Annotated in this window: 56 protein-coding genes and 2 tRNA genes (1 of these 58 running past the window's edge); 33 read left to right on the top strand and 25 right to left on the bottom strand. The window is 67.4% G+C overall.

What is annotated here, in order from left to right; translation table 11 throughout:
- Positions 1–221 precede the first annotated feature (221 nt).
- From LGR54_RS24585 to LGR54_RS24640, 12 genes are all read left to right on the top strand, one after another.
- Complete coding sequence (locus LGR54_RS24585) at positions 222–1,127, top strand: hypothetical protein (protein ID WP_230364597.1); 906 nt, start codon at positions 222–224, stop codon at positions 1,125–1,127.
- A gap of 128 nt (positions 1,128–1,255) precedes the next feature.
- The gene (locus LGR54_RS24590; protein WP_230364598.1) at positions 1,256–1,678 is read left to right on the top strand and encodes a hypothetical protein; all 423 of its coding nucleotides are present in this window, start codon (positions 1,256–1,258) and stop codon (positions 1,676–1,678) included.
- Complete coding sequence (locus LGR54_RS24595) at positions 1,679–2,263, top strand: hypothetical protein (protein WP_230364599.1); 585 nt, start codon at positions 1,679–1,681, stop codon at positions 2,261–2,263.
- 164 nt (positions 2,264–2,427) lie between these two features.
- On the top strand, positions 2,428–2,988 hold the full coding sequence (locus tag LGR54_RS24600; protein ID WP_230364600.1) for an HK97 family phage prohead protease: 561 nt from the start codon (positions 2,428–2,430) through the stop codon (positions 2,986–2,988).
- A gap of 91 nt (positions 2,989–3,079) precedes the next feature.
- Positions 3,080–3,595, top strand: coding sequence for an HK97-gp10 family putative phage morphogenesis protein (locus tag LGR54_RS24605; RefSeq protein ID WP_230364601.1), 516 nt, complete (start codon positions 3,080–3,082; stop codon positions 3,593–3,595).
- A complete protein-coding gene (locus LGR54_RS24610) occupies positions 3,592–3,897 on the top strand; it encodes a hypothetical protein (RefSeq protein WP_230364602.1) in 306 nt (101 codons plus the stop codon). The genes LGR54_RS24605 and LGR54_RS24610 overlap by 4 nt, the downstream gene beginning before the upstream one ends.
- Positions 3,897–6,107, top strand: coding sequence for a M15 family metallopeptidase (locus LGR54_RS24615; protein WP_230364603.1), 2,211 nt, complete (start codon positions 3,897–3,899; stop codon positions 6,105–6,107). The genes LGR54_RS24610 and LGR54_RS24615 overlap by 1 nt, the downstream gene beginning before the upstream one ends.
- Before the next feature lie 8 nt (positions 6,108–6,115).
- Positions 6,116–6,307, top strand: a complete 192-nt coding sequence (locus LGR54_RS24620; protein ID WP_230364604.1) for a hypothetical protein — start codon at positions 6,116–6,118, stop codon at positions 6,305–6,307.
- Entirely contained in the window at positions 6,304–6,960 is a 657-nt protein-coding gene (locus tag LGR54_RS24625) for a hypothetical protein (RefSeq protein WP_230364605.1), read from the top strand. Before LGR54_RS24620 ends, LGR54_RS24625 begins: the two co-directional genes overlap by 4 nt.
- 146 nt (positions 6,961–7,106) lie before the next feature.
- Positions 7,107–7,277 carry a hypothetical protein gene (locus LGR54_RS24630; RefSeq protein ID WP_230364606.1) on the top strand — a complete coding sequence of 57 codons (171 nt, stop codon included), beginning with the start codon at positions 7,107–7,109 and terminating at the stop codon, positions 7,275–7,277.
- Positions 7,278–7,526: 249 nt separating this feature from the next.
- A complete protein-coding gene (locus LGR54_RS24635) occupies positions 7,527–7,715 on the top strand; it encodes a hypothetical protein (protein WP_230364607.1) in 189 nt (62 codons plus the stop codon).
- A 240-nt stretch (positions 7,716–7,955) separates the two neighbouring features.
- Entirely contained in the window at positions 7,956–8,165 is a 210-nt protein-coding gene (locus tag LGR54_RS24640; protein WP_230364608.1) for a hypothetical protein, read from the top strand.
- Positions 8,166–9,533: 1,368 nt separating this feature from the next.
- Here LGR54_RS24640 and LGR54_RS24645 read toward each other — a convergent pair.
- Both LGR54_RS24645 and LGR54_RS24650 read right to left on the bottom strand, forming a co-directional pair.
- Positions 9,534–9,761 (bottom strand): ribbon-helix-helix domain-containing protein, encoded by a 228-nt coding sequence (locus tag LGR54_RS24645; protein ID WP_230364609.1) that lies wholly within the window; start codon positions 9,759–9,761, stop codon positions 9,534–9,536.
- Between the two features lie 93 nt (positions 9,762–9,854).
- Positions 9,855–10,139, bottom strand: a complete 285-nt coding sequence (locus LGR54_RS24650; RefSeq protein WP_370638277.1) for a multiprotein-bridging factor 1 family protein — start codon at positions 10,137–10,139, stop codon at positions 9,855–9,857.
- Between the two features lie 23 nt (positions 10,140–10,162).
- On the opposite strand from LGR54_RS24650, the gene LGR54_RS24655 reads away from it, so the two are divergent.
- Entirely contained in the window at positions 10,163–10,762 is a 600-nt protein-coding gene (locus tag LGR54_RS24655; protein ID WP_230364610.1) for a hypothetical protein, read from the top strand.
- The gene (locus tag LGR54_RS24660; RefSeq protein WP_230364611.1) at positions 10,759–11,310 is read left to right on the top strand and encodes a hypothetical protein; all 552 of its coding nucleotides are present in this window, start codon (positions 10,759–10,761) and stop codon (positions 11,308–11,310) included. The genes LGR54_RS24655 and LGR54_RS24660 overlap by 4 nt, the downstream gene beginning before the upstream one ends.
- Before the next feature lie 117 nt (positions 11,311–11,427).
- Here the strand turns inward: LGR54_RS24660 and LGR54_RS24665 are convergent.
- From LGR54_RS24665 to hisD, 6 genes are all read right to left on the bottom strand, one after another.
- Positions 11,428–11,503: transfer RNA gene (locus LGR54_RS24665), tRNA-Phe, on the bottom strand.
- A 524-nt stretch (positions 11,504–12,027) separates the two neighbouring features.
- Positions 12,028–12,243 carry a DNA gyrase inhibitor YacG gene (gene yacG / locus LGR54_RS24670; protein WP_230364612.1) on the bottom strand — a complete coding sequence of 72 codons (216 nt, stop codon included), beginning with the start codon at positions 12,241–12,243 and terminating at the stop codon, positions 12,028–12,030.
- Positions 12,240–12,863 carry a Maf-like protein gene (locus LGR54_RS24675; RefSeq protein WP_230364613.1) on the bottom strand — a complete coding sequence of 208 codons (624 nt, stop codon included), beginning with the start codon at positions 12,861–12,863 and terminating at the stop codon, positions 12,240–12,242. Before LGR54_RS24675 ends, yacG begins: the two co-directional genes overlap by 4 nt.
- Positions 12,864–12,956: 93 nt before the next feature.
- Positions 12,957–13,427 carry a low molecular weight phosphatase family protein gene (locus LGR54_RS24680; RefSeq protein WP_230364614.1) on the bottom strand — a complete coding sequence of 157 codons (471 nt, stop codon included), beginning with the start codon at positions 13,425–13,427 and terminating at the stop codon, positions 12,957–12,959.
- An 8-nt stretch (positions 13,428–13,435) separates the two neighbouring features.
- Positions 13,436–13,933, bottom strand: a complete 498-nt coding sequence (locus tag LGR54_RS24685) for a UPF0262 family protein (RefSeq protein WP_230364615.1) — start codon at positions 13,931–13,933, stop codon at positions 13,436–13,438.
- Between the two features lie 10 nt (positions 13,934–13,943).
- Positions 13,944–15,236 carry a histidinol dehydrogenase gene (gene hisD / locus LGR54_RS24690; RefSeq protein ID WP_230364616.1) on the bottom strand — a complete coding sequence of 431 codons (1,293 nt, stop codon included), beginning with the start codon at positions 15,234–15,236 and terminating at the stop codon, positions 13,944–13,946.
- A gap of 302 nt (positions 15,237–15,538) precedes the next feature.
- On the opposite strand from hisD, the gene LGR54_RS24695 reads away from it, so the two are divergent.
- Positions 15,539–16,411: an SHOCT domain-containing protein gene (locus tag LGR54_RS24695; protein ID WP_230364617.1), complete on the top strand. Its 873-nt coding sequence runs from the start codon at positions 15,539–15,541 to the stop codon at positions 16,409–16,411.
- Positions 16,412–16,544: 133 nt separating this feature from the next.
- On the opposite strand, the gene LGR54_RS24700 is transcribed toward LGR54_RS24695, so the two are convergent.
- The 4 genes from LGR54_RS24700 to LGR54_RS24715 all read right to left on the bottom strand — a co-directional run bounded on the left by LGR54_RS24700 (position 16,545) and on the right by LGR54_RS24715 (position 19,925).
- Complete coding sequence (locus LGR54_RS24700) at positions 16,545–17,558, bottom strand: DUF1254 domain-containing protein (protein ID WP_230364618.1); 1,014 nt, start codon at positions 17,556–17,558, stop codon at positions 16,545–16,547.
- Between the two features lie 122 nt (positions 17,559–17,680).
- Positions 17,681–18,193 carry a DUF2948 family protein gene (locus tag LGR54_RS24705; RefSeq protein ID WP_230364619.1) on the bottom strand — a complete coding sequence of 171 codons (513 nt, stop codon included), beginning with the start codon at positions 18,191–18,193 and terminating at the stop codon, positions 17,681–17,683.
- A 103-nt stretch (positions 18,194–18,296) separates the two neighbouring features.
- Positions 18,297–19,586 carry a UDP-N-acetylglucosamine 1-carboxyvinyltransferase gene (murA, locus tag LGR54_RS24710; RefSeq protein ID WP_230364620.1) on the bottom strand — a complete coding sequence of 430 codons (1,290 nt, stop codon included), beginning with the start codon at positions 19,584–19,586 and terminating at the stop codon, positions 18,297–18,299.
- A 153-nt stretch (positions 19,587–19,739) separates the two neighbouring features.
- A complete protein-coding gene (locus tag LGR54_RS24715; protein WP_230364621.1) occupies positions 19,740–19,925 on the bottom strand; it encodes a hypothetical protein in 186 nt (61 codons plus the stop codon).
- Positions 19,926–20,376: 451 nt separating this feature from the next.
- Here LGR54_RS24715 and LGR54_RS24720 point away from each other — a divergent pair.
- Positions 20,377–20,451: transfer RNA gene (locus LGR54_RS24720), tRNA-Thr, on the top strand.
- 188 nt (positions 20,452–20,639) lie between these two features.
- Positions 20,640–21,086, top strand: a complete 447-nt coding sequence (locus tag LGR54_RS24725; protein ID WP_230364622.1) for a hypothetical protein — start codon at positions 20,640–20,642, stop codon at positions 21,084–21,086.
- Positions 21,087–21,171: 85 nt separating this feature from the next.
- On the opposite strand, the gene LGR54_RS24730 is transcribed toward LGR54_RS24725, so the two are convergent.
- The 4 genes from LGR54_RS24730 to LGR54_RS24745 all read right to left on the bottom strand — a co-directional run bounded on the left by LGR54_RS24730 (position 21,172) and on the right by LGR54_RS24745 (position 26,588).
- Positions 21,172–21,411 carry a hypothetical protein gene (locus LGR54_RS24730; RefSeq protein WP_230364623.1) on the bottom strand — a complete coding sequence of 80 codons (240 nt, stop codon included), beginning with the start codon at positions 21,409–21,411 and terminating at the stop codon, positions 21,172–21,174.
- A 1,246-nt stretch (positions 21,412–22,657) separates the two neighbouring features.
- Positions 22,658–23,539 carry a Hint domain-containing protein gene (locus LGR54_RS24735; RefSeq protein ID WP_230364624.1) on the bottom strand — a complete coding sequence of 294 codons (882 nt, stop codon included), beginning with the start codon at positions 23,537–23,539 and terminating at the stop codon, positions 22,658–22,660.
- A gap of 92 nt (positions 23,540–23,631) precedes the next feature.
- A complete protein-coding gene (locus LGR54_RS24740; protein ID WP_230364625.1) occupies positions 23,632–24,822 on the bottom strand; it encodes an ABC transporter substrate-binding protein in 1,191 nt (396 codons plus the stop codon).
- A gap of 656 nt (positions 24,823–25,478) precedes the next feature.
- Entirely contained in the window at positions 25,479–26,588 is a 1,110-nt protein-coding gene (locus LGR54_RS24745) for an alginate lyase family protein (protein ID WP_230364626.1), read from the bottom strand.
- 469 nt (positions 26,589–27,057) lie between these two features.
- On the opposite strand from LGR54_RS24745, the gene LGR54_RS24750 reads away from it, so the two are divergent.
- Together LGR54_RS24750 and LGR54_RS24755 are read left to right on the top strand one after the other, a co-directional pair.
- The gene (locus LGR54_RS24750; protein ID WP_230364627.1) at positions 27,058–28,041 is read left to right on the top strand and encodes an AraC family transcriptional regulator; all 984 of its coding nucleotides are present in this window, start codon (positions 27,058–27,060) and stop codon (positions 28,039–28,041) included.
- A 296-nt stretch (positions 28,042–28,337) separates the two neighbouring features.
- Positions 28,338–29,948, top strand: coding sequence for a Hint domain-containing protein (locus LGR54_RS24755; RefSeq protein WP_230364628.1), 1,611 nt, complete (start codon positions 28,338–28,340; stop codon positions 29,946–29,948).
- A 132-nt stretch (positions 29,949–30,080) separates the two neighbouring features.
- Here the strand turns inward: LGR54_RS24755 and rcsF are convergent, their stop codons facing one another.
- Positions 30,081–30,428, bottom strand: a complete 348-nt coding sequence (gene rcsF / locus LGR54_RS24760; RefSeq protein ID WP_230364629.1) for an Rcs stress response system protein RcsF — start codon at positions 30,426–30,428, stop codon at positions 30,081–30,083.
- A gap of 220 nt (positions 30,429–30,648) precedes the next feature.
- Here rcsF and LGR54_RS24765 point away from each other — a divergent pair, with 220 nt between their 5' ends.
- From LGR54_RS24765 to LGR54_RS24775, 3 genes are all read left to right on the top strand, one after another.
- Complete coding sequence (locus LGR54_RS24765) at positions 30,649–32,082, top strand: S1C family serine protease (RefSeq protein ID WP_230364630.1); 1,434 nt, start codon at positions 30,649–30,651, stop codon at positions 32,080–32,082.
- Between the two features lie 163 nt (positions 32,083–32,245).
- Positions 32,246–33,175, top strand: coding sequence for a cyclase family protein (locus LGR54_RS24770; RefSeq protein ID WP_230364631.1), 930 nt, complete (start codon positions 32,246–32,248; stop codon positions 33,173–33,175).
- A gap of 153 nt (positions 33,176–33,328) precedes the next feature.
- A complete protein-coding gene (locus tag LGR54_RS24775) occupies positions 33,329–33,622 on the top strand; it encodes a DUF2218 domain-containing protein (RefSeq protein WP_230364632.1) in 294 nt (97 codons plus the stop codon).
- A gap of 3 nt (positions 33,623–33,625) precedes the next feature.
- On the opposite strand, the gene LGR54_RS24780 is transcribed toward LGR54_RS24775, so the two are convergent.
- A complete protein-coding gene (locus LGR54_RS24780; protein WP_370638278.1) occupies positions 33,626–33,916 on the bottom strand; it encodes a sulfurtransferase TusA family protein in 291 nt (96 codons plus the stop codon).
- Positions 33,917–34,018: 102 nt separating this feature from the next.
- Between LGR54_RS24780 and mobB the strand changes: the two genes are divergently transcribed.
- Positions 34,019–34,540, top strand: a complete 522-nt coding sequence (gene mobB / locus LGR54_RS24785; RefSeq protein WP_230364633.1) for a molybdopterin-guanine dinucleotide biosynthesis protein B — start codon at positions 34,019–34,021, stop codon at positions 34,538–34,540.
- Between the two features lie 24 nt (positions 34,541–34,564).
- On the opposite strand, the gene mobA is transcribed toward mobB, so the two are convergent.
- The 3 genes from mobA to recG form a co-directional block, all read right to left on the bottom strand.
- Positions 34,565–35,191, bottom strand: coding sequence for a molybdenum cofactor guanylyltransferase MobA (gene mobA / locus LGR54_RS24790; protein WP_230364634.1), 627 nt, complete (start codon positions 35,189–35,191; stop codon positions 34,565–34,567).
- Positions 35,188–35,583, bottom strand: coding sequence for a YbaN family protein (locus LGR54_RS24795; protein WP_230364635.1), 396 nt, complete (start codon positions 35,581–35,583; stop codon positions 35,188–35,190). The genes mobA and LGR54_RS24795 overlap by 4 nt, the downstream gene beginning before the upstream one ends.
- Before the next feature lie 181 nt (positions 35,584–35,764).
- Positions 35,765–37,849, bottom strand: a complete 2,085-nt coding sequence (recG, locus tag LGR54_RS24800) for an ATP-dependent DNA helicase RecG (RefSeq protein ID WP_230364636.1) — start codon at positions 37,847–37,849, stop codon at positions 35,765–35,767.
- A gap of 1,173 nt (positions 37,850–39,022) precedes the next feature.
- On the opposite strand from recG, the gene LGR54_RS24805 reads away from it, so the two are divergent.
- The 3 genes from LGR54_RS24805 (at position 39,023) to LGR54_RS24815 (ending at position 43,395) form a co-directional block, all read left to right on the top strand.
- On the top strand, positions 39,023–39,319 hold the full coding sequence (locus LGR54_RS24805) for a succinate dehydrogenase assembly factor 2 (RefSeq protein WP_214006830.1): 297 nt from the start codon (positions 39,023–39,025) through the stop codon (positions 39,317–39,319).
- Complete coding sequence (gene mfd, locus LGR54_RS24810) at positions 39,316–42,861, top strand: transcription-repair coupling factor (protein ID WP_230364637.1); 3,546 nt, start codon at positions 39,316–39,318, stop codon at positions 42,859–42,861. Before LGR54_RS24805 ends, mfd begins: the two co-directional genes overlap by 4 nt.
- A 132-nt stretch (positions 42,862–42,993) precedes the next feature.
- The gene (locus LGR54_RS24815; protein WP_370638279.1) at positions 42,994–43,395 is read left to right on the top strand and encodes a GIY-YIG nuclease family protein; all 402 of its coding nucleotides are present in this window, start codon (positions 42,994–42,996) and stop codon (positions 43,393–43,395) included.
- Positions 43,396–43,493: 98 nt separating this feature from the next.
- Here the strand turns inward: LGR54_RS24815 and LGR54_RS24820 are convergent, their stop codons facing one another.
- Both LGR54_RS24820 and LGR54_RS24825 read right to left on the bottom strand, forming a co-directional pair.
- Entirely contained in the window at positions 43,494–43,814 is a 321-nt protein-coding gene (locus LGR54_RS24820; protein ID WP_230364638.1) for a hypothetical protein, read from the bottom strand.
- Between the two features lie 163 nt (positions 43,815–43,977).
- On the bottom strand, positions 43,978–45,684 hold the full coding sequence (locus LGR54_RS24825; protein WP_230364667.1) for an extracellular solute-binding protein: 1,707 nt from the start codon (positions 45,682–45,684) through the stop codon (positions 43,978–43,980).
- A gap of 359 nt (positions 45,685–46,043) precedes the next feature.
- Here LGR54_RS24825 and LGR54_RS24830 point away from each other — a divergent pair, with 359 nt between their 5' ends.
- Positions 46,044–46,811: an invasion associated locus B family protein gene (locus LGR54_RS24830; protein ID WP_230364639.1), complete on the top strand. Its 768-nt coding sequence runs from the start codon at positions 46,044–46,046 to the stop codon at positions 46,809–46,811.
- Between the two features lie 107 nt (positions 46,812–46,918).
- Here the strand turns inward: LGR54_RS24830 and hspQ are convergent, their stop codons facing one another.
- The gene (gene hspQ / locus LGR54_RS24835) at positions 46,919–47,248 is read right to left on the bottom strand and encodes a heat shock protein HspQ (protein ID WP_213351762.1); all 330 of its coding nucleotides are present in this window, start codon (positions 47,246–47,248) and stop codon (positions 46,919–46,921) included.
- Between the two features lie 188 nt (positions 47,249–47,436).
- Between hspQ and LGR54_RS24840 the strand changes: the two genes are divergently transcribed.
- Positions 47,437–48,393 carry an AEC family transporter gene (locus LGR54_RS24840; RefSeq protein ID WP_230364640.1) on the top strand — a complete coding sequence of 319 codons (957 nt, stop codon included), beginning with the start codon at positions 47,437–47,439 and terminating at the stop codon, positions 48,391–48,393.
- Between the two features lie 12 nt (positions 48,394–48,405).
- Here LGR54_RS24840 and LGR54_RS24845 read toward each other — a convergent pair whose 3' ends face one another.
- Complete coding sequence (locus LGR54_RS24845) at positions 48,406–49,698, bottom strand: UbiH/UbiF family hydroxylase (RefSeq protein WP_230364641.1); 1,293 nt, start codon at positions 49,696–49,698, stop codon at positions 48,406–48,408.
- Between the two features lie 167 nt (positions 49,699–49,865).
- Here LGR54_RS24845 and LGR54_RS24850 point away from each other — a divergent pair, with 167 nt between their 5' ends.
- The 5 genes from LGR54_RS24850 to LGR54_RS24870 form a co-directional block, all read left to right on the top strand.
- Positions 49,866–50,591 (top strand): phosphatidylcholine/phosphatidylserine synthase, encoded by a 726-nt coding sequence (locus LGR54_RS24850; RefSeq protein WP_230364642.1) that lies wholly within the window; start codon positions 49,866–49,868, stop codon positions 50,589–50,591.
- A 38-nt stretch (positions 50,592–50,629) separates the two neighbouring features.
- Positions 50,630–51,607 carry a quinone oxidoreductase gene (locus LGR54_RS24855; RefSeq protein ID WP_230364643.1) on the top strand — a complete coding sequence of 326 codons (978 nt, stop codon included), beginning with the start codon at positions 50,630–50,632 and terminating at the stop codon, positions 51,605–51,607.
- A 288-nt stretch (positions 51,608–51,895) separates the two neighbouring features.
- Positions 51,896–53,470: an ABC transporter ATP-binding protein gene (locus LGR54_RS24860; protein ID WP_230364644.1), complete on the top strand. Its 1,575-nt coding sequence runs from the start codon at positions 51,896–51,898 to the stop codon at positions 53,468–53,470.
- Positions 53,460–54,536, top strand: a complete 1,077-nt coding sequence (locus LGR54_RS24865; RefSeq protein ID WP_230364645.1) for an ABC transporter permease — start codon at positions 53,460–53,462, stop codon at positions 54,534–54,536. Before LGR54_RS24860 ends, LGR54_RS24865 begins: the two co-directional genes overlap by 11 nt.
- A protein-coding gene (locus tag LGR54_RS24870; protein WP_230364646.1) for an ABC transporter permease crosses the window boundary here: on the top strand, positions 54,529–55,019 show its 5' portion. The gene runs 433 nt beyond the window's last position; only the first 491 of its 924 coding nucleotides appear in the window; the start codon lies at positions 54,529–54,531; its stop codon lies beyond the right edge, outside the window. Before LGR54_RS24865 ends, LGR54_RS24870 begins: the two co-directional genes overlap by 8 nt.

Consider the following 55,019-nt stretch of genomic DNA (forward strand, 5'->3'; position numbering starts at 1 on the left):
ACCGGGGGTACCTCAAGGTCTACGCTCGTCTCTTCTGCGCACCGGCGGGGTCCTGCAACGCGAAATCCCGCAGGTTTTCGAGTTATTTTTTGGCGGGGGCGCATGCGCTTGATGTGCATCGCGCCGAGCTTCTCCGGTTCCGGCACGGGCGGACGGGGCGCCCAAACGCTATATCTAGTAGCAGGCGCCGCAGAGCGCCCCCATTCCATAGGAACTCGCCGATGACCCTCGCCCTCGACGGCGCGACCGTTCGCACGCCTGAGCAACACCGCCGCATCGTCGCCAGCTGGGCAATAGGCGCCCCGGCGAACGACAGCGACATCCTATCGCGCGACCGGCCGGGCATGGGGCGCCACGCTGACCTGGCCGGCATTGCGCCCGCGCTGCGCACCTGGCGGAGCCTGTGCCAACCGGCCGAACCACTGACTACGAACTGGATGCTCGCCGCAGCCAACGACAGCGCCGCGGACGAGCCGTTCGACTACTACGAAGACGAGTGGGCCGAAGCACCTCCGCCGCCCTCCATCGATAGCGAGATGGAGATGCGCCCGCGGCCAGAAGAGATCATGCGCGCCATGGGGGATGTAGAGGTGGCCCATAGTGAGTGCGGCGGCCCGGCCGTGCCCGCCGGGGGAGACATGGATCTACACCCCGACAGCGCACCTGCCATCATCGGCGGCACTCCCTGCGCCCCGCTGGCCCGTCTGGGCGCTCTGCGCTTCGCAGGCGGCGAGACCTATGAGCGCGTGCTCGCGCGCCGTGAGGATGGCGCCATCGAGAAGGCGGATCGCCGCATCCCGAAGGGAGCACTCACCCATTGCGGCGGCTTCCCTGCCCGTGATCGCCTCACCACCTGGCGAGGCTCCGCAGGCGGTGCCGTGGATCCGCAGGCGGTGGTGCCGCCGCCCAGCTTGGACGAACGCATAGATGCAGGCCGCCTGGCGTGCCGGGTGCGGCAGCGGCTGAGTGCTGACGACGTCACGGTGCTCGACGCCGCGCTCGAGGCGCAGAACTTCGCGGACATCGGCAGGCTGTTTGGGCACGACGGAAAGACCGCCCAACGTCGCGGGAAGATGTTTCTGCGGGACGCTGCGACCCACCTTCAGGAATTGCTGCAGGCGGCATAGTCCCTTTCTGGCGCCTCGCGCGGAATAATAATGAAGGGCTGGCGAGCCCCTTACCCCAACTACTTTAGCCCCGCTTCGGCGGGGCTTTTCTTTTCGTTTCACTATTGGCATGAGCCAAGGGCCAAACCATGCTTTCCCACCATCATGACCCGACCATGACCGTCTGCGAAGTTGCAGAACTGCTCGGCGTATCCGAACACGATCTCCGATCTCGGCTTGCCCGCGGCGCCTCCGGCTATGTCGGCGAGAAGTCCAACGGGCGAATTATGTTGTCGGTCCGAGACGCCTACTTACTCGGCATCGCCTACGCGCTGACCGCGGCCGGTTGGCCGGTGAAATCGGCCAATGCTGCCGCCGCGACCATGGCCGGCACCGAGCCCGATTCTGACAGGTTCGTGCTGTCGCGCCCACTCGGCCCGAAGCGTTTCGAGCTTCAGGCCGGCAATTGGGACGACCTGCACCCGCACGCGGATGCCGCGGTCACTGTGATCGCACCAGCGATCATATGGGACGCCACCACGCGCACTTCCTCGAAAATTATGGAGGGCTGAATGGGCCTCTTGTCAAAGAACAAGTCGGTGGCGGCCGAATCTTACCGCGTGCCGCCGCTGACCACCGTGCCGGAATATGCGGCGCTGATCGCCAAGCGCGCCGAGTTGCTGGATAAGCAGACTGCCACCATCCGCGAGCGCCGGAAACTCGAGAAAGAGCTCGCCACCGCCCCGGTGCCCGCCTACCGCGCTGGCGTCGCGACCTTGCTCGGTGAAGATACTGTCGCGCAGACCAGCGTCCACGGTCGGCTCTCGGAGCTTTCTCAGCTTGACCGGGACGTGACCGCGGCCCTCACCGTCCTGGACCAGCGCCTGCGGGAGGCGCGCGGGCGCGCAAGCCGCCTTGTGTGCGACGAGGTGCGGCCCGAATACGGTCGTCGCGTTGCGGCCTTGTGCCGGGCCATGCATGCCCTCGATGCGGAGCGAAAATCTTACGACGAATTGCGAAGCCAGCTCGAAGTTGAAGACATCGCCTGGTCGACGCTTCGCCCGATGAATCTCGGCTGGATGGGCAATGCGTTTGATGGTGGTCATATCGAGGTCTTTTTGAAGAACGCGCGGGAGGCCGGTTACTATGGCAACTGAACGCGCCGACGCGAAGCCGGCCAAGAAACCGCGGAAGATTACTGTACGCGGCAAGACCTTTACTGGCACTGATAGAGATCCGATGGCTATCGCTCTGACTCTGCGCAGCGACGGGATGGCCACTCGCCTCGCACGTCTGGAAGCCGCAGAGCGGAAGGTGCGCGGTGGGAAATGAGCAGGAGCGCCGTACCGAGGCAGCCCCGGAGACCCGAGGCACTTCGATCAGCGGCTATGCCGCGCGGTTCAACAGCCCAGCCGTGATCGGCGGTGCCTTTCGGGAGATCCTCAGGCCGGGCAGCTTTCGTCGCAGCCTTGCGGAGAGCCCCGACGTGCTCGCGCTGCTTCACCACGACGCCGGTCGAATCCTAGGGCGCGTGTCCGCAGGGACATTGCAGTTGCGCGAAGATGAGAGGGGGCTGCGCTTCGAGCTCGAAGCCGACCCCAGCACTCCAGACGGGCAGACGGCGATCGGTACCGTGACGCGCCGGGACATCAGGGGCTGCTCCATCGGCTTTCGGGTGGTGGAGGAGGACTGGGACACCGACGCCTCTGGATTCCCCATCAGGACCATCACAGATGTCGACCTCATCGAGATGTCGCTGGTCGGTTGGCCTGCATATGAAAGCACCAGCGCAGACCTCGGGGGGCAACGCAATGTTGCCGCGTCGGCGGAGCGCCTGCGCCAAAAGGCAGAGGCCGCCATGAGGCTGCGTGGGATCGGGTGACTGGGGGCTGGGCCAGAAGGCCAGTCGCCTCTGATCCTCGGACCTGTGGGGTCCCACAACGCACACGTCTGCAATTGAAAATATGACCCCCATGCAAACGAAACTCGACATTCGCGGTCTTCGTGAAGTCGCGAAGGGCTTGGAGCAATTCAAGAAATCAACCCAGACAGGTGTACTCGCGCGGGCGCTGAAGCGCGCTGCAAAACCCGTCGAAAATGCCGCACGCAATTACGCTCCGGTGGACGAGGGCGACCTCAAGGCATCCATCGGCACGAAGGTAATTCGGCGCAACGCCGGCAAGGCAGCCTTCGCTGAGGCCATGCACGATGGTGCCACCCGAGCGGAAGCTGGCCAGGCGGCGCGGGAGGCCAACCGTGCAGCGAAAGGCGCAGGCGCCTCGGCCACTCTCAGGGTGCAGGCCTCGGCCCGCCACGCCGCCTGGAACGAGTACGGCACACAGAAGATGCCTGCGCACCCGTTCATGGCACCGGCCCTAAGGGCCAATCAAACCGTCATCACCAGCAGCATCGCCGATGATCTCGCGAGCGAGATCGAAAAGACGGCGAAGCGCGTAGCGGCGCGAGCCGCGAAGAAGGGCTCAGCATGAGCATCAACATAAAATTCGATATCGCCCGCGTCGTCGTCGCCGAACGCACGCTGGGCAAGAAGGTCGGCGACATCGTTGCCGAGGCCCAGTCTGACACCGGAATGTCGCTCGCTGCCCTACGCGTCCTGCTGGCCGTCGGCAGCTTCGACCGCCGCTGGCCCATGGTGCCTCCCGTTATCAGCTGGATCGACGAGCGGCGTGCGGACGAGCTCCTGCACAAGCACGGCCTGACTACCTGCGCTGCTGCGGTCGGTTCGACCCTTGGCGCGTTCCTGCGCTCGATCGAGAAGGAGGCCGCGTAATGGCTTCATCGGCGGGCGCGGTATTCGTCGACCTTGGGCTGAGCAGCGCCAGCTTCCACAGCGGCCTGCAGAAGGCCGGCAAGGATCTCGATGGCTTCGGGAAGGACGCAAAACGAACGGGCGGCATCGCTCGCGCTGCTCTCGCCGGTGTTGGAGATGGACTTCGCGCTGGCCTGGCTGGGCTCACGATCGCTGGTGCGTTCGCCGGGCTGAAGGCGGTGACGTCGGATCTGGCGCAACTCAACGCCGAGGCGAAGCGAGCCGGTGTCGGCGCCGAGGCATTTCAGGAACTGGCCTACGCGGCGAAGCAGTCCCGCGTCGGGCTGGACGCCCTGACGGACGGCCTCAAGGAGCTTCAGCTGCGGGCCGACGAATTCGTCGTCACCGGACAGGGTAGCGCCGCTGAGGCGTTCCAACGGCTTGGCTATACAGCCGAGGATCTGGGTAAGAAACTCGCCGAGCCCGATAAGCTCTTCGAGGAGATCATCGACAAGCTGGCGAAGCTGGACCGCGCCTCGCAGATCCGCATCGCAGACGAGTTGTTCGGCGGCACCGGCGGTGAGCAGTTCGTGCAGTTGCTCGACCGCGGCGTCGGCAGCGTGGCCAAGCTCCGGCAGGAGGCGCGCGACACCGGCAACGTCATCTCTCAGGAGATGATCGACAAGGCCGTCGAGTTGGACCGCCAGTTCGACAAGATCGCGAACACCGTGTCGACGAGCCTGAGATCCGCGCTCGTCGGCGTCGTGAACGTCATGTCGCAGTTCGTCGACATGCTTGGCGACGTCGGCAACCAGAGCACTTCGACCATCCAGAAGCGCCTCGACCTCGCGAAGGCGGCACTGCCCAAGTACAAGAGCTACGGCTTCAGCGACGCCTATATCGCCGAGCGCGAGGCGGAGATTAAGCAGCTTGAGGACGAGCTCGCCCGCCGCCCCAAGGCCGTTGTGACCGTGAACGCTCGCCCGGCGGCAGGTGCTGGCGACAAGATGGCCGGCCTGGACAAGGGGTTCCAGACCAACCTGCAGAGCTTCATCGATTCCGCGAACACCATGGGATTCAACATTGGTGTGACCTCCGGATTCCGCACGGTCGAGCGCCAGCAGCAGCTTTGGAACGAGGCGCTGAAGAAGTACGGCTCCGTCGCTGAGGCGCGGAAGTGGGTGGCTCCGCCGGGCTCCAGCAACCACAACAAGGGGCAAGCCGCCGACCTGTCGTTCGGCTCCGATGCTGCCCGCCAGTGGGCGCATGACAATGCGAAATCGTTCGGGCTGAACTTCCCTCTCTCCAATGAAAATTGGCACATCGAGCCGGCTGGTGCGCGTGGTGGCGAGTCTCAGGCCGACGCCTACAAGGATGTGGTTTCGTCCGCCAACGAGCGCATCCGACAGATGCAAATCGAGCAGCAGGCGCTCGGCATGACCACGCAGGCTGCGGCGGCGTACCGGTTCGAGCAAGATCTACTGGCCGAAGCTCAACGCCAAGGCATTGAGCTCACCCCCGAGCACACGGCCGGCCTGCACGCGCTGGCGCAGCAGTACGGCAATCTGCAGGCTGCTGCGTCGGCCTCCGTTGATGCCCAGCACCGTGCTGCCGAGGCGGTAGCCGAGGTGAATAGCATCGGGCGTGATGTGATCGGCGGTGTGATTTCCGACCTGCGTGCCGGTGCCGATGGAGCGGAGGTATTTGCGAACGCCCTGTCGCGGGTCGCCGATCGGCTGGTGGATATCGGGCTGAATGCCCTATTCCCGACTAACGGCTCAGGCGGGCTGCTGGGTTCGCTCTTCGGCTCGCTGTTTGGTGGCGCGGCCGGCTTCTCCTCCGGCGGCTACACCGGCTCGGGCGGCAAGTACCAGCCCGCCGGCATGGTGCATAAGGGCGAGTACGTCTTTGATCAGGCGTCCGTTCGTGCGGCCGGTGGCCCTGGCGCTCTCGACGCGATGCGCCGCGGCCTGAAGGGGTACGCCAGCGGTGGCTATGTCGGCAGCGCGCCGACCCTGCCGAACGTGGCGGGCGTGGCGCGGCAGGCTCCATCCATGTCGTTCCACACCACTGTCGACGCCAGCGGGTCGACAGTGAGCGAAGCGCAGATCCGCGCGATCGTGGCTGAAGGCAACCGGCAGACGGTCAAGCAGGTGCGTCGATCCGTTAGCGGGTGGACGCAGGACGACGCGATGCGAGCTCCGGCTCGGCCCGGCACTCACTCAAGGTAGGAAAACCAATGAAGACCTTCTTACTGGCCGCCTTGCTGGCGGCCTTTTTCGTTTCGCCGGCCAGTGCTGAGCCGATCAGCATGATCATCGCCTCCACCATGTTCCCCGGCCTAACCGGCACGGCTTTGGGCATCGTCTCCAGCGCCCTGCCTCTCGGCGTCACCGCCACCATCCATCTCTTCCGAAAGGCTCGCCCGTGACCGCTATCATCGCCATGACCCAGTCGCACCCCAACCGGGTCGTTCATCTCGCCACAGACTCATTGGCGGTGACGGATGCCGGGCGGGTCAACATGCCGAAGATCGCCACGATCCCGCACCTGTCCGCGGCGATCGCGGCAACCGGCGCATACAGCGTAGCGTCGATCGTCGTTCACGAGCTCTGCCGTCAGGCGCAGTCGCTCCCCGCTGCCGCCAAGGCGCTGCCCGACGCGCTGCGACGGGTGAAGACAATGGACCCGACATTCGGTGAACAGGCGGTCGTGCTTGCCGGCCTGGCCGACGGCAAGGCTCAGATCTGGTACTGCGCGACGCTCGATCAGCCCGATCTGCCGGCGTTCGAGGCGAAAGACGTGGGAACGTTCTTCGCAACGCCGATCGACCATAGCTGCATCGCTAAATTCCACCTGCCGAACGACACTGACTATATAAATCCGACTCGCGACTTCCCGCGCTACATGGGCGTGATTCGCGACGCGGACATCAAGAACGAGTACGGCGAGAAACTCGTCGACTGGGTCGGCGGGCCCGTCGTGCTGACGTCGATTTCCGCCGACCGCATCGAGCAGCGCCCCGTCGGCGTGGTGCCGGAAGTTGCGGCGCGGCGCGGACTGCTGGGGCGGTGGGGGTTGTAGAGTCTATAGCCGCGGCAGCCGCCGCCCCCCGGTGGGCAGACAGCCAGTCCGGCCAGCCGAACATAGCCTCAAAGGCTAGGCAGAAGACCGCCACGACGGTGCTTGCCCAGCTGACGCCCGTCATCGCAGCGGCGACATAGAAGGCGGTGGCCGATACCGCCTCCGGCCTCGGCGGTGCCGACGCTGCGGTGTGCCGCCTCCGTCGCGCCATCGATGGAGCAGCCAGCAAGATCGGCTACACAGTGCTCGCGATCGTGACCGGCGGGGTGCTCGTGGTCATTTGGGCGGGGATCAAGGTCTATGTCCTCAGGCAGTGAGCGCCTGCGCACCAGTCTCGATGCCCCAACCGGCGTCTTCTGTCTGCCCATCTATGCCGTGCGTTTCTGACACGGCCTTCCGCGAACCAGTGGCATAATGCATCCAATTTGTCAACAAAATTAGCAATCAAAGGTTGTTGACTGGGGCATCTTCTACCCTAGTCATTTTGCCTATAGTCTCCGCCGATCATCTGGATAGATTTGACTGGGGGAAGGCGGATTGGGACAAAGGGGCTAACGGTGCATCGGTTGCTGCAAAAGATTTCGGACATCAAGGCGGAAGTTGAACAACGGCAGTGGCATACTGCGACTTACGTTGCGAAAATGCTCGAACTAGAGGTCATCGACGCCATCCGGGCCAGCCGGGAGGCCGGCGATGTAGGTGTCAAGCCGGACGAGGTCCGCGTCACTCACCCGCCCGAGCAGTCCAGTTCGTAATCGTGTCAGCGCTTCTCGCGCGATTGACGGCGACCAATCATCTTTCGCGCGAAGCGTTTGGTCGTGCATGATGATGCGGCCGACAATGTCTTCATCAAATGTTTCGTGCTGGTCGGCGCGTGCTATTGATCCTATCGACTGGTCGCTGTTTGGCACTCTGCGCCCCTCAATCCGAGATCATGGCGGAATCAAGCACAACCGTGGGTTTTTTGAGGCGGGCGGGCCTGGAGTAACGAGACCATGAGCGTCATGGCGGAGAGGCTGAACGAAATTCGTGCTGAGGTGCGAGCCGGTCAGTTTGAGCGTGCCCTTTATCTCGCCGAACTGCTGGAGTTGGAGTTCAACGACGCCATCACCAACGACCGGATCGTGGTCGGCGATGATGGCGATCTGGACATCCAGCCGCGACACATCGTTCGCCCGCATACCGAGGCGCCGCGCGGTTCTTGACGCGCGGTCTAACCCCGCGGCGCCTTCACGATCATCGCCAGATCGTTGTGCCTGGCTCGACGACGGTACCGCCCGGCACCTCGATATAGTCGGCGCTGAAGGCGATCCGAACATACTTGCATTGCGACGACCTATTCGCCGTGGGTGGGCATACAAGTTAATGTGCCGCCGAATTCACTTGGCGAGCTTCTGCAAAGCACAGACAGCATTCAAATGGCTGCTGAGTTGGGTAGGCTGGATTTCATTGCGGCTATACTAGAGTGCGTCGCGTTGCTGATTGCTGTTTTTGGCTTTCTTGGCTTTTGGGCATTGCGTCCCTTGGTAGCCACCCGCTAGGCCACCAGCTATCCTTCCTGCCATGGTAATCCACCACACCCACCCTCCGAAGACGTCCGTGCGCCATAGGGGCGCACCGGCGATTGTCGGAGGGTCACATGCACCACAAGCGGAAACGCCCGAAATCAACGCGGGCGGGATGCCTTCTTTGTAAGCCTTGGAAGCGTCAGGGCACCTGTCTGCACGATCGCGATAAACCCTCAGATATGCGGCGACGGCTTGTCGCCGACGAGAAGGTGCGCGAGTTCAAGTGCGACTAGCCCAGAGGACGCAATGGCCAAATTCTGTCGTTGCGTCGCCCATCAGCAGCAGCCCGCGCAGAAGCGGCAGAGAGGGCGGGTACGGGTGCTAACGGCCACACTGGCCGCTAGCGGCGATTTCTGGGGCGCGTAAGGGGCATCGTGCGGACAGCAAGGGATAGGCCGCCTTCGGGACGGCCTTCGCTTACATTCAGGCTGCACCCGACCACGGATACGACGTTGGCTGCCCCGCCCTATGGCGCCGCGCTAGGAGATTGTTGGCCTGAGCGCCGAACAGCCTGCCGTGTGACGCTCGAGGTGTTCTTCGTCAGCCGCAGCAGCTTGCGATGAGCCGCCAGCACCTGCCGCCAGTGGTGCTCGCTGAGCCGGAGCATCGTAGCACGCTCTTTTCGATCCGGAGAGCGTCTTACCATGGCAAGGGCAGCAGATAGATCCTCAAGGGCTAGCTCGAGATCCGACACGGTTTCGTTGATATCCGACATGACCCGCCCCGAGTCCTCTAGGTGGCATCCTGCCATGGATGCAACCAACGTCAAGGGCGCTGGCGCGCCGAAGGATGGGCGGCCGGGCGTGACTAAGGGGCTAGTAACGCCCGGCCTAGGCCTGCGCTCGTAACACCGGGGTTGCGGTGAGGGGGAGCGTCACGCCGTCCATGAATTCGATGGCTGGGCACGCTGACCATAACGTGCCCAGCCTGCCGATGCCCGAGGGCTGGGAGCCAGGCACCGGCCTTTCAGGGTACCGGCTCGAATGGTCACAGGCAACCGCGTGCCTATGCCTCGAGGCGCTGCTGCAAATCGGCCAGCACGTACAGCCGGATGGCGGATGATAGGTTGGCGCCGTACGGTCGGCTTGTGTCGATTTCCCGCACCAAAGCGCTGAGGGGCTTGCGTTCTCGATGCGCGATATTCTTGAGGGCCTCGAAGAATTCCGTTTCCAGTGAGACGCTGGTTTTTCGTTCTCCAACAACGATCGAACGCTTAGTTATCTGTCTCGGCATCGCCCCCTCCGCATAGCCGGCACATGTTGGGGTTACCCTATTACCCTTGCGTCAGTGGATGCAAATGGTCGGCGCGGACAGCTGCGCGCCCACCTACCCCTGCCGCTCCCGTAGTCGCACGCCGGGGCCGTTACCGTTCTGATCGATGAAGATCACGCCTGCCGTCTCGAGGGCGGCACGGATGGCTGCAACTGCGTCCGAAGACACTCTAGCGCCGGTGCCGGTTTCAAAACGCTTTACCGTTGGCAACGACATGCCCGCGGCTTGCGCGAGTTCGGTCTGAGACCAGCCGATAAGCCCTCTGGCGGCGCGAGACTGAGCGGGTGAAATCATGCTTGACCAATTTTGGATCATTTCATATGATCCTTTTTGTATCATGCATCTTTCGCCGGAGCAAAGCCATGACGCCCAACACCCTTAACGCTTCCCTACCCGCCCAGAACGACAACGCCCTCAAGCCGCCCCACGCGCCGCGTCACGTACTCAGGGACGCCCTGGAGCGCACCGGCAATGACGAGGCGCCGGCCGCTCAGGGCGACTATAGAGGCCCCGACGCCGAACTGATCGCACTCGGTGCAGAATTCGACAGCTTGCACGCGGCGTGGGTGCCGCTCTGGCGTAGGCAAGCTGAGCTTGGCAAGCCAACGGATGCCGCGAGACAGGCAGCGATCGACACGCTCCGCCGTCAAACCGGCAAGCACGAGCTTTCCGACAGTGCCTACATGGCGGTTCACGCGGCGGCTTCGGCCGCTACCGGAATGGACGTCGCCGAGGCTGCGAATGATGCGGCTATGGAATGCATGAACCTCGTCGCCGATCAGATACGCGACCTGCCGGCTACCACAGCGGCCGGCTTGCTCGTGAAGGCGCGAGTGCTACTCAGCGAGGTTATGCCGGCAGGTGACTATGTTGACGTCGCACCTGAGGGCCGCGACTGGCCGGCGGAGTGTTTTTTCGGCTTCCTTGCCGACATCGAGCGCCTCGCCGGGAGGCCGTCTTGAACATGCACATCTCCGCACCCACCCCGCACTCCGACCACGATGAGCTCGTCGCGTTCTGCGAGCGGATGGGCGACCCGCTCCCAAAGTTCCTCACCATGGCGGACCTTCGCAGGCCCTATCATGAGGCGCCCAATTTCTTCGAGGTGCAACTCTCTACCTGGCGACAGACCGGGCAGATGGACCCCGCACCGGCCGAGAGCCTGATGCTGGTGCTATCCAAGAGATTCCTGCGAAGACGGGCCGCGCTCAATGCTCTGATTGCGCAAGCACAGGTCTTGCACCGCTCAGCGATGGCGGCGGCCCGCCGGGCGGACGGCGCTTTGGATCTCGACGACGTCGACGCGATCAAGGCAACGAACGGCTACGTCTCTGTGCGCGACGAATGCAGGCGCGTGGAGCGGGAGTTGTTCAGGGCGGCTCGTCGGATCCTACGGTATCATCCCGCCTCAGCGTTGGGGCTCGCCCTGCTGAAGGAGGTCGAGCTCTTCGCGTTCATGTTCGACCGCCCGTCCGTTTGGACGCGACGTTCAACCACAGCAGCGGTGTAGCCCTGCCACCCAGCGCCGCCGCGCGAAGGTGCGGCGGGGCATCGCCATAGGCCGTTATGGCAAATTGCATATTGGGCGTTGAAAAGCGCCAAAAAACCCAATGAAATCAAGGGTTGATGGTGCCCAGGGACGGAGTCGAACCGCCGACACTGCGATTTTCAGTCGCATGCTCTACCAACTGAGCTACCTGGGCGTAGCCGGCACGGCGTCAACCGTGCGGAGCGGGGCGGTTTATAGAGTCTCCATCTCCGCATGTCCATAAGAGGCGACGGAAAAATGATGCTTTCCCCAACTTGTCCCCACCAGGGCCTAAGCATGCGTTTGCAAAGGGTTTTCTGCCATGTCGTTGAGGACGGGGGCGGCGCCTGCGGGCCCGTGTGGAGCCCGGTGCGGCGCTTTCCCGTACGCTTTCAGCCGAGCATCGGCCGATGCAGGTGAACTGGTACAGGTGAAGAGGCGCCGGTGTACCGGCGTCGTTGATCCCGCCCGCAGGCCGGAAACGTACGCGTGGCAACTCGCTGGGCGAGAGCGCGACACCTCGTCAATCTGGTGGCCCTGATCGCTCTTCACGATATCCGTCACCGAAGGCCGTGAGCTCAATTCACGGGGATCCTCAGTCAAGTCTCTATAGCTTGGTTGCCATGCGCATGCCGGAGCCCACACAGCGGTACACGGCAGCCGTCAGGCGGCTTCGCGGCGTTGCAGGTCTATCCGATCTTACGGCTCTCTGGGCGAACGCGGCACCAACGACACGTCCTCGCCGTCCTCGTCTTCCTCGGTGCTGCCGGGAATCGAGTAGCTGCCGGACAGCCAGCGATGCAGGTCGACATCGGCGCAGCGGCTCGAGCAGAACGGCCGATAGCGCGCAACGGCCGGCTTGCCGCAGATTGGGCACGGCCGGGCCGCGACCTTGTCGGTAGGCTCGTCGCTCATGCCGGGTTCCCCCAGCGGGCGTGCACCGGAAAATGCTCGCCGGCCAGCAGCGCCACCGTTTCGGCGAGCGGCAGGCCGACGACATTGGTGTAGGAACCCACCATCTTGACCACGAAGGTGCCGGCCAGCCCCTGTATCGCATAGCCGCCGGCCTTGCCGAGCCATTCGCGGGAGGCGACATAGGCCGCGATCTCTTCGCCCGACAGGCGCTTGAACCGGACGCGGGTCTCCACCAGCCGGGTGCGGACCCCGCCCTTCGGCGTCATCAGCGCGATGCCGGTATAGACGCGGTGCGCGCGGCCGGAGAGCAGGTGCAGGCAGTCCTCTGCCTCCTCGCCGAGCTCGGGCTTGGGCAGAATGCGCCGCCCGACCCCAACCACCGTATCGGCCGCGAGCAGATAGGCGCCATCATACTCGCTGGCCGCGCGGCGGCGGGCATCGGCGGCCTCCAGCTTCTGGCGGGCCAGGCGCAGCGCCAGCCGGCTCGGAAGCTCGGCGCGCTCGGGGGTCTCGTCGATGTCGGCCGGCAGCAGCGCATCGGGCTCGATGCCGGCTTGGGCGAGCAGCGCCAGCCGACGCGGCGAGGCGGAGGCCAGGACCAGGGAGGGGCGGGGACTCACGCAGAAACTCCTTGTGCCGTCGGTGAATCCGACGGTCCGAATGGCCGGCACGCTACTGGAAAGCCGCGCCGCTGTGAACGCCGTCGGCCGTGCTCACGGTCGGAAACGCGCGCGAATCCGCGTCTCCAACTCGTCGCGTACCGCGCGATAGGCGTCGAGACATTGCTCGCGATTGCCGGTGACGAGGGTCGGGTCCGGCGTCGGCCAATATTCCACGTCGAGGGCGTTGCTCCGGGTGAGCTCCAGCGCCCGGTGATGCGCGTCGGGGGAGAGGGTGATGACGAGATCGAAGGCAAGCCCTTCATTTTCCTCGAGTTCTTCCAGCGTCTGCGGCCGGTGCCGGCTGACGTCGAGGCCGATCTCCTCGATGGCGGCGGTGACGAACGGGTCGACCTCGCCCTTCAGCACCCCCGCCGAGCCGACATAGATGGAACGCCCGAACAGATGGCGCGCCAGCACCGCGGCCATGGGCGAGCGCACGCTGTTCTGCCCGCACATGAACAACACCGCATGCGGACGCGCCTTGCCGCGGGCCGGGTCGAGTAGCGGCTGCGCGGCTTCCATCACCGCTCTCAACCCTTCCAATGCAAGGCGCAGACGAGGGTGAACAGCCGCCGCGCGGTGGTGAAGTCGCAGGCGACCTTGTCCTTCAGCCGCTCGCGCAGCAGCTCGGAGCCCTCATTGTGGAGACCGCGCCGGCCCATGTCGATCGCCTCGATCTGCGAGGGGCTCGCACGGCGGATAGCGTCGTAATAGCTTTCGCAGACAAGGAAATAGTCCTTCACCACCCGGCGCAGCGGGCTGAGGGACAGGTGGTGGGACACCACCGGTTCGCCGTCCTGCCGGGTGATGTCGAGCACCAGCCGGTTGTCGGCCAGCGATACGGTGAGGGCGTAGGGGCCGGGATGCGGATCGCCGAGCGGGGCGAAGCTGTTTTCCTCGATCAGGTCGTAGATGGCGATGGCGCGCTCATGCTCGATGTCGCGGGTGGAGCGACCGATCGAGGCGGGATCGAGCCGCACCGCCACCAGGCGGCGCGTATCGAGATGAGGATCATCGCCGTCCGCCATGCCTGATATCTCAAAGGTTTAGGCGGATGGCGACCGAGCGGGCATGGGCGCCGAGCCCTTCCGCCTCGCCGATGGCGATGGCGGCGGGGCCGAGGGCGCGCAGCTGCTCGGGTCCGCATTTGAGGATCGAGGTGCGCTTCATGAAGTCGAGCACGCCGAGCCCGGAGGAGAAGCGGGCCGAGCGGGCGGTGGGCAGCACGTGGTTGGAGCCGCCGACATAGTCGCCGATCGCCTCGGGCGTGTGGGCGCCGAGGAAGATCGCCCCGGCATGGCGGATCTCAGCCGCCAGTGCCTCGGGATCGGCGGTGAGGATTTCGAGATGCTCGGGGGCGATGCGGTTGGCCAGGGCAGGGGCGTCGGTCAGTGCAGTGAGGTGGACGATGAGGCCGAAATCGGCCCAGGAGGCCGAGGCGATGTCGCGTCGGGGCAGGGTGGCGAGCTGGCGCTCCACCGCCGCCTCCACCGCCTTGGCCAATGCGGGGCTGTCGGTGAACAGGATCGACTGCGCGGCGGTATCATGCTCCGCCTGCGCCAACAGGTCGGCGGCGATCCAGTCGGGGTTCTGGTCGCCATCGGCGATGACCAGCACCTCGGACGGGCCGGCGATCATGTCGATGCCCACCGTGCCGAACACCTGCCGCTTAGCAGCGGCGACATAGGCGTTGCCCGGCCCGACGATCTTGGCGACCGGGGCGATGGTGGCGGTGCCATAGGCGAGCGCCGCCACCGCCTGCGCGCCGCCGACGCGATACACCTCGTCGACTCCGGCGAGGCGGGCCGCCGCCAGCACCAGCGGGTTGAGAACCCCGTCCGGCGAGGGCACCACCATGGCGAGCCGGCCGACGCCGGCGACCTTGGCTGGCACTGCGTTCATCAGTACCGAGGAGGGGTAGGCAGCGGTGCCGCCCGGCACATAGAGCCCGACCGCGTCCACCGGGGTCCAGCGATGGCCGAGCTCGACGCCGATGGCGTCGACATAGCGGCCGCTCTCCGGCAACTGGCGGGCATGGTGCGAGCGGATGCGCTCATGGGCGAGGGTGAGCGCCTCCAGCGTCTTGGGATCGGCAGCGGCCACGGCGGCGTCGATCTCGGCTTCGGTGACGCGGATGCCGACCTTGGCGAGGTCGATGCGGTCGAAGCGCCGGGAATAGTCGATCAGCGCCGCGTCACCGCGCGCGCGCACCTCGGCGACGATCTCGGCGACGGCGCGGGTCACGTCCTCCGACACCTCGCGCTTGGTGCCGAGGAAGGCCTGGAAGCGGTCCGCGAAATCGGGCGAGCGGGTGTCGAGGTGAAGCGGCATGGTAGGTCCTGCAAGCGGTGGCCGGATGGGCGACCCTTCCCCGCGCCATGGATCGCGGCGGGGCCGGGTCATCCGTATCGCAATCGCCTCGCCGGATGACAAGAGCATCCGCGTCGGGGCAGGGGCGCGCGAGGTTTTTGCGCGCGCTCTGCATACGCGAAGCGGGTCCGCGCGAGGACATACGAGCGAGGCCCGTGGAACATCCCGCCCAAACGTGGGATAAGGTCTACAGGATGTCGCCGGGCCTTTCAGCCGGCCATTTTCCCGCATCCACCCGCTTCCAGATCGGAAACCCGTACGCCATGACCGACGCCACGTCGACCGAGCAGACGCTTCGCAGGATCGCCGAAGCCAATGGCGTGAGCACCGACGCGGCGCGGACGCTGCTCGACGCCATACGTGCCGGCGGCGGCAGCATGGCACAATTCAGCCATCCCGAGCTCGGCGGCATGGGCCAGTGGTCGTTCGGCGGCATGCTGATGATCGGCGACATGTTCAACAACGGGCTCAAGGCGAAGGTGGACAGGCTCTGCCACGAGCTGGCCGATCTCGCCGCCACGCTGCCGCCGCCGGTCATGGGAGGTGGCTATCGCTGGTGGCCCGACGGCCTGGGAAACCCGAGCACGGCCGGCGCGCAGAACGACATGCGCTATGCCTTCTTCCCGTCCGACCGCCGGCTGGTGATCAGCCAGCATGGTGTGGTGACGGTCTTCGATACCGGCGAGCACATGATCTCGGGCGTGTCCCAGCAGCAGGGCGGCACCTATAATCTGAGCTTTTCCAGTCAGTTCGGGCAGGTCGATCTCGGGTCGCTGCGGCGCGTGCCGGGAACGGGCGAGGCGCCAGCGGACCCGCCGGCGCCTGCGCAGCCATGGGTGGCCGAGCCGGCGCTTGCGCCGGTCATCGCGCCTGCGCCGGTCTTCACCGCGGAGCCGGTCTTCATGCCAGCGCCGGTCTTGGCGCCAGCGCCAGCGCCGGCCTCGGCCGTTGAACTGTCCCCTGTGCCGGCGCCCGCGCCAGCCGACGTCGCCGTCGCGCCGTTACAGAGCGCGCCGTCGGGCGGCCATGACGACATCTTCGACAAGCTGGAGCGGCTGGGGGAACTCGCGAAGAAGGGCATCCTCACCGAGGCGGAATTCCAGGCCAAGAAGACCGAGCTGCTGGCCCGCCTGTAGCCGTCGCGACCGCCCAGTGCAGGCGCCACGCCGCGCTCTCCGTGGGGCGGAGCGCAGCGTAGACAGGAAACCCCTGACCGTCGAAGAGGCAGAGGACGCACATCCTTGGGCGGCCGCGTGAGCGCCGAGCCGGCTAGGGAACCTGCTGGGGCTCGGGAAACGTCCAGGTGCCGTTCAGGATTTCCTCACGTGGACGATAGAGCCGCACCGTGTAGTTCCAGTCCTTCACGATCGGCAGGCAGTTGGGAATTTTGCCGTCGCAGCCGCCGAACTGAACATCGACGGCGCCATCCGTGCTCTTGACGGCGGTGATATCGTTCAGCGAGTAGGCGTCGTACTCGTTCTTCTGGAAGAAACCTTCGCCATTATAGACGCTGATCGACCAGAAAGCGTCGACCGGCACGTCCTTGACGCTCAGCTTGTAGACGGTGGTGCCGTCGTTCTTCGCCGGCGTCAGGCTGAGATAGGTCGCGTCGCGGTCCGGGTTGCCGCCCCATCCCGCCGCCGTGCCGATCAGGTGCTGGATCGGATCGACCTGTCCCCTGGTGCCGAAGGCGTTCTTGAAGCCGCCGGTCGCCGACGACAGGACCAGCAGGGCGTCGCGGAGCTTCTTCTGTCCGGCGGCGTCCCAGCTGGGTATCTCGAAGCTGCCGCGCGCCGGCTGGGAGGCCTTGATGGCATCCTGCAAGGCATGCACCTGCTCAAGGTCCTTGGGATCGTTGGGATCGACGAGCGTCCTGATGGCCGCCATCACGTAGCGGGTGCCGACGTTCTCCCTGGTCAGGGTCACCGGGCCGGCGGCGTAGACGACCATCGGCGTGTAGTGATCCTCGTTGATCACCTGCAGCGACATGAAGCGCTTGCCGGCATCGGGCAGGGTGATCGTCACCGGCCCGGCGTCGAGGTCGAATACCGTGTGCGAATAGAGCGTGTCCCGGTTCATCCGGATGACGCTCTGCTGGTCGATCGGAGTCGGTGTGCGGTTATGGGCGAACACGCCGAGGCCGCCATCCTTGACGGCAGCCGCCATGTACATGTCCGACTCGGCCCGGGGGAAATTGTCCACCGTGACAGGCACGGATTGGGCATGGGCGGCCAGAGGCAGTGCGAAAGCAAGGCCGAGGCCGGCGACGAGGGACGGTTTCATCGATGCAACTCCCGGTACGATAGTCCGGGGGCACCCTAATACTTCCGCCACCAATCCGATAGCGAATGCGGAGGGCAAGACCGCATGGCGAGGGCGAGGTCTTCGCGGGCGGTGCTGCCGCCTCACGCCGTCTGGTCGTGGCAGGGGGTGCCCTTGGCGTCCCAGGCGGGGCCGAGATCCTCGACGCCGGCTTCCAGGCAATCCACCGCGAGCTGCAGCTGGCCGCCGCCGGAGAAGGTGAAGGTCACGGTGCCGGACGGCGATTCCGTCGGCTCGAAGGTGACGAGCAGCAGGTTCAGCACGTCGCGCTTGCGCTTGAGGTCGATGCCGCGCACCCGCGCGCCCAGCACATGCTCGAAGCGGATGCCCGCGCGGCGCCGGACACAACCCGACGGCGCCTTGCCGGCCGGGCCGAGATCGAGGGCGGCGACCACCGCCGCGGCGCCGGCGCCTTCGGCCGCCAGCTCCTTCTGCACCGCGCTTTCCCAGTCGAAGCGGTTGGCGAGCATGACGAAGCGACGCTCGCCGGGCTGGAAGGCCATGTCGCCCACCGACACCACCGCATCCTGAAGATGCACCGACAGGACGGCGAGATCCTCGTCGTCGAGCGCAATCAGCTTGAGGCCGCTGCCCATTTTCTCGTTCTCCGCTTGGCTACGGGGCACAGATGGAGCCGCCTCCCGGCGGCTTCAAGTGGGCATCGCGCAACGCGTACCGGGCATGCGGGCGCCGAACGGCTCAGCCGGCGAGCCGCTCGATCTGCGCGCCGCAGGCCGAGAGCTTCTCTTCCAGCCGCTCGAAGCCGCGGTCGAGGTGGTAGACGCGGTGGATCATGCTCTCGCCTTCCGCCGCCAGAGCGGCGATCACCAGCGACACCGAGGCGCGCAGGTCGGTCGCCATCACCGGCGCGCCGGTGAGTCGCTCGACGCCCTCGATGGTGGCGGTGTCGCCGTCGAGATGGATCTTCGCGCCGAGGCGGGCCAGCTCCTGCACATGCATGAAGCGGTTCTCGAAGATGGTCTCGGTGATCTTCGAGGTGCCGCGGGCGCGGGTGGTGAGCGCCATCAGCTGCGCCTGAAGATCGGTCGGGAAGCCGGGGAAGGGCGCCGTCGAGACCTCGACCGGCGCGATGCCAGCGCCATTGCGCCGCACGCGCAGGCCTTCATTGGAGACCGTCAGCTCGGCGCCGGCGTCGCGCAGCGTTTCGAGCGCGGTTTCCAGCGTGTCGGCGCGGGCGCCGGACAACAGCACGTCGCCACCGGTCATCGCCACCGCCATCGCATAGGTGCCGGCCTCGATGCGGTCCGGCAGCACGGCGTAGCGGGCGCCGTTGAGGCGCGGCACACCGACGATGCGGATGGTGGAGCTGCCCTGGCCCTCGATGCGCCCGCCCATGGCGTTGATGCAATCGGCGAGGTCGACGACCTCCGGCTCGCGGGCGGCGTTCTCCAGCACGGTCTCGCCATGGGCGAGGCTGGCGGCCATGATGGCGGTGTGGGTGGCGCCGACCGACACTTTCGGGAACACGACGCGCGCGCCCTTCAGCCCCTTCGGCGCCCGGGCGATGACGTAGCCGGCATCGATCTCGATCTCGGCGCCGAGCGCGCGCAGCGCGTCGAGGTGGAAGTCCACCGGGCGGGTGCCGATGGCGCAGCCGCCGGGCAGCGACACCCGGGCCTGGCCCATGCGCGCCAGCAGCGGGCCGATGACCCAGAAGCTTGCCCGCATGCGCGAGACGAGGTCGTAGGGCGCGGTGGTGTCGACGATGACGCGGGCGTCGATCTCCAGCGTCTGGCCGGCATAGGCATCGTCGCCGCGCCGCTTGCCCGCCACGGTGATGTCGATGCCGTGATTGCCGAGGATGCGCTGGAGCAGCGCGACGTCGGCGAGACGCGGCACGTTCTCCAGCACCAGCTTCTCGTCGGTGAGCAGGCCGGCGATCATCAGCGGCAGCGCGGCGTTCTTGGCGCCGGAGATCGGAATCGATCCGTTGAGCGGGTTGCCGCCGACGATGCGGATGCGGTCCATCTAGCTTGTGCTCCCTCGCCGGGCGCTGCACGGGGCGCGCTCGCGGCGGCAGTGATCGTGACGAGGGCCCGCGATTCGCGCGGCAGTTCCCCCAGCGTTGACCGTCACTCCTAGCGCGTGGCGGGCGGCGCGGCAATTCGTCCGCCGCCGGCCTCAGTCTTCGCCGTCGCCGGCGGGGGATTGCGGGGAAGGCGCCTCCGTCGGGGTGGCGGGCGCCGAGGAGGAGGGCGCGGCATCGCGGCCGCGTGCCTGCGCCTTGCGGCGCTTGAGATTTTCGCGCAGCGCGGCGGCGAGGCGCCGGGCGCGCTCCTCGGCTTCGGCATCGTCCTTGCGGCGCATCGGCGACACTCCCAACGGCATGATCACCCTGTCTTCGCACCGGCGGGACGGGGATGTCCAGCCGGGGACGCCGTGCGGCGGGAGGCGGGGTAGGGTGATGTGACGTCGATGCGAGGATGGCGCGGGCCAGGACTGAGGGCGAAACGGGGCCCGTGCCGGGATGACGCCGGCCGGGACTGTGACCAGAACAGGGGCAGGGCCGGGATGGCGCCGGGATCACGCTGGACCGAGGCTGAGCCAGGGCCGGTCACAGCGAGGGCAAGGGGATGTGGCGGCCCCGGGGGGCAGGAGGGGACTCGGGGCCGGTGGGAGCCCGTGCCAAGGGCGGGCGGGAGGCCCGCCGGCGACAGCGGGGCGGAGACGCGGCTGTGAATGACGTCATACCGGGCTTGCGCCCCGCCGCCGGCTGTGGCAAACGTCGCCCCGCTTTCGGGGAGCACCTCCCCGCAGGGCTGCGGTAGCTCAGTGGTAGAGCACTCCCTTGGTAAGGGAGAGGTCGAGAGTTCAATCCTCTCTCGCAGCACCAGTTATCTCAAATCAAATCAGCGCTTTAGGCAGGTTTCCTCATAAGCGGGCTGGCGCGCGAGTGTGCGTGAGATAGCAGGATAATTAGCAAGCCTGTATCGACGCGCGTACATAATCCGCACAGCGATTTAGGCCAGCTGCTCCTGATTCTCAGGGCCGTCCATCTTCCGGGTTCGTGGAGAGCCGGGCTTGCCGGTCTGCTGGATCGGCGTGTCATGGCTGAACGCGCCACTGCGTCGGGGCCGGCAGCGTGTTGGTCGCTTCGAGGCGCGGCTGTCGCCGAGCGTGCGCGTCGTCCCGGCTCATGTCGTCAACGGCTTGGCCGAGGAACCGGTCCACGAGGCGCCCGCTTCGGAATGGGGGAGCGTCGATCGGCGCGAATATTCGTTCCGGCGGGCGTTCACTGAAGGGCGCGGTCCTTCAAGGACCGAACGAGCCGGTGCCGACATCGTCGGCTTCTGGGCGATGGGGACGGCTTGCACGACGATGCGGCGACAAAACGGGCGGAAGAACTGCGTCCGTGCCGTAGATGGCGGGCCGACGAAGACCTGTCCCACAGGCGATGTGATCGACCTGTCGTTCGCGCTGAAAGTCGGCCGCGCCACGCTCTGTCGGCCAATCGACGGATGCCGATAGGGGCGCCGCTGGCCGGTGCCGGAATGGTCGCAGTAGGCGCGTTCCTGATGGCGCGCACCATTCGCACGAAAATCGTGCCCGGCAGCTAGTGCTTGTCGAACGACAATGTGGGGTGATCCCATCCCAGCGCCGGGACTTCGCCGACAACCTCAATCGCTGCCTCGACCAAGGTCAGCGCCGGGGCGACGTCGCCGTCCGCAATCATTCCTTCCAACGAACGTCCGCTACCCCATACGGCGTCCATCGCAATTTCGGCGTTTCGTATGTAGTCGCGGGCCGCGGTCAAAGCCTCGAGCACGGCTTGAAGAGCGCCTTGCGGAAGCATGTCACTCACCTTTGGTACTGAATTAGAGGCGATTTATGGCCACCATGTTACCGCACCGCGCCCCTTTTCGCCAAGTGGGTTGTGCTGACGACGTTTTGCTATCTTTGATAGAAAAACTCTATGATCGCCCGCCGTCCGTTGGGCTTGGAGCGCGTGCTTGAACGCATGGCAACTGTCGACGCCGGGCCATGCGGCGAGGCTGCTGCGGTAGAGCACGCGTGCCGTCGGTCTGGCTGCGCGGATGGTTCGGGAGCGGCGGACGCTCAAGGCGTACAGGGATAGCGTCGGCGCCCGGAAGAGCGAGATCGGTCACGCCTCCGGCGCTGGAGTTGCTGTTTCCCATGCCGAGCTGACCATCGCGGCGACCGGCACCGATGCAGTATTCGCCCGCGACGTCGTGAGATAGGAAGATGCGGTGCACGACGTCATCAAAGGGCCGCCGGCCGGTCACCCGCACGGCGCACGCGGCGCGGTCTGTCACCCTATCGGGCAGCGGCTTCGCGGGTTCGACGTTCGCCAAGCAGATCGACGCAGCCGCCCCGTCCGGATCCGCGCCGCGATCCTCCTCTCGCGCTCGCCCGCAGAGGTCCTGTCGCGTCGCACCGCGAGATCGACCGATTCTTCACCCCCTACAGCATTTCCTTCCCAAAAGTTCGCTGGACCGGCGCCCAGTCGATCTGGGTGCCGACCTGATCTCCCATGCGCGGACCATGACGGTGTCCGAGGGGCTGCCACGGTCGTGGCCGGTGCGAGGCGAACCATCCGGAAACGTCGTCCTGTCCCCGGGAGGCGTTGGCCGATCTGATCGACACCGCCGTGCGGCGTGGGCTGGCCGATGCCAGGCCGTGGCTGGAGGACAGGGAGGATCGCGAGAGGCCGTAACGACTTGTGGTTGTTACGGCGCTGGCGCAGGGCGATGGACGGGGCTGCGGCAGGGATCGGCTGGGCGGGTCTCGTCCTCCTCGCCAGCGGTGTGCCCATCGTCGTCTGGGCGGCATTCGCGTGGATGGCCTCAGGCCGTCGGCGAGGAGAGGCGCGGATGCTGCGGGTGCCCGGCGCCGGCCGGGCAGGGGCCGGCGCTCCGAGCCGCATTGTGATGGTCGGTTGCGGCCAGCACGCCGTCCGCGGCATGCCGGACGAACGGCGTTGTCACGCCAGCGCCATCCTTGTGGCCCGCGATCAGGGGGAGGGGACCGGCCAATCCGATCGGTGGCCGGCCTTCGATCCACGCCGAGGCTGGAGGCGTCTAGGCCGCGGCATCGGTTAGCGCGGCGGCATCAGGTAGCGCCGCGGCTTGGGCGGCCAGCCTCGCTCGCATCGTCGCCGGCAACTGTCGGGCGGACTTTACGCGGGGCAGGTCCATCTCGCGAATGGGCTCGGTCGGCACGCCGTAAAGCGCCTCGAACTCCGAATAATTGTCGAAGCGGCGGCGGGTGACGTTGTCGACGAAGGTCTCCGCCGCGACGCCTTCGGCCAGCACCAGCGCGTGGTCCTCCAGCTCGACGTGGTAGTAGGTGAAGCCTTCCTCCGGCTTCACACGGGTGATCGTGGTGCCATTCACCAGCGCCGCCGCATGCACCAGCACGCCGTCAAGGAACAGGGCATGATCGGGCGACAGGACAAGGTCGCGGACCGGCAGAACGCCGTCGAGAGACCCAGCGGCAATGCGGATGGGATGGACCGTCAGCGGATCGGCGAAGATCGGCACGATCCTCTGTCGTCCGATCCACCTTATGCTCCGCATCTCGCCCGAGGCGGTCAGGACCAGATCCCCGATGGCGAGATCTTCCACGGCGCGCTCGCCATTCGGCGTGGCAAGCCGTACGCCGGCCGCAAAGCAGGTCACAAAGCGCGTCGTCTCGATGGTCACGGGGCCGGACAGGTCGCTGTCATTCGAGAACAGCATGTAATTCCCATGAAACAGCACCAGTACGCCATTTCCATGGAACCCTTGATAGATGTACTGATTGACGCCATCGATGGTTATGTTGTCGTCTATGTAGAAATATTCCTCGCTGGTCGTGCTGGTCAGCGTTTCCGATATGATGGCTGACCCGGTGATATTATAGGTGAATGTAGATGTATCGAAGGAGACGTTGTAAAGGTAGGAGGTAGAATAGGTTGCCATCGATTAAAATCCGGATTGAGGTCTATTTGTTTGATTGCGGAGGCGGATGCAATTGAACGAATTTTATCGGAGAGGTAGGGCCGGGATGGAGGCTATCGGAGCTTGCAGTCCGATTCCGACAACGGACGGAAGGCCTGTTTCGCCGGAACGGTCTCGACGAGCTTCAGGAAGTCTTCCTTCTCGGTGACCTCGGCCGGCGTCTTGACCTCGACGAGATACATGTCGTGGATCATGCGGCCATTGGGCAGGAGATCGCCATTGGCGATGAAGAAATCGGCGACGTTCAGCGCGTCCAGGGCGTCCAGCACCTTGGCGGAATCGTCGGTGCCGGCCTTGTCGATCGCGTTCAGATAGTTGGTCACCGCTGAATAAGTGCCGGCGGCGATCCAGCCCGGCGCGTGACCGGTGATCGCCATCATGCGCCGGCCCCATTGCCGCGAGGCCTCGTCCTTGCCCCAGAACCACGGAACCGCGAAGCGCACGCCCTGCATCGCCTCGACGCCGATGGAACGCACATCGGCCTGATGCATGAAGGTGACGGCAATCCTCATGCCCTTGTCGCGCAGGCCGGCGTTCTGCACCTGCTTCATCGCATTGACGAGATCGGCGCCCGAAATGTTCATCATCACGATCTCGGCGCCGGACGCCTCCGCCTCGGCCAACTGGGACGAGAAGTCCGTCGTGCCGAGCGGGGCGCGCCGCTTGCCCTTCACCGCACCGCCATGCGCCGCCACGGCGGTCGCGACGGCGTCCTCCTGAATGACGCCGGCCTCGGTGTCGGGCGACAGGATGAAGAAGGAGGTGTGCCCTTGCGCCAGCAGTGCCTTGACGGTGGCGCGGATGGTCGAATCCGCGTCATAGGCCCAGGCCACGACATGCCCGTTGCAGTCTTCCTCGGTCGGACGGTCGGTCAGCGGCGACACGAACAGGCCGACCTTGCCTTGGGCGCCGATCAGCTTGTTGACCGGCAGCGCGATGGCTGAATTGGTCATGTCCGCGATGACGTCGACCTTGTCCCGCGCCAGCCAGTCATCGGCAATGGCGAGGCCGACCTCCGGCTTGTTCTGATGATCGCCTATGACCAGCTCGACCGGTATCCCCGCGGCCTTGCCGCCGTGATCCTTGATGGCGAGCTCGACGGCACGCACGACTTCGGTGCCGCCGATAGCCGAGAAGGACGAGCTCTGGTCGTTGAGCACACCGATCCTGACGGTGTTATCCTGCGCGCGTGCCGTAAACGACGCCGCGGCGAGCATAGCCACGCCGAGCAACAGGCTTTTCATGATGTTCTCTCGATAGTGCGAAAGGCGGGGGCCGCCCGGCGCCGGGAACGCGGAGATGCAACAGTTTCGGGATCAGGCGGCTACGGTAGAAAATGCTTGCGCAGCTGCGTTGCTATCGATGGTCGAATATTGAAGGGGGCTCAACGGCCCGGCGAGTGCATGGCTTCCTCCGCCGAGTGACGTGAGCGGCGCAACTCCGACGCTGACGAATGTCGCCAATTGACTCCCCCTCCGACAGGTCGCCCCCCGCCCCCCTGCGGAAATCTCGCGGCTATACCTGTCGACGTAGTGTTTGTTGCATTGGTCCGCCCGTTCAACTCCTCTAAATAGAGGATATCGTCTCTCCTCTTCCCTTGTGGCCGCTCCGGGGAAGGGGGCCGTCACGTGCCTTGACGGGGGTGGGCTCTTTCTCTTGTTGTTCTCACGGCATCAATCCGCCCATCACTCGATGGAGCCGGCCATGTCGTGCGTGCGCCGCCCGCCCACGCGACGCCTGTTGTCGCCACGGATGGGGGCGTGGGGTTCCTTGCCTGCCGATCACGCCTGACGCCGCCGTTCGTCAATGACGCGGAGCGGTAGGTTCGGCATGGAGAGGGCCGCGCGGGGCCTATGAGGGACCGGGCGGCATCGATGCGCGGAGGAGCCGCGGAAGCGGCCTATGGCAGCTGCCAGAACGGCTTGATGCCGTCATGCGGGTGGAACAGCGGCTTGGCGGTGTTCTTTTCGGGATGGACGGCGAGGGGGGCGAGGTCGGTGCCGTTCTCGACGGCGGCGTACCAGATCGGCACATAGCGATCATGGTCGAATTCGTCGATCTGCCGGTACGGCCACTCCTTGTCGGCAAGGTCGATCAGCCATCGCGCCGCGTTCCGCAGGTTCGCTCCGTTCGGCGCCTGGTATTCCCAGAGATCCAGCCCGTACCCCTTGGCGATCTCGGCGATGTGGATCCAGCCCTGCAGGTTGAAGCAGCAATAATGCTGCGAGGTTTCGCGCGCCAGTTCGTGCGGCTGCGATCCGTCGGGCGCGAAATGCTGCGGCATCCGCGCCACCGCCCGTAACAGAGTGGTCTTGAGCGCCGCGAAATCGCCGATGGCGATCGCGATGGCCGAAACCTGAAGATCGTAATAGATGCCGTGATTGTTGCGCGCCTGGCATTCGGCGACGCCCTGCTTCGACTTCAGCAGCCAGTTCAGATACGAGGTCAGCCAGCTGCGAAATTCCTGAATCTCGCGCGAGGTCAGCAGGCCCGACCGGATGAGCGTCTGCGTCGCCTTCAGATAGAAATACAGATCCTTCATCTCGATGAGCCCCGTCGCGGAGCCCATGTTCTGGTTGTGGCCCGCCCGCACCTGGGCATATTTGAGATGCCGGGTCATGCGGGTGGCGGGGTCGACGAAGAACCGGACGAGTATCGCTCGCGCGTGGTCGAGATAGCGGCGTTCGCCGGTCTCCCGACAGGCAAGGCACAGCACTCGCGTATCGTCGAACACCCGCTGCAGGCGGGTGCGGTCGTAGCGCTCGCTTTCCGGCTCGTACATCACCGTGCCCGGCACCCGCATGCCGTCGCGCATGACGTAGGGCAGGCCGTCACGCGTATCGGGGTTCGGCCAGAAATACGGCGCCGGATGGAAGTAGTCGTGCACGTCGCCGCTGGGCGGCAGGGTCTGCTTGTCGATCACCGAATAGGGCCCGCGCGTCAGCGCCTCGTCGGCCGCCGTGACGAGCGCGAGCTTGAGATCGATCAATGCGGGGGCTTGCGTGAGCACCGTAGGGTTCCGTGCGCGGGGCGATCGAAGCAAATTTTACCGTCAGGCTATCCGAGCCGAACAGAAATCAACAGGCCGTGCCGCAGGACTTTCGGTCGCGCCGCAGGGGTGGAGACGTCGACGATCACCGTTTCGTGGTCGGAGATTCGCCGGGGGTGTCGAGGGGAGGAGTTGCCATTCCGCTACCGTCGGAGCAGAAAGCGAGCGCCCGGCCTTCCCTGCCGAGCATCGGCGTTGCTGCCGCGACCCGTGCGGGCGGACCGCTCGTTCTCGCCATGGTGCTGCGCCCTGGGGCCATCAAGGCTCTGCTCCGAAAACCGAAAGAGGGATCGGTGCCGACGATGCACCTTCTGTGCCTGAGCCGCGCGACGAGCGATCCGGTGCCCGCGGGACGAGTTCCCCGGCGGCCGGTTGCCTGGTCGTGGCCGGGCCGCACCCTCGCGGCGGGGCCATGTGGCGGGGAGCGGGCATGACGGCCGACATGGAGCGGATCACCGGCCTCAAGCCGGTCCGCAACGCCCTCGAGGAAATGTTCCCCTGGGAGGTTCGGCATATCGAGCCGGTCGAGGGGCAGCCGGTGAGCATGACCCGACTGGTGCTGCCGGTGGGCGCGATCCGCCTCGTCGAGACCGAGCGCGGCTATAATGGCTGGTCGCGCACCGACCATCAGCCCGGCGTGGCGCCCCCGGCGCTGGCGGTGGTCGGCTTCACCCTGGCGAACGGCCTGATGCTGGAGCCGCCCGGCGACCAGCGCATGGTGATGGCCGAGAACGAGATGCTGGTCACGCCCTATCGCCCGGGTAGCCTCGTCTGGCGCGGTTTCGGCTCGACGACGCTGTTCCTCAGCTTTCCGCCCGATCTCGTCACCGACGTGCTGGGCCGGCATTTCCACCTGTCGGCGCAGGAGCCCAGCTTCGATCCGCGCCTGCTGTCCGACCAGCATCCGGGCTATGGCCTGCGCCACATGGCGCAACGGGCGATCGAGGATGTCGGCTCCCTGCCGGAGGCGACGTCGCCGCTGGTGCGCGACCTGCTGGTGCGACAATATCAGGACGTCATGACCAGCCTGCTGCTGCTGCACGTGCCGCATTCGCTGAGCGAACTGCTGCGGCGCGCGGGCGAGGGTGGACAGCCGCAGCATCTGCGACGGGCGCTCGATTACATCCACGCCAATCTGGAGCAGCCGCTGGCGCTCGAGGCCATCGCCGCCGCCGCCGGTTGCAGCCCGCGCCAGCTCCAGCTGGCCTTCCGCAGCCATCTCGACACCACGCCGATGGCGATGGCGAAGAAGCTGCGGCTGGAGATGGCGGAGGCGCGGTTGCGCTCCGGCCAGTATCGCAACGTGACGGACGCGGCGCTGGCGCTGCATTTCAGCAATCTCGGCCGCTTCGCCGCCGAGTTCCGCGCCCTGTTCGGCTATTCGCCGCACCAGGTTGTGCCGCCGGCACCCTAGCCGCTGCTGTCGCGGATTGCCGGGCTGGCCTGAGGCGTGAACCCGGCGCGCTTGCGCGGGCATCGGCCTGCGAATCCATCCCTGAACTCCCCCACGCCATCTGACGAAGTCGTGACCGGCACGGGTCCGGGCCAGGCGCCATCGGCGGTTGGGATGTTAATCAGACGGAAATAATTTCATTTTATAATTAGTCTCTGCGCATTTTGTATGTGTTTCTTCGCTATCTGGACGGCGACCTCGCCCCTCGGCTCCTAAGAAAACGGAGCTTGATGAGTCCCAGACAGACGGGTGAGGAAATGGCCGACCTATACGTAGCCAGTGGCGCAACGACGAACGTCACGACGAACTCCACCTACGGAAATATCTTCCTTGGAACCGGCTCGACGCTGGTGGCCGATGGCGCGAGCGTATCGACGAACTTCCTCGATGCCGGCTCGAATTCGGTGATCAAGGTCACCGATGGCGCCACCTTTACCAATACCGGGTGGACGAATGCCTCCAATGTAACCTTCGAGGTCGATGGTTCCTCTACACTGGACTTCTCCGCCCAGCATTCCGGCGGCGGCGGCATCAGCGGCCAGACCATCGTCTTCACCGGCACCGGCGACGGCACGGTGAAGCTGCCCGGCGGCGTGGTCAACCTCAAGATCGAGGGCTTCAATGCCGGCGACGTGCTGAAGTTCAGCGACAGCAACATCACGGAATTCCGCACCATCGACAATGGCGACGGCACCATCACCATCCAGGCGGTGAACGTGCAGAGCGTGTGGTACACGCAGGTCCTGTCGTCCGTCACCGTCTCCGGCAACGTCAATGCCGCCGATTTCATCTTCGATCCCTCGACCGGCACCGTCGGCTATGCCTGCTTCCTCATCGGCACCCGGATCGCCACGCCGGACGGCGAGGTCGCGGTCGAGAACCTCAAGGCAGGCGATCTCGTCCTCACCCATGATGGTCGCAGCGTCGCCGTGAAGTGGCTGGGCCGCCGCACCCTGCGCGTCCGCGCCATTCCCGAGGCCAAGCGCGTCGAGGCGATGCCGATCCGCATTCGCAAGGGCGCGCTCGGCAACGGTCTGCCGCTGCGCGAGCTGGTGGTGTCGCCCCAGCACCACATGTATCTCGACGGCGCGCTGGTGCCGGCGGTGCTGCTGGTGAACGGCAAGACCATCGTGCAGGACTTCTCGATGGAGACGATCCAGTATTTCCACGTCGAACTCGACCGCTTCGACGTCATCCTCGCCGAGGGCGCGCCGACGGAGTCCTATCTCGACACCGGCAACCGCGCGATGTTCGAGGGCGAAAACCGGGTTGTCACCCAGCTGCGCCCGAGCTTCCAGGAAGAGCGCCGCGAAGTGGTGCGGCAGGCTCGCGCCGCCTGCGGCTTCGAGGTGCTGCGCACCGGCCCGCGTCTGAACAAGCTGCGCCGCCGCCTGTTCGCCAAGGCTGAGAGCCTGAGCGGCTTCGTGCGGCAGGCCGACAGCCGGCTGCGCATCCTGTGCGACGGCGCCGAGATCCGGCCGGAAATCGCCGACGGGCGTTTCCACTTCACCCTGCCGGCGGTACCCGCCGAAGGCGTGCGGCTGCTCTCCCGCACCGTGACGCTGCGTGACGGCCTCGACAACGCGACCCGTAGCCTGGACGTGGTCGGCGTGGGCGTCACCGGCATTGAGCTGCGCGATGCCCGCTCGGAGCGCGTGGTCGCGCTCGACGCGCCGGAGCTGTCCGGCTTCCACGCGCTGCACCGCCACCAGAGCGGTGAGCGGCGCTGGACCTCGGCACAGGCCGAACTGCCGGCCTCGCTGTTCACCGGGCTGAACGGCCCGGTGACGCTGACCCTGACCGTGGACAGCGGTTCGCTGCGCTACTGGCAGAAGAGCCCGGCGAAGCCGGTCGCCCGCGTCGCCTGAACTGGTCGATGAGGCGGGCGGGACCCTGCGTGCGCGTCACGCGGGTCTCGCCCGTCTTCGCCTGTCGGTTCGAGAGCTAGGCCGGAGGCTGGAGGCGCCGCGCGAGGGTGGGGCACCGTCTGCCGCCCGCCGCTAGGGCACGCGATAGGCGGTGCCGGTCGCGGTGATGCTCCTCCGGCAACTGGGGATGCTGGCGGCCTGGTCGACGGAGACATTGGCGACGATGTTGGCGCCTTGCTCGCCGGCAAGACTGCCGAGGGATTGCAGGGCCATCGGTTCGGTCGGCGGCGAGTCCAGGGCGGTCTTCTGGCAGGAGAGGCCAGTGAACCGGCCGAGCGACTGGGCGTTCGCCGGAACCTTGTAGCTCGGCGACATGTGGACCGTCACCGGGCTCGAGGCCACCGATTGAGGACCGGAAGAGTCCGTGGTTGTGCAACCCGTTAAAAGCACGGCGATAAAGCAGATGCCGATGATACGCATGGCATACCCCCCTATTTACTCTAGGTAATCACAGTTATCGGGTAATATCCATTGGATTTGCGGAAGTTTTCGTGGTGCGCTGCGGGAAGCGGTGGGGCGGGTGCGACGGCGCCGCGTGCCGGTTCGCGTGGGTCCGGCCGGCGCACCGGGCGGGACGGCGTCGAGGCGCTTGTCGGCGAGGCGGTGCACCCCTAGGCTGAAGGTATTCCGGGGGGCTTCCATGAAGCTGTGTCTCTTGCTGATCGCGGTCCTGTCGCTGCCGGGCGTGGTCGCTGCGGCGCATGCCAAAGAGGGCGATGCCTATCGCGAGCGTCTCGACCGTTTCGGCGGCGTGTCCGGCAGCCGTCCGGGGGCGCTTCCCGCCATGAGCGAGAAGCAGAAGCGGGCGGCGTTCGTGCCCTTCGCCCGTGCCGCCAGCGACTGCATCGCGCGCGAGGTCGGCGACGACTACCGGTTCGTCGACGCGGTCTTCGCCCGGCAGGTGCCGAACCTGATCCCCGACGCGATTTCGCGTTGCGGTTCGCAGATCGTCGCCATGGGAGTCGCGCATGAGCGGCTCTACGGCCCGGGGAGCGGCAGAGCCTTCCTGCTCGGCCCCTATGTCGAGGGGCTGAACGAGGCGGTGGCCAAGCGTCTGGAAGGCCGCGTCGCCACGCTCTATCGCCTCGCCGGCGGCGAGGGGGCGGAGCGGCCGGCAGGGCCGATCGCCTTCCTCGTGCTGGCGAGCCGCGAGGATCTCGACGCCGCCATTCCGGTGGGGCGGGCGTTCCGGCCCGATTTCCCGCGGGTGTTCGTCGCCCGCGCCACCAACGGGCGTTACGCGATCGTGCTGGGACCGATCGCCGCCGGCGAGGCTGCCGCCGTCAACGCCACGCTGAAGCGCGGCGGCAAGATCCCCATGGACGCGTTCGTCTCGGATGGCAGCAAATTGTCGGCTTCCGTCTGGGATGCCTCGCTCGACCCCGGAACGGCGGTGGCGGCCGCTCCGCCGGCTGCCGCCCTTCCATCGCCCAGGGCCGACGCCAAACGCGCGGAGAATATCGCCTCGGGCAGCGGCTTCTTCGTCAGCGGCGACGGGTTGATGCTGACCAACGCGCATGTGGCCGGCGATTGTCGCAGCATTACCGTGCGCCCCTATGGGCCGGCGCAGCTGGTGCAGAAGGACGGCGCGAACGATCTCGCGGTGATCCGGGTATCCGGCGCGACGCCCAAGGCGGTCGCCAGCTTTCGCGAGGAGCCGGTCCGGTTGGGCTCGTCGGTTATGATGCTGGGCTATCCGCTCTCGGATTATCTCAACAGCGCGCTCAACGTCACCGCCGGCATGGTGAGCAGCCTGTCGGGGATCGACGGCGATACACGCTATCTCCAGTTCACCGCGCCGACGCAGCCGGGCAATTCCGGCGGGCCACTGCTCGACAATACCGGCAGGGTCGTCGGGGTGGCGACGGCGAAGCTGAGCGACCTCAACGTGATCAAGGTCGCCGGCACGGTGCCGCAGAACGTGAACTTCGCGCTGGGCAATGGCGCGGCGCTGACCTTTCTGCGCGCCGCCGGCGTGCCGGTGAGCGTGCGCGGCGAGGCGAGCGAGATGAAGGCCGAGGACATCGCCGAGACCGGGGCGACGTTCACCGCGCAGATCATATGCGAAAAATAGGCCGCGCCCGGCCGCTGCTTCCGGCCCCGACGGCGGGCGACGCGTGTGGCTTCCGTTCTCGGGCGCGAACACGGAACGAATGTCTCCTCGCACCGGCTTGTGCACGGCTGCGAAAGGCCGGAGGCTTGCCGTCTTACCTTAGGTGACGCGCTGGAGGCTGGACATGATGCGCATGACGACGGCGGCACTCGCCGCGCTGGCGGTGCTGGCGGGCGGCATCGCCCGCGCCGAGGAGCCGCCACTGTGGAAGCTCTATGAGCAGTCGCTCAAGGGCGCCAAATATATTGATCTCACCCATGCTTTCGAGCCGGTGCAGCCGGTGTGGCCGGGCTTCGGCAATGCGGTGTTCAAGCCGGCGGTGGCTGGGCGGGACATCGAGGGCTATGTGAAGAAGGGCGAGGAGTTCACCTATGAGAAGCACGGCTTCGTCGCCTCGGCCTATGAGCTGACCACCGACCAGTACGGCACCCAGCTCGACCCGCCCTCGCACTGGAATCCGAAGGGCGCCACCATTTCCGACCTGCCGGCGAGCTTCGCCATCCGGCCACTGGCGGTGATCGACATTTCCGGCAAGGTCGCCAAGGACGAGGGCTACCACCTCCAGGTGGCGGATATCGAGGCATGGGAGAAGGCGCATGGCCGCATCCCGGAGGGGGCCGTCGTGTTCGTGCGCTCCGACTGGTACAAGAAGTGGGCGGACAAAGAGCGCTTCGGCAAGGCACCGTTCCCGGGTGTCAGCCTCGCGGCGCTGAAGTTCCTGCACCTCGAGCGGAAGATCCTGTTCCACGGCCACGAGCCGCTCGACACCGACACCACGCCGACGCTGGAAGGCGAGCACTGGCTGATGCACAACAACTTCGCCCAGGCGGAGGGCGTCGCCAATCTCGACAAGGTGCCGGAAGCCGGAGCGCTGGTGACCATCGGCTTCGCCAAGCTGCTCGGCGGCTCGGGCGGCTATGCCCGCTACATCGCCATCGCGCCGGCGGACTGGAAGGAGGGCGTCTCGGTGCTCGACGCGCCCGGCGCGCCGCTGCCGACGCAGACGGCTCCCTTGAAGCGCGGCGCCGACGGCGTGTTCCGGCCGACGCCGTGAGCCGGCCGGACGGCGAGGGGCTGGCGGCGTGCCCGCCCGCCCCGTGGCGGGGGCGAGGAAGGTCACGGTGCGGTGAGGAGCGGCCTTGCCAGTGGCTGGTCGAAAATCGGCGTATTAGAGAGAGGTATTCGACCCAGCCGTGAGCCTCGCATCATGCCCGCCAGTTTCGCCACCGTGCCGACCGCCCATGCCAGCCGCTATCTCCAGCAGCTGTGCAAGCATTGGGCGCACAAGTTCGAGGTCAGCTTCACCCCCGAGGACGGGCGGATCGTGTTGCCGGAGAACACCATCACCACGCTGCGTGCTGACGCAACCGGGCTCGGCGTGCGGCTGGAGGCGGTCGACGCGCCGACGCTGGAACGGATGAAGGGCGTGGTCGCCAACCATCTCGACCGCTTCGCCTTCCGCGAGGCGCCGCTGCCCTTCGATTGGCGCGACGAAGGCTGAGCTTCACGCCTTGCGGATGCGGAAGAGGAGCTCGGCCGCGCGCCGCTCACTCGCTTCCAGGATGTCGCCGAGCTGGCCGACGAGATGGGGAATGTCGATCACCGCCATCGGGTCGGTGCAGACCACCTCGAAGCGCGCGCCCGAAGCGGCACGCTCCAGCGCCCGGCGGGTGTGCAGCGCCGGCAGCGGGCATTTCAGGCCCTTGAGGTCGAGCCGCGTCATTTCCCCGGCGCCGGGCGTTTCGGCATCCGGTGTCGGTGCGGTGGGCTTGCCGGGATCGGCGTCGACGGGCATCTAGGTGTCTCCTGCGCCTCGCTTAAGGCGAGGGCGCGAACCCGGCAAGACATAAGCAAGCTACACATAAGCAAGCCTCGAGGCCGGGAAAGGGAGGACGTGATGCGCGTGATGGGTTTCGCCGGCTGGAGCGGGGCGGGCAAGACCACGCTGCTCGCGCGGCTGATCCCGGTGCTGGTCAGGCGCGGGCTGAAGGTCTCCACCATCAAGCACGCCCATCACGAGTTCGACGTCGACACGCCGGGCAAGGATTCGCACACCCATCGCGTGGTGGGGGCGAGCGAGGTGCTGGTCGCCTCCGCCGTGCGCTGGGCGCTGATGCATGAACTGCGCGGGGCGCCGGAGCCGGAGCTGCCGGAGCTGATCGCGCATCTGGCGCCGGTCGACCTCGTGCTGGTGGAGGGCTTCAAGCGCGACCGCCACCCGAAGATCGAGATCCACCGCGCCGAGGTGGGCAAGCCGTTCCTGCACCCGGACGACCCGTTCATCGCCGCCATCGCCTCGGACCGGCCGCTGCCGGAGGCGCCGCTGCCGGTGATCGACCTCGACGACGCCGAGGCCATCGCCGATTTCGTCGAGGCGCATGCGGCGGCGGTGACACTGGTGGACTGGCGCACGCGCTGAAGCCGCCCGGCCTGTCACGGAGATTCAGCCTGCCAGGGCGATGAGGCGTTCGGCGGCTGCAAGATCGTCCGGCGTGTTGATGTTGAGGAACGGGTCGTAGGGCTCGGCCGGCCAGTCGACGGTGACGGCCCCGGCGCGGACGGTGAAGGCGCGCACGCGGCGCTCGCCCTCGTCCACCAGCATGCGCCGCAGCAACGGCGCCAGCGCGATGTCCCACAGGCCGATCACCGGATGGTCGCGCCCGCCGGAGGCGGCGATGGCGGCGGGGGCCGCGTGCTTTTCCGCCAGCAGCCGGGCGGCGAGGTCGCGCGGCAGCAGCGGGCAATCGGCGGAGACGGTGAGGATGTAGCGGGCCGAGGGATGGTGCGCGGCGGTATGTTCCATGCCGGCGAGCAGGCCGGCGAGCGGGCCGGGAAAATCCGGCAGCGGGTCCGCCACCACCGGCAGGTCGACGCCGAAGCGGGCGGGATCGCCATTGGCGTTGAGCACCAGCGCGTCGACCTGCGGCGCCAGCCGCTCGATCACCCGGTCGATGAGGCGGCGGCCGGCGATTTGCTGCAGCGCCTTGTCGCCGCCGCCCATGCGACGCGACAGGCCACCGGCGAGGATGACGCCGAGAATGCGCGCGCCGCTCGTGCTTTCGCCGCTCATGCTGCCGGCCTCGTCAGCAGATAGGCGGCGACGGCCAGCATCGTCGCGCCGATGCCGGCCAGTACCAGCGTCGGGATGGCGGTGAAGGTGAGAAGCGCGAAGCTCGCCGCCATCGAGCCGGTGGCGAAGAACTGCGCCCAGCGCGGCACCACGCCTCGCGCGCGCCAGGCCACCACCGCCGGGCCGAGCTTGGGATGGGCCAGCAGCCAGCGCTCGAAGCGCGGCGAGGAGCGGGTGAACAGCCAGGCAGCGAGGATGAGGAAGGGCGTGCCGGGCAGGACCGGCAGCACGATGCCGGCAATGCCGAGGCCGACACAGACCCAGGCGAGCACGAACAGCAGCCAGCGCACGGGCGCGGCGGCGGCGGAGAGGGCGCGGTTCTTCTCGCTCATGCGGCGGCTACGCTGACGGACGCACTGATGGAGGCATCGATGAACGCATTCATGGGCGGATTCACGTCCTGCCTTGGCCCGCCGATCCGTGCTTCCCATCGGTCGACGGGCGGCGTTGATGGCGAGCGGGCCGACGATTTTCCAGAACCGTGCCGTTTGTTCGCGAGAGCAGCATAGCGGCTTATCCGGCCTCAAGCAGCCTGACGGCGACGTCGCGCTCGAAAATGTGCAGCAGCAGTCGCAGGGCGCGGCCACGTTCGCCGACGAGATCGGGATCCTCGGCGACCAGCGCACGGGCCTCCGCGCGGGCGCGCTCCAGCAGGTCGCCATGCACTTCCAGCCGGGCGACGCGGAAGCCGGGCAGGCCGCTCTGGCGGGTGCCGAGCAGGTCGCCTTCGCCACGCAGCTCGAGATCCTTCTCGGCGAGATAGAAACCATCGTCGGACTGGCGCAGCGCCTCCAGCCGCGCGCGCGCCACCTCGCCGAGCGGGCGGCGATAGACCAGAAGGCAGATCGAGGCGACGTCGCCGCGCCCGACGCGTCCGCGCAGCTGGTGCAATTGGGCGAGGCCGAAGCGTTCGGCGTGCTCGATGACGATGATGCTGGCCTCGGGCACGTCGACGCCGACCTCGACCACGGTGGTGGCGACGAGGATGCGCGTCTCGCCTCGGGCGAAGGCGCCCATGGCGGCATCCTTCTCCGCGCCCTTCATCTTGCCATGCACCAGGCCGACGGCGGCGCCGAAATGCTGGCGCAGATCCTCGAAGCGCTCCTGCGCGGCGGCGAGGTCGGAGGTCTCGGATTCCTCCACCAGCGGGCAGATCCAGTAGACGCGGCGGCCCTCCTCGAGCGCGTGGGCGAGGCGGGCGATCACCTCGTCGAGCCGGTCCATCGCCACCATGCGGGTGTCGATCGGCTTGCGGCCCTTCGGCTTCTCGCGCAGCTCGGAGGAATCCATGTCGCCGAAATAGGTGAGCACCAGCGTGCGCGGGATCGGGGTGGCGGTCATCACCAGCACGTCGACCGCCTCGCCCTTGGCGGCGAGCGCCAGCCGCTGGTGCACGCCGAAGCGGTGCTGCTCGTCGACCACCGCGAGGGCGAGGTCGCGGAAGCCGACGCCCTCCTGGAACAGCGCGTGGGTACCGATGACGAGGTCGATCTCGCCCTGCATCAGGGCGTCGAGGAGAGCCCCGCGGGATTTGCCCTTCTCGCGCCCGGTGAGGACGGCGACGCGGATGCCGGCGGCCTCGGCGAGCGGGGCGATGGTTTTCAGATGCTGGCGGGCGAGGATTTCGGTCGGCGCCATGATCGCCGCCTGATGGCCGGCCTCGATGACGGTGGCGGCGGCGAGCAGCGCCACCACCGTCTTGCCGGAGCCGACATCGCCCTGCAGCAAGCGCAGCATGCGGTTGTTCGAGGCGAGGTCGGCGCGGATGGCGGTGAGCGCGGCGTCCTGCGAGCCGGTGAGCGAGAAGGGCAGGGCGCCCAGGATCTTCGTGGTCAAAGCGCCGGTGCCGACCACCGGCCGCCCGGTCTTGCGCACGGTGCGGGCGCGCACCAGCGCGAGCGCGAGCTGGCCGGCGAGCAACTCGTCATAGGCGAGGCGGCGCCAGGCGAGGCCGCCGGGAGTGGCGTCGGCAAGGTCCTGCGGCTGGTGGAGGCGGGTGAGGGCGGCGTGGAATTCCGGCCCTTCGGGAAGGCAGCCCCAGTCGGGCAGCGGGCCGGTCTTCTGCAGGGCGCCGGCGATGGCGCGGCGGATATGGCCCTGCCCGAGGCCCTCGACCAGCGGGTAGACCGGCTCGACGGGCGGCAGGCGGGCGAGGCCCTCATCGTCCAGCACGCGGTCGGGGTGCACGATCTGCGGGATGCCGTCATAGAGCTGCACGGTGCCGGACACCCAGCGAGCCTCGCCCACCGGCAGCATGTGCTCCATGCGCCGACGGTCGGCGGCGAAGAAGATCAGCGCCAGATCGCCGGTCTCGTCATGAGTGTAGACGCGGTAGGGCGCGCGCGAGCCGGGCGGCGTCGGGACATGGCGGTCGACATGCACCCGCACGGTGCCGATCTCGCCCGGCACTAGCTGGGCGACGGTCGGCCGGGCACGGCGGTCGAGGGTGGAGGCGGGCAGGTGCAGGAGCAGGTCGAGCACCCGCGCGCCCTCCGGCTTGCCGAGCAGCCGGCCGAACGGGCGGGCGAGCTTCGGCCCGATGCCCGGAAGATCGGTGAGGGCGGCGAAATAGGGATTGAGGGCGTCGGGACGAAGCATGGCGCGGAATGTGGAGGAAGGGCGGGGCGGGTGCAATCGGGCGAGGGCGAGGGCAGGGGTGTTCCGGTGGACAGTGGCCACGGCGGCGTGTCGTCCACCGTACCGAGCTTATCGCGCAAGGCGGTTGGGATGTCCGGTCCTTGCCGATGCGTCTGCGTCTCGGCGCTCTCCGGAACGTTCCGCTTCCGTTGGCAAGAGGTGGTCCGCGAGCCGGATCGGCGAAGAGGTACCGGGTGCCATACTGAGCGGAGACACTTGATCTCGCATAAGCGGGATTAGGTGGGATCTGCCGGGATCATATGGGGAAACCTATATCGGGCAGGCGTTTTCAACCTCTCTCGATCGCTCTGGACGGTGGCGCACGATTTTGCAGAAGCCGGAAGTTTCTGGCGAACGGGACACTTGATTTTGCAGAATGAGGGGCGTGCTTCTCAGTGGCCGCCAAAAGCCCCCTGCTGCACTGCTGAACGGCTGGCCAACGGCAAGCCCGTCACGCCGGGAAACCTCATAATGTCGGTTATTTGGCAGGGCGAGCGGCTCCGCGGGCGGTGGCCTAAGAGACGTTTGTACCAGCGCGGAAAAGTGCGCGGCAGGCGGGGGCGCGCGCCGTCCTCGCTTCGGGGTTCACACCATGATCCCGGAAGTGTCGCACCGTTGAGGGTGATCGGTTTCGGAGTTCAAAAAATTCACAAAAGCAAGATGTTAGGGATTGGCGGTCCGACCGCTCGCCCCCACGAACCAGGAAGAAAATGCGATAGCGACAAGGGAAGTCGGGCCCTTGGCGTACAGGTTTCCCGGTCAGCTGAAAATTCAGGGCCCTGACTATTCGGCGAGTGAAATCAAGCTGTAAGAGGGCGTTGATGTGGTTCGGAGTGGGTGTTTGACGTCTGCTTCAGACGGTCGGCGCCACCTCCTGCACCTGGTGCAAAATCAAGTGTCTCGTCCTGCAGAACCAAGTGTCGCGCGTCACTCGGCCCGGTCCTCTCGCCGGCGGGAAGAGGAGAAGCGGTGGGGTAACCGGTGTCTGCCACGAACCGCGCGGGCGCCAATCCCATCCTCCGCCCCCTTCCCGAACCCCTTCCCATTGCCTACCTGACAGCGGGGCACGGGCGCGCTAAGACGTCGGCTTTCCTTTGAGGCCGCGTGGCGCGGTCCCTAACGAGGCGCATTCGAATGACCGGAACCACGCGGTCGAGCGCGGGGCTCGACCCTCGGCGGCGGCGGCTTCTCTTTCGCGCATGGCACCGCGGCACGCGCGAGATGGACCTGCTGATGGGCCGCTTCGCCGATGCCCTGTTGCCGGAAATGAGCGAGGAGGAGGTCGATGCCTTCGAGCTGCTGATCGAGATCGAGGATCCGGACCTGTTGGGCTGGGTCAATGCCGGCGTCGCCCCGGCGCCGTTCGACACGCCGATGTTCCAGCGTTTCTGCCGCTTCCACCTCTCCGGGGAAGGCCTTCCCGAAATATGAGCAAAGCCCGTTCCGCCCTGATCGACCGCAGCCTGATCAGCCATCTCGCTCCCGGCCGCACGGTCACTCTCGCCAATGTGCCGGCCGGCATGCAGGGGCTGGTCATCGGCGACCTCGCCCGCGCGCTGGCGGCGAAGGAAGAGGCCGCCTGGCCGACGCTTACCGTGATCTGCCGCGACGCCGAGCGCATGGCCGAGTTGGAGCGGGCGCTCGCCTTCTTCGCTCCCGAGGTCGAGCGACTGCCGCTCCCCGGCTGGGACTGCCTGCCCTATGACCGCTCCTCGCCGCATGCCGATATCGTCGCCCGGCGCATGACCACGCTCGCGCGGCTGGCGCGGGTGAAGGGGCGCGAGGGTGGCTCGATCGTGCTCACCACCGTCGACGCGGCACTCCAGCGCGTGCCGAAGCGGGCGCTGGTCGGCACGCAGTCCTTCTCGGCGGCGCCCGGCAATGCGCTGTCGCTCGACGAGGTGACCGGCTGGGCGGAAATCAACGGCTTCATCCGTACGCCGACCGTGCGCGACACCGGCGAATATGCGGTGCGCGGCGGCATCGTCGACCTGTTCCCGCCCGGCCTGCCGCTGCCGGTGCGGCTCGACTTCTTCGGCGATACGCTGGAATCCATCCGCTCCTTCGATCCGGAGACCCAGCGCACCGCCGCGCAGATGCGCGCGCTCGACCTGGTGCCGATGAGCGAGTTGCAGCTGACCACCGAGACGATGCGGCGCTTCCGCATGGCCTATGTGGCGCAGTTCGGCGCCGCCCAGCGCGGCGACATGCTCTACGAGGCGGTGAGCGAGGGCCGGCGCTATCCGGGCATGGAGCACTGGCTGCCGCTGTTCCATGACGGGCTCGACACGCTGTTCGACTATCTCGGCGACAGCCCGATCGTGATGGAGGCGCAGACCGGCGACGCCGCCGGCGAGCGGCTGGCGCAGATCCGCGACTATTACGACGCCCGGCGCGAGAGCAACGAGCATCCGGGCCACGGCATGCTCGGCGGCGGCACGCCCTACAAGCCGCTGCCGCCGGACGCGCTCTACCTCGCCGAGGAGGAGTGGACACGGCGGCGCGCCGAGGCGCCGGCGGTGGCGCTGACGGCGTTTTCCGTGCCGCCGTCCAAGGAGGTGCTGGACCTCGAGGGCCGTCCGGCGCGCTCCTTCGCGCCCGAGCGGGCCGATCCGGAGGCCAACCTGTTCGAGGCCGCCGTCGCCTATCTGCGCGAGCTGTCGGTGACCAAGCGCACGGTCGTCACCGCGTGGTCGGAAGGTTCGCTCGACCGCCTCACCACCGTGCTCGGCGATCATGGGCTGAAGGGCACGCAGCGGGTCGGCTCGCGCGATGCCGCCGAGACGCTGCCGAAGGGGGCGCTTGGCGTCTCCGTGCTCGGCATCGAGAGCGGCTTCGAGACCGACACGCTGGCGGTGATCGGCGAGCAGGACATTCTCGGCGACCGCCTGGTGCGCCCCAAGCGCAAGGCGCGCCGGCCGCAGGACGTGATCTCCGAACTGTCGGCGCTGACCGCCGGCGACCTCGTGGTGCATGTCGACCACGGCATCGGCCGGTTCGTCGGCCTGAAGACCATCGAGGCGATGGGCGCGCCGCACGACTGCCTCGAGATCCACTACGCGGAAGGCTCCAAGCTGTTCCTGCCGGTGGAGAATCTCGAACTGCTGTCGCGCTACGGCTCGGAGGACACCGAGGCGCAGCTCGACCGGCTGGGCGGCGGCGGCTGGCAGGCCCGCAAGGCGAAGATGCGCTCGCGCATCCGCGAGATGGCGGCCGAGCTGATCAAGGTGGCGGCCGAGCGCCAGCTCAAGGAAGCGCCGCGGCTGGTGCCGGCCGAAGGCGCCTATGACGAGTTCCGCGCCCGCTTCCCCTATGAGGAGACCGAGGACCAGGACGCCGCCATCGAGGCGGTGTTCGACGATCTCGGCTCCGGCCATCCGATGGACCGCCTCGTCTGCGGCGATGTCGGCTTCGGCAAGACCGAGGTGGCGCTGCGCGCGGCCTTCGCGGTGGCGCTGAACGGCAAGCAGGTGGCGATCGTCGTGCCGACGACGCTGCTCGCGCGCCAGCACTTCAAGACCTTTTCCGAGCGCTTCAAGGAGCTGCCTATCGTGGTCCGCCAGGCCTCGCGCCTGGTGCCGGCCAAGGAACTCAGCGAGACCCGCAAGGGGCTGGCCGACGGCACGGTCGACATCGTGGTCGGCACCCACGCGCTGCTCGGCAAGGCGATCTCCTTCAAGGATCTCGGCCTCGTCATCGTCGACGAGGAGCAGCATTTCGGCGTCGGCCACAAGGAGAAGCTGAAGCAGCTGCGCGCCGAGGTGCACGTACTGACGCTCACCGCGACCCCCATTCCCCGCACGTTGCAGCTGGCGATGACCGGGGTGCGCGAGCTCTCCATCATCGCCTCGCCGCCGGTGGATCGCCTCGCGGTGCGTACCTTCGTGGCGCCGTTCGATCCGCTGATCGTGCGGGAAGCTCTGCTGCGCGAGCGTTATCGCGGCGGCCAGAGCTTCTATGTCTGCCCGCGCATCGAGGATCTCGGCGAGGTGAAGGCCTATCTCGACCAGAACGTGCCGGAGGTGAAGGTCACCGTCGCGCACGGCCAGATGGCGGCGACGCAGTTGGAAGAGATCATGTCCGCCTTCTATGACGGGCAGTTCGACGTGCTGCTGTCGACCACCATCGTGGAATCCGGCCTCGACGTGCCTAATGCCAACACGCTGATCATCCACCGCGCCGACATGTTCGGCCTCGCCCAACTCTACCAGCTGCGCGGGCGGGTGGGGCGCTCCAAGACCCGCGCCTATGCGATCTTCACCCTGCCGGCCGAGAAGCAGATCACCCAGCAGGCGGAGAAGCGGCTCAAGGTGCTGCAATCGCTCGACACGCTGGGCGCCGGCTTCCAGCTCGCCAGCCACGACCTCGACATTCGTGGCGCCGGCAATCTCCTGGGCGACGAGCAGTCCGGCCACATCAAGGAGGTCGGCTACGAGCTCTACCAGGAGATGCTGGAGGACGCGATCGCCGCCCTCAAGGCCGGCATCACCGCGCCGGTGGCGGAGAAGTGGTCGCCGCAGATCTCCATCGGCGCGCCGGTGCTGATCCCCGAGGACTATGTCGCCGACCTGCATGTGCGGCTGAACCTCTATCGCCGCCTCGCCGACCTCGAGACCGAGGAGGAGATCGAGGAAGTCGGCACCGAGCTGGTCGACCGCTTCGGCCCGGCGCCGGAAGAGGTGAAGCAGTTCCTCAAGCTGGTCGCCATCAAGGCGCTGTGCCGGCGCGCCAATGTCGAGAAGGTCGATGCCGGCCCGCGCGGGGCGGTGCTGACCTTCCGCGACAACCAGTTCCCGAATACGGCCGGGCTGGTGGCCTATCTCGGCAAGCCGCATGTCATCGCCAAGGTGCGGCCGGACCTGAAGGTGGTGTTCTCCGACGACTGGGCGACCGCCAATGCGCGGCTGAAGGGCGTCGGGGCTATCCTGAAGGAGCTGGCGAAGATCGCCGGCGGCACCGCCAAGGCGGCATGAGCCGGGGGCGGGGGCGTCTGGCGGTTCGGGCGGGGTAGGCGAGGCGGCGTGGGCCTGCGTTCTTCGAGGCTCGCTGCGCTCGGACGTCAGGATGCGGGGCGGGGTAAGGCGGCGTGTCGGGTGCGGGATGGTGTGAGGGGCTTGCCCGAGTCACTCCCCTCCGTCCTTATCCATCGAGAACACCCTCATCCTGGGGGGCGAGGCGGCGCGGGCCTCGAAGGATGGTCATCCGGGAGCGCGCATGAGCGCCGTCGTTTACATGCTGCGCTGCGCCGACAGTTCCTATGCGGCTCGACTCGCGGGGCGCTGGAGATACGTCTCGCCGAACATCAGAGCGGAACGTCTCCCGACTACACGTATCGACGGCGGCCCGTGACACTCATCTGGTCGGAACATTTCCCACGGATCGACGATGCGGTGGCCGCCGAAAGGCAGTTGAAGGGCTGGAGCCGCGCGAAGAAGGAAGCGCTGGCACGCGGCGACTGGACGTCGTTGCGTGAGGCGGCGCGACGGCCATCCACCCGCAAGGAGTAGGTGGCCACCGGTTCCCGGACGGGCATCCTTCGAGGCTCGCTTCGCTCGCACCTCAGGATGCGGGGCTGTTCTTGCGGGAAGAACCGAAGGGCTCTGGCCTACGGATCGGAATCGTAGGCGCCGTCGCCATCGGGCAGGTCGTCGGCATCCACGTCGTTGCCGATGCCGACACCCACGCCGCCGAGCTCGTTGCCGCCGGCCTGGTTCATGTAGTCCATCGACTTGTCGGAGCCCGGACGATCCGGCATCGGGCCGGGATCGAGATAGTTCGGGTTGTTCAGCGGCGGAATGACGATTTCCTCGCCCTGCGCGCCCGGCTGCGCCTGCGGATGGACGGTGATGGACTGCTGGGCGCCGGCAGGTCCCACGGCTAGGGCCGCGGCGGCAAGGCCGGCGGCAAGAAATGCGGCGTAACGCATGGTCGAACTCCGAAGGATAGCCAAATCTCCAACACCGGCCGCCCCCTAAGGAGCCGTTTCCGTCCGGCCTGTCCAGCGTTGGGGCGTCGCTAGGTTAAGGAAATCGGCTTGTGTGGCCCGCGCGCCCGTCGCGGTGGTGCCGGGGTAGGCGGGGCCCGGCGCCTCAGCGCTTGCGCTCGCCCTGCCACCACGTCTCGGCCAGCGTGCCGCGCAGCGACAGCGTCGCCGGCCGCTCGACGTCGCGCCAGCGGGCGAGCCATTCGCCCGGCGTGTAGAACAAGGGCAGCGAGAAGCCGGCCGAGATCAGCACCCGGTCGAGTGCCCGCACGGCGGTGACGAAATCCTCGCGCGAGCGGGCGGCGAGCAGCGCCTCGATCATCGCATCCGCCGCCGGGCTTCTCAGGCCCATGAAGTTGCGGGTGCCCGGCGTGTCGGCGGCGGCGGAGCCGAAATAGAAGGCCTGCTCATTGCCCGGCGAGAGCGACTGGTCCCAGATATAGGGCACGATGTCGTAGTCGTAGTTCGTCTTGCGCGCCTCGAACTGGGCGCCGTCGACGAGGCGGATCGACAGATCGATGCCGGCGCGCTTCAGCATGCGCTGCCACGCCAGGGCGAGACGCTCCTGATCATAGGTGCCGACCAGCACCTCCGGAGCCAGCGGGCGGCCATCGGCGCCCGAGACGAGCCGGCCGCTGCGCAGCACGTAGCCGGCGGCCGCGAAATGCTCCAGCGCCGTCTTCAGGCGGTCGCGGTCGCGGCCGGAGCCGTCGGAGGAGGGCGGCTGCCAGCTGCCGTCCATCACCGTCGGTGTCACGGCGTCGGGGTAGGGGGCCAACAAGGCGCGCTCGGCGGCGTCGGCGGGGCGGCCGCGCGCGGAAAGCTCGGAGCCGTCGAAGAAGCTGCCGCAGCGCCGGTAAAGGCCGAAATAGAGATTGGCGTTCGCCCATTCTGCGTCGAACAGCTCGATCATGCCGGCGCGCAGGCGGGGATCGTCGAAGGGCTTGCGGCGCATGTTGAAGATCAGCGCCGAATAGGGCTTGGGCACCCGGGTGGCGATGTCCTCGCGCAGGATGCGCCCGTCGCGCACCGCCGGGATGTCGTAGCCCGAGCTCCAACGGCCGGGATCGGTCTCGAAGCGGACGTCGGTGAGGCCGTGCTTGAACGCCTCGAACAGGCCGTTCACGTCGCGATAATAGTCGTAGCGCAGCTCGGCGAAATTATAGAGGCCGCGATTGACCGGCAGCCCGTCGCCCCAATAGTCGGCGCGTCGCCGCAGCGTGACGCTCTCGCCCGGACGCACCGCCGCGACCTCGTAGGGGCCGGAGCCGAGCGGTGCCTTGAAGCTGGTCTGCTCGAAGGTTTCGGCATCGGTGGCGTGGCGGGCGAGGATCGGCATCAGGCCGAGAATGAGCGGCAGCTCGCGGTCGACGCTGGCGAAGTCGAAGCGGACGGCCCGCTCGCCGGTGGCCTGCGCGCGGGCGACCTTGCCGTAATAGCTGCGCAGATTGGGCCGGCCACGGGTCTTGAGGAGTTCGAAGGAGAACAGCACGTCGTCGACGGTGAGCACGGTGCCGTCGGCGAATCGGGCGCGTTCGTCGATCTCGAAGGCGACATAGGAGCGGGCGTCGTCGGTTTCGATCGAGCGGGCGAGGAGGCCGTAGACGGTGAAGGCCTCGTCGGGCGAGCGGGCCATCAGGCTCTCGACGAGGTTCCAGCGCACGAAAGGAGCGGGCGAGCCGCGCACGATGAAGGGATTGAGGCTGTCGAAGGCGCCGACCGCGCCCTGCACCAGCCGACCGCCGCGCGGGGCGGATGGATTGACGCTGGCATAGTGAGCGAAATCAGCGGGATAGAGCGGATCACCGTGCATGGCGAGGCCATGATGTGGCACGGGTGGGCCCTCGGGGGCGGCGGCTGCCACGGTTTCGGCAAGCCCGTGCGTCACAATGCCAGGCAGGCAGGTGGCCAGTGCGATCCCTTTGGCGGCCACGAGGCCGTTGCGCAGGACGGCGCGACGGGTGATATCGGGCACGCTTGCTGTTTCCTTGCGACGGATTCGGTATGGATCGGTCGCGCCACTGATAACAGAATGGACGCCGGCCGCGCCATGAGCCACTGTCTTGCCGCATTTGGACGGGAGACAGCCTCGTCTCCCTTAAGGCGCCAAGGCGTTCGTCGCCGTAGCCCAGCGCCGTAGCTTCGCCGCGGTTCGCACGACAGGAACTTGATATGATCAGACGCTCGTTTTCCGCGCCGCAGTCGCGCCTGGCGCGCAAGTTTGCCGGAGCCGCCCTGCTCCTCGCCCTTGCCGGCACCGGCACTGCCATGGCCCAGACGGCGCAGAAGCCGGCGGCCAAGCCCGCCGCTCCGGCCGCCGCCCCGGCGCCGGCGCAGCAGCAGGGCCAGGCCGCCCCGCAGATCCCGGCGATCCCGATCCCGTGGGTGAAGCGCTGCGAGGACAATGCGCAGATCAACAAGAAGGTCTGCAACTACGAGCAGAGCATCATCACCGATTCCGGGCAGTTCCTCGTCCGCTTCGGCATCTTCGAGGTGAAGGACGATCCGAAGAAGTTCTTCACCGTCTCCTTCCCGACCGGCGTGCTGCTGCGCCAGGGCTTCCGCGTGGCGCTGGCCAACGAGCAGCCGATCCTCGGCACCTACATCATGTGCGACGAGCGCACCTGCCGCGGCGACCTGCAGGTCGACGACGATTTCATCGCCCGCATGAAGAAGGCCCCGGGCCTGACCATCCAGGCCGCCAATGCGGTCGGCCGGTTGATCAACTACCCGATCGGTCTCGGCGACTTCGCCAAGGTCTATGACGGCGGCGACACCGACCCGAAGGTGTTCGAGGAGCAGGTCAAGAAGATCCAGGACCAGGTGAAGGCCCGCCAGGACCAGCTGAAGGCGCAGGCCTCGGCGCAGGAGGAGAAGACCAAGCAGGGTCTGGAGAAGCTCGGCGCCGAGAAGCTGAAGGGCGCGCAGCCGGCCCAGTGAGGCCGGCTCTCTCCCGGGAGATGCGATAATGAAAATGCCCGGTCTCTCGCGAGCGCCGGGCATTTTTCATGAAGAGCCGAAGGCGGGAGGTCGCCGAAGACGCGGGGTTACTGCAGCCGGTCGCTCTTCACCCGCCAGCCGCCATCGCCATCGGCGGCGAGCATTTCCTCGACCTGGGGATGGCGCACCGGCTCGCCGGAGGTGTCCGGCTCGAGGTTCTGCTCGGAGACATAGGCGACATATTCGGTGTCGGCGTTCTCGGCGAGCAGGTGGTAGAAGGGCTGGTCCTTGGACGGGCGCATATGCTCGGGGATCGATTCCCACCACTCGTCGGTGTTGGCGAATTCCGGGTCCACATCGAACACCACGCCGCGAAACGGGAAGTGGCGGTGGCGTACCACCTGACCGATGCGGTATTTGGCGATGCGTTCCTTCATGTCCATATCGTTCGCCCTTCCGCGCGGGTGAGCCCTAAGCGCCGGGTGCGGCGATGTCAACTTTAGCAGCACTTTCGTCGCAGTTGAGGCCGGCCGCCTGGGCCGGACGGCCACGGGTCCCGTCGATGCAACCGCCATGCCGCATTCCGCCGATTGACCGCACCGTGGCGAGCCGATAGCCAACGGGCATGGCCGACGTCCTCGCGCTTGCGCTTCCCTTCTTCGGAGTGATCTTCCTCGGCCTCGGCTGCGGCAAGATCGCGCGCATCCCGGAGAGCGGGCTCGCCTGGCTGAGCTTCTTCATCATCTATGTCGCGCTGCCGGCGCTGTTCTACTCGCTGGTGGCGCGCACGCCGTTCCACGAACTCGCCAATGGCCGCTTCATCCTGGCGACGACGCTGTGCTCGGCGAGCTGCTTCGCGCTGTCGCTGGGCGTCGGCCTGTGGCTGCGCCGCAACCTGCCGGAGGCGACGATCGCGGCGGTGGTCGGCTCCTATTCCAATGTCGGCTATATGGGCCCCGGCCTGACGCTCGGTGCGCTGGGCGCGGCGGCCTCGGTGCCCACCGCGCTGATCTTCGTGTTCGATAGCCTGCTGTTCTTCACCGTGGTGCCGCTGCTGATGGCACTGGGCGGGCGCGACAAGCGCTCGCTGCCCGCCACGCTCTGGTATGTGGTGCGGCGGGTGGCGACGCATCCGTTCAACGTCGCCACCTTCCTCGGCGTGCTCTCCGCCGCCATCGAGTTCCACCCGCCGGCGGCGATCGACCGCATGCTGGAGTTCCTGAAGAACGCGGCGGCGCCCTGCGCGCTGTTCACCCTCGGCGTGTCGGTGGCGCTGCGGCCGATGGGCAAGGTCTCCGGCGAGGTGCCGTTCCTCATCGCCATCAAGCTGCTGCTCCACCCGGTGCTGGTGTTCACCGTGCTGATGCTGGTCGGCGGCTTCTCGCCGGTGTGGGTGGCGACGGCGGTGCTGATGGCGGGGCTGCCGCCGGCGCTCAACGCCTTCATCATGGCCAAGCAGTACGAGACCTATGTCGAAGGCGCCTCCGGCGGCGTGCTGATCGGTACCGTAGTGTCGGTGGCGACCGTCACCGCGCTGCTCTATGCCGTGCAGCACGACATGCTGCCGCACAGCCTGAACTGACAGATCAGACAGTTAGGCGACGTTATTCGCGTCGGATGCGAGCTCCGCGGCCGGCGCCCGCATCAGCCGCGGCACGTCGCGGCCGGGGCCGACGCCCTCGCGCATGGCGAGGCGGCGCAGCGTCGCCGAGCGGCCGAGCGCCCAAAGGCCGAGCCCACGCGCGCCCTGGATGGGCAGAAATCCGGTCAGCAGCGAGCGGTTGAACAGGTCGACGGCGAGGCTGCGGCTGCCGACATCCATGCGGCGGCGTCGCTCATAGGCGTCGGCGATGTCGCTGCCGGCCGGGTCGCGACCGGCGCGGCGGGCATCGCCGGCGAGCTCGGCGAGGGTGGCGGCGTCGCGAATGCCGAGATTGAGCCCCTGCGCGCCGATGGGCGGCAGGATGTGCGCCGCCTCGCCCATGAGGAAGATCCGCCCGGCGGCGAAGCGCTCGGCGGTGCCGGCGACCAGCGGGAAGGCGCCGCGCGGGCCGTCGAGCCGCATCTTGCCGAGCAGGGAGTGGGCGCGGCGCTCCATCTCGCGGGAGAAGGCGGCGTCGTCCAGCGCCGACAGCACCTCGGCATCCTTCGGGGCGACGACGCAGACGATGCTGGCGCGGTTGCCCGGCAGCGGCACCAGGGTGAACGGTCCGGTCGGGGTATGGAACTCGGTGGAGACGTCGCGATGCGGCCGGTCGTGCGACAGCGTCGCGGTGATCGCGACCTGCGGGTAGTCGCGTGTGTGCAGGCCGATGCCGGCGGCGGCGCGGCAGGGCGAGTTCCGCCCGTCGGCGGCGGCGACCAGCGCGGCGGCGAGGGTGCGGCCGTCGTCGAGGACGAGGCGGGCGGCGTCCGGCTCATCGGTGACCGTGGCGACGCTGGCCTTGACGCGGGTGATTCGCGGCACGGCGGCGATGCCGGCCTCCAGCGCCTGCAGCAGCGCTTCGTTCTCGACATTCCACGCGAAGGCGGGCAGGCCGAGTTCACCGGCCTCGAAGCTCACCTCGGGGGCGCGCCACAGCCGGCCGGTGTCGTCGACGAGGCGCATGACCCGCAGCGGCGAGACCTTCCGCGATGCCCCGACCCCCTGGAGGCGGGGCCACACGCCAAGCGCCTCGAGCGCATGCACCGAGCCGTCCATCAGCGCGGTGGCGCGGGCGTCGCGCCGGCGCGGCGGGCCGATCAGCGTCACGTCAAACCCCTCGGCGGCGAAGGCGAGGGCCGCGATCATTCCGGCCGCGCCGGCGCCGATCACGGCCACGTCGATGGGGGCGAGCGCCGGGCTTTGCGCCGGGCTTCGCGACGCGGAAGCGGGGTGCGGCTCCATGAGGGCCTCCATCTTGTGTTGTGCGGGGCTACAAGGCCGGGCATGAGTGTGGGATAAGCGAGGGCAACGCGGTCTGTCCATGCGGATCGCTACGGGCGTGATATATGCGCGACGTCGACGAGGAAGAAGCCGGCCGGTCTCGCGTCGCGGCCTTGGGAGAGAAACCAGTGGCGGTATCCGTCAAACCGTTCGCGGAGAAGCCGACGCGTCAGCAGACGCTTGCCTTCGCCGTCCATGTGTTCACCGCCACCGGCGCCGTGCTCGGCCTGCTGGCGCTGATCGCCGCGGTCGAGGGCAACTGGGCGTTGATGTTCGCCTGGCTCGGAGCGGCGCTGTTCGTCGACGGCATCGACGGCTCGATGGCCCGCAAGGTGCGGGTGGTGGAAGTGCTGCCGCGCTGGTCGGGCGAGACGCTCGACCTCGTGGTCGACTACCTCACCTATGTGCTGGTGCCGGCCTTCGCGGTGGCGACCGGCGGGCTGATGCCGGCCTGGCTGGCGGTGCCGGCCAGCGCGGCGATCCTGCTCACCAGCGCGCTGTATTTCGCCGACACCAACATGAAGACCGAGGACAAGTATTTCCAAGGCTTCCCGGCGGTGTGGAACCTCGTGGTGTTCTACTTCTTCCTGCTGCCGATGAACGGCTATGTGGTGGCGGCGGTCATCGCCTTCCTGGCGGCGGCGACCTTCCTGCCGATCAAGTTCGTGCACCCGTTCCGGGTGGTGCGCGCGCGGCTCTTGACCATCGGGCTGCTGGCGCTGTGGGCGGTGCTGGCGGTGACGGCGGTGGTGGAGAAGCTCGCCCCGCCGATCTGGGTCGATGTCGGCCTGTGCCTCGTCGCCCTGTATTTCCTGCTGTTCGGACTGGTGCCCTCGCGGCGTCGCTCGGCCTGAGCGCCGGTCTTCCCCATCCCTGTTTCGGAGTGCGTTCCATGGTCCAGGCAGTGCGCGTGCATGAGGTCGGCGGTCCCGAGGTGCTGAAGCTCGAGGAAATCGAGCTCAAGTCGCCCGGCCCGGGCGAAGTGCGGGTGCGGCACACCGCCATCGGGCTGAACTTCATCGACACCTATTTCCGCACCGGCCTCTATCCGGCGGCGGGCGGGCTGCCCTTCATCCCCGGCAACGAGGCGGCTGGTGTGATCGAGGCGGTCGGCGAGGGCGTCACCGGCTTCAAGCGCGGCGACCGCGTCGCCTATGGCACCGCCTTCGGCGCCTATTGCACCGAGCGGGTGATGCCGACCACGACGCTGGTGAAGCTGCCCGACGGCATCGCCGACGAGACCGCCGCCGCCATGATGCTGAAGGGCATGACCGCCCGCTATCTGCTGCGCCAGACCTATCCGGTGAAGGCGGGCGACGTGGTGCTGGTGCAGGCGGCGGCCGGCGGCGTCGGGCAGATCCTCTGCCAGTGGGCGAGCCATCTCGGCGCCACGGTGATCGGCACGGCTGGCTCGCCGGAGAAATGCGCCATCGCCAAGGAAGCCGGGGCCGCCTACGCCATCGACTACTCCAAGGAGGATTTCGCGGCGCGGGTGAAGGAGATCACCGAGGGCGCGCTGTGCGACGTGGTCTATGACGGCGTCGGCCAGGCAACCTATCCCGCCTCGCTGGACTGCCTGCGGCCGCGCGGCATGTGGGTCAGCTTCGGCAACGCGTCGGGCGCCATCCAGAACTTCTCGCTGCTGCTGCTGTCGCAGAAGGGCTCGCTCTATGCGACCCGCCCGACGCTGTTCACCCATGTGGCGACCCGCGAGGCGCTGGACGCCAACGCCGCCGACCTGTTCGACGTGGTGTCGAAGGGGGCGGTGAAGATCCCGGTGAACCAGCGTTACCGGCTCGCCGACGCCGCTGAGGCGCATCGCGAGCTCGAAGGGCGCAAGACCACCGGATCGAGCGTGCTGATTCCCTGAGGCGACGTCCGGTCCGCGCCGAGCAAAGCGTCCGCTGGTCGACACTGGCCAGCTAGCGCTCATTGGCTGATGCAACGGCGGGAAGATACGAAATTGCCGTGAATTGCATCAAGTCGGCGGGGCGCCCGGCCAGACTTTGGGCTTGCTCCGCCTAACCGGCATGCGATGCTTGTTTAAAGTGCATCTGTCGTGGAAACCGGATGAGACATCGCTGCCCGCTCCGACCGGTTCCGACAGCAAGGCTCGCGCGCACGCCACTGGAGCGTGCCTGCCTCTGGAGGGCGCGCCATGGCTGATGTCGTGCCGTCCGATCCATTGGCATCGGAGCCGCCGCCGGCGCTCCTGGAGGCGATCGGGCTGACCAAGCGCTTCGGCGCGCTGGTGGCGAACGATCACGTCAGCCTCGCCATCCGTGCCGGCGAGACGCATGCGCTGCTCGGCGAGAACGGCGCCGGCAAGTCGACGCTGGTGAAGATGATGTGCGGCCTGCTGCAGGCCGATTCCGGCGAGCTGCGCTTCGAAGGCGCGCCGGTCTCCTTCCCCGATCCGGCGGCGTCGCGGGCGCGCGGCATTGGCGTGGTGTTCCAGCATTTCGCGCTGTTCGACGCGCTGACCGTGGTGGAGAACGTCGCGCTCGGCCTGCCGCGCCATGAAGGCCTGGCGGCGCTCGCCGCTCGTATCGAAGCCTGCGTGCATCGCTACGGGCTTCAGGTCGAGCCCTATCGGCTGGTCGGCGAACTCTCGGTGGGTGAGCGCCAGCGGGTGGAGATCGTGCGCTGCCTGCTTGGCGATCCGCGGGTGCTGATCCTCGACGAGCCGACCTCGGTGCTCACCCCGGACGAATCGGAAAGCCTGTTCCGCACCGTCGACCTGCTCACCGCCGAGGGGCGGGCGGTGCTGTTCATCTCGCACAAGCTCGACGAGGTGCGCCGCCTGTGCCAGCGCGCCACCGTGCTGCGTGGCGGCAAGTTCATCGCCGAGGTCGATCCGCGCCGCGAGAGCGCCGCCAGCCTCGCCCGGCTGATGGTCGGCGCCGAGGTGCCGCGCACGCCGCGCATCGTGACCCACGAGCTCGGCGAGCCGCGCCTGCTGGTGAAGAACCTCAACCTCAAGGGCGACGGCTCGCGCGGTTCGGCGCTGATCGACATCAATCTGGAGATCCGCGCCGGCGAGATCATCGGTATCGCCGGGGTGGCCGGCAACGGCCAGACCGCGCTGTTCGAGGCGCTGTCCGGCGAGCGGCTGGGTGGCGACGCCGAGGCCATCGTCATCGACCGCACCCCGGCCGGCGCGCTCGGGCCGACCGAGCGACGGGCGCTCCGGGCCGGCTTCGTGCCGGAGGAGCGGCTCGGCCACGCGGCGGCACCGGATATGCGGCTCTCGGACAATGTGTTGCTCACCACCCATGGCGACGGCCGCAATGTGCGGCACGGCGTGATCCGCCATTCGGTGCTGCACGCGATGTTCGGCGAGATCGTCAAGCGCTTCGACGTGCGATTTGGCGGGCGCGACCCGAAGGCGCGGCGGCTGTCCGGCGGCAATTTGCAGAAATTCGTCATCGGCCGCGAGGTGCTGCGCGAGCCGGTGCTGCTCATCGTCGACCAGCCGACCTGGGGCGTCGACGCGGCGGCGGCGAGCTTCATCCGCACCACGCTGCGAGCCAAGGCGGCGGAAGGCTGCGCGGTGCTGGTGATCAGCCAGGACCTCGACGAATTGCTGGAATTCACCGACCGCATCGCGGTGATGTGCGAGGGACGGCTCACCGCGCCGGTGCCGGTGGAGGAAACCTCGCGCGAGGCGATCGGTCTTGCCATGGGCGGCGCGGAGACGGCCTCCGCGCAGGGGGATGCCGATGCCGCTTAAGCTGGAGAGACAGGAGAACGTGCCGCTCGCCGGGCTGATCGCCGCGCCCTTCGTGGCGCTGGCGGTGACGCTGGTGGTCGGCGCGGTGATGTTCCTCGCCATGGGGCAGGACCCCGTCGAGGCGTTCCGCATCTATTTCATCGATCCGCTGGGCGACGCCTACACCTTGCAGGAACTGGTGGTGAAGGCCTGCCCGCTGCTGCTGATCGGCGTCGGGCTGGCCTTCTGCTACCGGGCCAATCGCTGGAACATCGGCGCCGAGGGGCAATATGTCGTCGGCGCGGTGTTCGGCTCCTGGCTCGCTTTGGCGACGCACGGCACCGAGGCCGGCCCGTGGGTGCTGCCGGCGATGCTGGTGCTCGGCGCGCTCGGCGGCGCCGCCTACGGGCTGATCCCCGCCTTCCTGCGCGTGCGTTTCGGCGCGAGCGAGATCCTCACCTCGCTGATGCTGGTCTATGTCGCCCAGCTCGGCCTCGACTATCTGGTGCGCGGCCCGTGGCGCGACCCGGCCGGCTTCAACTTTCCCCAGAGCGTGACCTTCGATGCGGTGGCGACCGTGCCGCTGCTGTTCGAGGAAGGGCGCATGCATGCCGGCATCGTCATCGCGCTCGTGGTGGTGGTGGCGGCGACCTTCGTGCTGGGGCGCACGCTGGTCGGCTTCTCCATCGAACTCGGCGGCTCGGCGCCGCGCGCGGCGGCCTTCGCCGGCTTCGACGAGCGGCGCGTGACCTATGGCGTGTTCGCGGTCTCCGGCGCGCTGGCCGGGCTCGCCGGCATCATCGAGGTGGCCGGCCCGATCGGCAACCTGCAACCGTCGATCTCACCGGGCTACGGCTTCACCGCCATCATCGCCGCCATGCTGGGGCGGCTGCATCCGGTGGGGATCCTGGTGTCGAGCTTCATACTGGCGCTGACCTATATCGGCGGCGAGGCGGCGCAGATCTCGCTGCGCATGCCGTTTGACGTCACCCGGGTGTTCCAGGGCACGCTGCTCATCGCCATCCTGGCGGCGGACGTGCTGGTGCGCTACCGCATCCGGCGGGTGGAAGGGGTGCGCCATGCTTGACACGGTGATGATTGGCGCGGTGCTGGCCAGCGTGGTGGCGGCGGCGACCACGCTCCTGATCGCCTCGCTCGGCGAGCTGGTGGCGGAGCGGGCCGGCACGCTCAATCTCGGCGTCGAGGGCATGATGATCATCGGCGCGGCCGTCGGCTACGCCACCGCCTATTCCTCCGGCAGCCTGCTGCTCGGCACGCTGGCGGCGGTGCTGGCGGGGATGGCGCTGTCGCTGGTGTTCGCGACGCTGACCATCTGGCTGGCGGCGAACCAAGTGGCGTCCGGCCTCGCCACCACCATTCTCGGCCTCGGCCTCGCCGGGCTGATCGGCGCGTCCTTCGTCGGCACGCGGCTCGACGCCGCGCCGGCGCTCGACATTCCCGGCCTTTCCGACCTACCGATCCTCGGCAAGGTGGCGTTCGGGCAGGATGCCTTCGTCTACGCCTCGGTGGCGCTGCTGGCGCTGGTGACCTGGGGGCTCGCCCGCACCCG

The sequence above is a fragment of the Ancylobacter sp. Lp-2 genome (assembly GCF_020523795.1).
Lineage (GTDB): Bacteria > Pseudomonadota > Alphaproteobacteria > Rhizobiales > Xanthobacteraceae > Ancylobacter.

What these genes read in the sequence shown, in the direction of transcription:
- LGR54_RS24585 (WP_230364597.1), top strand. Translation starts at nt 222, where the DNA reads ATGACCCTCGCCCTCGACGGCGCGACCGTTCGCACGCCTGAGCAACAC.
- LGR54_RS24590 (WP_230364598.1), top strand. Translation starts at nt 1,256, where the DNA reads ATGCTTTCCCACCATCATGACCCGACCATGACCGTCTGCGAAGTTGCA.
- LGR54_RS24595 (WP_230364599.1), top strand. Translation starts at nt 1,679, where the DNA reads ATGGGCCTCTTGTCAAAGAACAAGTCGGTGGCGGCCGAATCTTACCGC.
- LGR54_RS24605 (WP_230364601.1), top strand. Translation starts at nt 3,080, where the DNA reads ATGCAAACGAAACTCGACATTCGCGGTCTTCGTGAAGTCGCGAAGGGC.
- LGR54_RS24610 (WP_230364602.1), top strand. Translation starts at nt 3,592, where the DNA reads ATGAGCATCAACATAAAATTCGATATCGCCCGCGTCGTCGTCGCCGAA.
- LGR54_RS24615 (WP_230364603.1), top strand. Translation starts at nt 3,897, where the DNA reads ATGGCTTCATCGGCGGGCGCGGTATTCGTCGACCTTGGGCTGAGCAGC.
- LGR54_RS24620 (WP_230364604.1), top strand. Translation starts at nt 6,116, where the DNA reads ATGAAGACCTTCTTACTGGCCGCCTTGCTGGCGGCCTTTTTCGTTTCG.
- LGR54_RS24640 (WP_230364608.1), top strand. Translation starts at nt 7,956, where the DNA reads ATGAGCGTCATGGCGGAGAGGCTGAACGAAATTCGTGCTGAGGTGCGA.
- LGR54_RS24645 (WP_230364609.1), bottom strand. Translation starts at nt 9,761, where the DNA reads ATGCCGAGACAGATAACTAAGCGTTCGATCGTTGTTGGAGAACGAAAA.
- LGR54_RS24650 (WP_370638277.1), bottom strand. Translation starts at nt 10,139, where the DNA reads ATGATACAAAAAGGATCATATGAAATGATCCAAAATTGGTCAAGCATG.
- LGR54_RS24655 (WP_230364610.1), top strand. Translation starts at nt 10,163, where the DNA reads ATGACGCCCAACACCCTTAACGCTTCCCTACCCGCCCAGAACGACAAC.
- yacG (WP_230364612.1), bottom strand. Translation starts at nt 12,243, where the DNA reads ATGAGCGACGAGCCTACCGACAAGGTCGCGGCCCGGCCGTGCCCAATC.
- LGR54_RS24680 (WP_230364614.1), bottom strand. Translation starts at nt 13,427, where the DNA reads ATGGAAGCCGCGCAGCCGCTACTCGACCCGGCCCGCGGCAAGGCGCGT.
- LGR54_RS24685 (WP_230364615.1), bottom strand. Translation starts at nt 13,933, where the DNA reads ATGGCGGACGGCGATGATCCTCATCTCGATACGCGCCGCCTGGTGGCG.
- hisD (WP_230364616.1), bottom strand. Translation starts at nt 15,236, where the DNA reads ATGCCGCTTCACCTCGACACCCGCTCGCCCGATTTCGCGGACCGCTTC.
- LGR54_RS24695 (WP_230364617.1), top strand. Translation starts at nt 15,539, where the DNA reads ATGACCGACGCCACGTCGACCGAGCAGACGCTTCGCAGGATCGCCGAA.
- LGR54_RS24700 (WP_230364618.1), bottom strand. Translation starts at nt 17,558, where the DNA reads ATGAAACCGTCCCTCGTCGCCGGCCTCGGCCTTGCTTTCGCACTGCCT.
- LGR54_RS24705 (WP_230364619.1), bottom strand. Translation starts at nt 18,193, where the DNA reads ATGGGCAGCGGCCTCAAGCTGATTGCGCTCGACGACGAGGATCTCGCC.
- murA (WP_230364620.1), bottom strand. Translation starts at nt 19,586, where the DNA reads ATGGACCGCATCCGCATCGTCGGCGGCAACCCGCTCAACGGATCGATT.
- LGR54_RS24715 (WP_230364621.1), bottom strand. Translation starts at nt 19,925, where the DNA reads ATGCGCCGCAAGGACGATGCCGAAGCCGAGGAGCGCGCCCGGCGCCTC.
- LGR54_RS24730 (WP_230364623.1), bottom strand. Translation starts at nt 21,411, where the DNA reads ATGCTTCCGCAAGGCGCTCTTCAAGCCGTGCTCGAGGCTTTGACCGCG.
- LGR54_RS24735 (WP_230364624.1), bottom strand. Translation starts at nt 23,539, where the DNA reads ATGGCAACCTATTCTACCTCCTACCTTTACAACGTCTCCTTCGATACA.
- LGR54_RS24740 (WP_230364625.1), bottom strand. Translation starts at nt 24,822, where the DNA reads ATGAAAAGCCTGTTGCTCGGCGTGGCTATGCTCGCCGCGGCGTCGTTT.
- LGR54_RS24750 (WP_230364627.1), top strand. Translation starts at nt 27,058, where the DNA reads ATGACGGCCGACATGGAGCGGATCACCGGCCTCAAGCCGGTCCGCAAC.
- LGR54_RS24755 (WP_230364628.1), top strand. Translation starts at nt 28,338, where the DNA reads ATGGCCGACCTATACGTAGCCAGTGGCGCAACGACGAACGTCACGACG.
- rcsF (WP_230364629.1), bottom strand. Translation starts at nt 30,428, where the DNA reads ATGCGTATCATCGGCATCTGCTTTATCGCCGTGCTTTTAACGGGTTGC.
- LGR54_RS24765 (WP_230364630.1), top strand. Translation starts at nt 30,649, where the DNA reads ATGAAGCTGTGTCTCTTGCTGATCGCGGTCCTGTCGCTGCCGGGCGTG.
- LGR54_RS24770 (WP_230364631.1), top strand. Translation starts at nt 32,246, where the DNA reads ATGATGCGCATGACGACGGCGGCACTCGCCGCGCTGGCGGTGCTGGCG.
- LGR54_RS24775 (WP_230364632.1), top strand. Translation starts at nt 33,329, where the DNA reads ATGCCCGCCAGTTTCGCCACCGTGCCGACCGCCCATGCCAGCCGCTAT.
- LGR54_RS24780 (WP_370638278.1), bottom strand. Translation starts at nt 33,916, where the DNA reads ATGCCCGTCGACGCCGATCCCGGCAAGCCCACCGCACCGACACCGGAT.
- mobB (WP_230364633.1), top strand. Translation starts at nt 34,019, where the DNA reads ATGCGCGTGATGGGTTTCGCCGGCTGGAGCGGGGCGGGCAAGACCACG.
- mobA (WP_230364634.1), bottom strand. Translation starts at nt 35,191, where the DNA reads ATGAGCGGCGAAAGCACGAGCGGCGCGCGCATTCTCGGCGTCATCCTC.
- LGR54_RS24795 (WP_230364635.1), bottom strand. Translation starts at nt 35,583, where the DNA reads ATGAGCGAGAAGAACCGCGCCCTCTCCGCCGCCGCCGCGCCCGTGCGC.
- recG (WP_230364636.1), bottom strand. Translation starts at nt 37,849, where the DNA reads ATGCTTCGTCCCGACGCCCTCAATCCCTATTTCGCCGCCCTCACCGAT.
- LGR54_RS24805 (WP_214006830.1), top strand. Translation starts at nt 39,023, where the DNA reads ATGACCGGAACCACGCGGTCGAGCGCGGGGCTCGACCCTCGGCGGCGG.
- mfd (WP_230364637.1), top strand. Translation starts at nt 39,316, where the DNA reads ATGAGCAAAGCCCGTTCCGCCCTGATCGACCGCAGCCTGATCAGCCAT.
- LGR54_RS24820 (WP_230364638.1), bottom strand. Translation starts at nt 43,814, where the DNA reads ATGCGTTACGCCGCATTTCTTGCCGCCGGCCTTGCCGCCGCGGCCCTA.
- LGR54_RS24825 (WP_230364667.1), bottom strand. Translation starts at nt 45,684, where the DNA reads ATGCACGGTGATCCGCTCTATCCCGCTGATTTCGCTCACTATGCCAGC.
- LGR54_RS24830 (WP_230364639.1), top strand. Translation starts at nt 46,044, where the DNA reads ATGATCAGACGCTCGTTTTCCGCGCCGCAGTCGCGCCTGGCGCGCAAG.
- hspQ (WP_213351762.1), bottom strand. Translation starts at nt 47,248, where the DNA reads ATGAAGGAACGCATCGCCAAATACCGCATCGGTCAGGTGGTACGCCAC.
- LGR54_RS24840 (WP_230364640.1), top strand. Translation starts at nt 47,437, where the DNA reads ATGGCCGACGTCCTCGCGCTTGCGCTTCCCTTCTTCGGAGTGATCTTC.
- LGR54_RS24845 (WP_230364641.1), bottom strand. Translation starts at nt 49,698, where the DNA reads ATGGAGCCGCACCCCGCTTCCGCGTCGCGAAGCCCGGCGCAAAGCCCG.
- LGR54_RS24855 (WP_230364643.1), top strand. Translation starts at nt 50,630, where the DNA reads ATGGTCCAGGCAGTGCGCGTGCATGAGGTCGGCGGTCCCGAGGTGCTG.
- LGR54_RS24860 (WP_230364644.1), top strand. Translation starts at nt 51,896, where the DNA reads ATGGCTGATGTCGTGCCGTCCGATCCATTGGCATCGGAGCCGCCGCCG.
- LGR54_RS24865 (WP_230364645.1), top strand. Translation starts at nt 53,460, where the DNA reads ATGCCGCTTAAGCTGGAGAGACAGGAGAACGTGCCGCTCGCCGGGCTG.